We start from the raw sequence: 57,671 nt of genomic DNA, 5'->3' as shown, positions 1-57,671 counted from the left end.
GAGACCGATGTCGTCGCACAGGTTTCCCGGGAGGATACGCACGGAATCAGCAAGTCCCGGATCCAGGGCGTAGTCGAGGCAGGCGCTCCGCAACCGTTCGCGGCCTTCGGACTCATCGGCAGCCCTCACGAGGCACCCCACATGTCGTCCCGCCCGGACCAGTTCGTCGAGCAGATGTACTCCGAGGAACCCGGTCGCCCCGGTCAGAAAGACGAGATCACCTGACCCGGTGCGCCGCGGTGCGACCTCGAACCCGGCGGGTAGGGTGGCGTCCCCCGCGAGGTCTAGGGCATCTATCCCGCCTCCTTGGAGACGCTCCGCCATTCCCCGCACGGTTGGGGTGCTCATGAGTTGTGACAGGGTGATCTCGTCGCCGAACCGCTGCTGGACGGCGCGATGTAGTCTCGCCGCCAGGAGCGAATAACCGCCGAGGGCGAAGAAGTCGTCGTCGATCGAGGTCGGTGCCGCCCCGAGCAGCCCGGCCCACAGTCGGGCGATCTCGGCCTGGCGGTCGTTCATCCTGTCGGGGGCTGGTAGGTCTCCATGTGGATCCCCATCAGTCGGATCGGCGCCGATACGCGCTGCGAGGGCCGCCCGGTCGGTCTTGCCACTCGCGGTCACCGGGATGTCATCGACCCTTGTCAGACGTTGAGGGACGAGGTAGGTCGGTGTCGTCGCGGTGAGGCGTGACCGCCAATCCGTAGGAAGGTCCCTCGACGCGGTTACGAAGCCGTGCAACGTCCGGTCCGACCCCGCGGGGACGGCGACCACCGCGGCCTTGTCGACGTCGAGCGTCCGTTCGATGATGGCCTCGACCTCGGCAGGCTCAACACGGAACCCGCGGATCTTGACCTGGTCGTCAGCACGGCCCAGACAGTGGATGCGACCGTCGGGGGTGAGGACGACGACGTCACCCGTCCGGTACATCCGCTGTCTGTCGACCAGCGGGTCGTTCACGAAACTGCGCGCGTTCTGTTCGGGCCGTCCGATGTAGCCGGGAGAGACGACGGGGCCCGCGATGCAGAGCTCGCCTTGGACCCCGACGGGAACCGGGCGGTCACCGTCCAGGACTCGGGCATCGACCCCCCGCACCACACGACCGATTGGGGGGAAGGTCGGCCAGACGTCGACGTCGGCGCTGAGCCACTCTCCCGTGCAGAGGTGTGCCTCCGACGGTCCGTAGACGTTCGCAAGTCGAGCGTCCGGACGCTGCCGAAACATCGCACGGAGATCATCCGTGATGACGAGGCGTTCCCCGGTTGTGTAGACCTCACGTAAGTCGGGCAGGGCAGGACCTCCATGGGCCAACACGGCGGCAAGCTCCCTCAAGGCGACGTAGGGGAGGAAAATTCTCTCCACCCGGTGACGCTCGAGCAGGTCGGCGAGTTCTGCGAAATCTGTCCTGGCCGACGCCGGCGGGATGACGAGAGCTGCGGAGGTGCACAACGTCCCGAAAACTTCCTCGGCGAAGACGTCGAACGCGGGGTTCATGTACTGCAGAGTCCGCAGGCGACGTCCTCCTGAGAGTTCGTTCTGCGCGTGAACGAGGTTGGAAAGGGTGGCCTCGGTGATCTGGACCCCCTTGGGACGCCCCGTCGAACCCGAGGTGAACACGACATAAGCGGTGTCCGAGGGCTTCTTGCGTCCGGCCAGTTCGACGTCCTCGTCCGTCGTCTCGACGTCGGAGAGCTGCAGGACGTCCCGATCGTCGGGGACAGCCGCCGGGCCGCTCGCGACGACGAGGTCGGGGTCGCTGTCCTCCAAGGTCGATCGGGTTCGCTCGGCGGGTTGGGTCGGATCGAGGGTGACGTAGGCTCCGCCCGCGCGGAGGGTCCCCAGCACGGCGACGATGAGGTCGGCACCGGGTGGCAGGAGGAGGGCCACGCGGTGGCCGTCCCGCACCCCTCTGGAGGCAAGACCACGGGCTGCGGCATCGACGCGTGTGGACAACTCGGCGTACGTGAGCTCCTCGTTCTCTGTGATAAGGGCGATGCTCGATCCGGACGTCTCCGCCGTCGCCACAAACAGGTCCGCAGTCAGCTCCGTGCCGATCTCCGGTGCGTCATTGCGCCGCGACAGTCCCGCGAGCTCAGTGTCCCGAGTTGGTTCGGGCCGGTCGAGGTCGGCGAGCGGCGTCTGTGGTGACGTGAGGATCTGTTCCGCCACGGCGACCAAACGATCCGCCAGACGACGGGTGAGATCGTCGGCCCCCGTCGCTGCGGAAGTGTGCTCCGTGATGAGTGTGTCTCGCTGGGCCCCTTCGTTGACCACGAGGGCCAGGTCGTACTTGGAGCCACCGGGTCGGTACTCCCATGTGTCAACACCCCATCGTGGCAGTTCGAGCTCTCGGGAGGCTGCCGGCATGACGGTGATCATGGCCGAAAAGGGCTCTGCACGTGAGTCATGGTCGGTGTCCTGGCGGAGTGCCCCGACGACAGCGTCGAGTGGCGCGTGTCGGTACCGCAGGGCCTCGAGGACGGACGACCGGACTCCGGACAGGATGTCGGCCGCCGTCGACTCCGCCCCGGTCCGGCTGCGGAGGGTGATGGTGTTGGTGAGGTGGCCGATCGTGTCGGAGTCTTCCGGTTCACGCATCGTGACCGGCATGCCGAAGAGCACGTCCTCACGGCCGGTCTGCCGATGGAGGACCGTCGCAAACACGGCCGAATAGAACATGCTCGTAGTGACGCGCTGAGCACGGCAGAACTCCCGAATGCGCTCGGTGAGCTCGTCCGACAGCTCCACGGAGGCGGCATAGTGGTGTGAGTGCAGCATGGGCACGTCGTCCCGGGGGCTCTCGCAGGACGTCGATGGCAGCCCGATCCGGGGTGGTTCAGGGGCTCCGGCGAGGCGCTCTCGCCAGTACCCGAGGACTGCCTGTCGCTCGTCCTGCCACCGCATCGACCAGCGCTCGTATGCAGTGCTGGCTGTGGCGCCGTCTCCGACGGCGTCGATGTCGTCGCCGTCCTCCAGGAGGGCGTAGATCGCTTCGAGGCGGCGAAGGAACGGTCGCCAGGACATGCCGTCGAAGACGGAGTGATGCACGTTGAACACGAGGCGGCTGCGGTGGGCCGTGGTGAACCGGAGGTGTCGAACCCGCACGAGCGGTCCGGTCTCGAGGTCGAAGACACCGTTCGCGACCTCGTCCACCATGTCGGTGGCCCATGCTTCCGCCGCGTCCGCAGGACCTTCGTAGGAGTGGACGTCGACGAGTGGCGAAAGCTCGTCGTGGACGACCCGGAACAAGGTTCCGTCGTCATCCATGGTGAACGTAGTGCGGAGTGCTTCGTGCTCGGAATGTACCTGCCGGAGAGCCTGTTCAAGCGTGTGGTGGTCCAGTAACTCCGGGACGTCGAGGACCAACGGCTGGTTGTACGCGGTCGGGTCCGCGCCATAGACGGTTGCGAACCATAGGCCGGGCTGCGCCGGTGAGACCGCACACCTGAGGGTTCCCGGCTGTTCGGCGTCTGCGGTCATTTCAGCTCTCCTCTCGCTCGTGACGGATGTGGTTGGCAATCCCTCTGGGCGTGCCGGCCGTAAAGAGGTCATCTGGAGACAGCTGGACCCGGACGGACTCCTCCAACCGGGCTCCCAGGTCGATGAGATGCAGTGACGTCACGCCGAAATCGAGCAGGTCGTCGTCGGCACCGATCGTGCGGATGCCTGTGACCTCACCGACGAGCAGGGTGACGATCTCGACGAGACTCTCGCCGTCAGCGGCCGGGCCGTCGACGGACGCCCCCTGCGGGGAGGTGGCGACGTGGTCGCCCTCAGCATGTGCCGTCACAGAGGCAGAACCGGCGACTTCCGAGGTGTCCTCGGTCGCCAGCCCCTCGGCCAAGGCCTGGCGGTCGACCTTCCCGTTGGCGTTGAGCGGGAACTGCTCCAGCGGATGCAGGTGCGTCGGCACCATGTAGTCGGGAAGCGCTTCCCGTAGTGACGTCATCAGACGGCTCCGGATCTCGTCGGCGTCCTGCACCGTGAACGACAGGTGGAGTTCTTCGGTTGCGGTGTCACCGGGATGCTTTTGGACGACGGCGCGGCCGACGCCGGGAACGGCCTCGGCGGCGAGCTCTACCTGTCGCGGTTCGACACGAAAACCGCGGACCTTGATCAGCTGGTCCGTGCGGCCCGCGAGGATAACGGCCCGGTCGTCGCGCATGACAGCGAGGTCGCCGGTCCGGAGCACGAGGGCGCCGTCGACGTCGACGAACCTGGCCGCCGTTCGTTCCGGATCGTCGATGTAACCATGTGCGAGGCCGGCACCGGACAAACACAACTCGCCTGTCTCACCGGGCGGAACCTCGCGTAGCTTCTCGTCTCGAACCGACATCACAACGCCTGGCATGGGGTGTCCGACCGGGATCGCCCCGGCCTCGCTCGTCAGGTCCTCCTTCGTGATCTCGTACACGGCGGTCAGTGCGGAGTTCTCCGTGCACCCGAAGGCGTTGAACACAGTCCCCTTTGTCAGGTCGACGGCGCGGACGAGGTGGTCCTTGGACGGGAAGTCACCGCTGACGATGATCCAGCGCGCCCTCGCCACCATCTCGGGGTAGCCGTCGACGAGTCGGTTGAAGAGGCCGACGGGCAGGTTGAGGACGGTGACCTTCTCCGATTCGGCGATCCGTGCCATCTCAGACAGGCTCGGAGCCTCCGGGGGTGGCACGACGAGCCGCCCCCCTCGCAACAGACACGTCCAGATGTCTGTGGTCGAGGCGGCGAACGACGGCTGAGCTAGCTGCAGGAACACATCACCCGGCCCGGGTTCGTAGCCGCTGAGCCCCCGACAGACACGGGCCAGTCCCCGGTGCACGATCTCGACGCCCTTTGGTGGGCCCGTGGACCCCGAGGTGAAGAGGATGAAGGCGGGGTCTTCGGGGCCCGGTCCGGGAGTCGATAGATCCGCAGGTGTCAGGGCTTCCTCGAGAAGGGTCTCGAGCCGCACGACCTGTGCGGCGTCGACCCCGGGCACGTCCTTCCCGGAGGTGACGGTGAGATCGGGCCGGGCGACACTGACGAGGTCAATGAGGTGGGATTCTGGGTGACCTGGGTTGAACGGGACGACAGTGAGGCCAGCCTGCAGGATGCCGATGAAGAGCGGGTAAAGCTCGGGGCGGCGTTCCATATGGACCCCGACCCGTTGCCCCGCGGTGAGGCCGCGCGCCTGGAGTGCGGTCGCGAACCTGCGGGCCAATACGTCGAGCTCGGCATAGGTCCAGCGCACGTCCGCGCTGCTGAGAGCTTCACGGTCGCCGAGGGTGGCGACGGTGCTCGCGAAGGCCTTCGGGACCGTCGCCGTGAACAGGTCCGTCGCGGATGCGTCGGTCGTAGGGGTCGTCATGCTGGTCAGCTCCTTCTGGCCAAGTGGCGGCCTGTGACGCTGTCGGTTTCGGAGGCGAGGGCCGCCGGTCTGCCACCGAAGACCACGTGGCCTCCGGCGGCCCCGGCCCCGGGGCCGAGGTCGATGACCCAATCGGAGACGGCGACGACGTCGAGGTCGTGCTCGATCGCGATGACGGTGTTACCTGCGTCGACGAGGCGGTCGAAGAGGCCGACGAGGTTACGTACATCGGCCATGTGCAGGCCCGACGTCGGTTCGTCGAAGACGAACACAGCACCGTGATCGTTGAGGCGACTGGCCAGTTTCACTCGCTGCCGCTCCCCGCCGGACAGTTCCGACAGGGGCCTGCCGAGAGTCAGATATCCGAGACCGACGTCGACGAAGGAGGTCAGCCGGGCACCGATGCCGTCGTCGTGCAGGGCGTCGACCGCCTCGTCGATCGTCATCTGGAGAACGTCGGCGATGGTGCGCCCGTCCACCGTGTACTGGAGGGCTTTCGGGGAGAAGCGGCGACCCTCACAGGTCTCGCAAACGACCGTGATCGGGTCCATGTAGGCCATGTCGTGGGTGATCTCGCCGCGCCCTCGGCAGGCGGGGCAGGCACCGTCACCGTTGAAGCTGAACAGGCCGACGCCCACGCCGTTGGCCTTGGCAAAGACGCGCCGCACCTTGTCCCACACCTTGGCGTAGGTCGCCGGTGTCGATCGGGGGTTGATACCGGCCGGACTCTGATCGATGAGGACGACATCGTGTTGCCGGGGCAGGACCTTCGTGGCGAGGGTCGACTTGCCGGACCCCGCCACGCCGGTGATGGCGGTGAGGACCCCCAGAGGGAAGTCGACGTCGACGTCGCGGAGGTTGTGCATCGTGGCGTGACGCACGGGCAGCCACTGCTTCGGGTCGCGGAGAGCGCGGAAACGCGTGAGCGGCTCCCGCAGTTCCGCACCTGTCAGGGTGTTGCTCTTCGCGAGGTCAGCCGGGGTGCCCTCGAACGTCACGCGTCCCCCCTTGGCACCGGCACCGGGACCGATGTCGATGACGTGGTCGGCGGCCTCGATGATCGACCTGTCGTGCTCGACGACAAGCACGATGTTCCCCTTGTCACGCAGTTGATGAAGGAGGGAGAGGACGCGTTCGACGTCGTTGGCGTGCAGCCCGGTGCTCGGTTCGTCGAACACGTAGGTCATGCCCGTGAGGCTAGATCCGAGATGCTTGACGATCTTCAGGCGCTGCCCTTCTCCGCCGGAGAGGGTGATGGACGGACGGTCCAAAGACAGGTATCCGAGGCCGACATCGTTGATCCGACGGAGGGCCGTGAGGAGAGGATCCGTCACCGACGATCTCACCATCTCCTCGGGGAGGTCCGTGAGCCAGTCGACGAGCTCGGTGACCTGCATGGCAGAGACCTCGGCAATGTTCCTGCCCTGGATCCGGGAATCGAGGACCGCACGTGACAGGCGGGTGCCTCCGCACGCAGGACACGGGGCTTGTTCCACTACGTGCTCCACATCCGCGCGTTCGCGGGGTTTGAGGGAGTCCAGTCCGGGCGCGATGTACCGCCGGGTGAACCGGTCGACGACTCCCTCGTAGTCGTTGACGGCGACATTGCCGCGGTCGTCAAGACGAGCGGTCTGGAATCCGCCACCATGGAGGAGTAGTTCCCATTCCTCGTCGCTGTATTCGTCGAGAGGGCGTGTCGCGTCGAACAGCTTCTCGCCGAGGTCCTTGGAGGAGGACGACCCGGAGTGCCGGTGGGCGGTGGCGTACCGCTTCCAGTAGTTCGTCCCCACGGCGAACGCAGGATGGGTGATGGCACCGTCGTCCAGTGATTTGGAACGGTCGATCAATTGTTCGATGTCCACGGTCAGAACCTGGCCCAGACCCTGACACTCGGGGCACATTCCCTCGGGCGCGTTGAAGGAGTAGGCCGTGGACTCACCGGCGCTCGGTTCTCCGTACCGCGAGAAGAGGACGCGCAGCATGGGGGAAACCTCGCTCAGGGTCCCGACCGTGGACCGTGAACTGCGTCCGATGCCCTTCTGATCGACGACGATCGCCGGTGCCAGATTGTCGATCCGTTCGAACGGTGGCCGCTCGAATCGCGGGAGCCGGTTCCGGATGTAGGGCGGAAAGACCTCGTTGAGCTGCCGCTGAGACTCAGTGGCGATCGTCTCGAACACCAGCGACGACTTGCCCGACCCGGAAACACCGCTGACGACGGTCAGCGCGGGGGACGGGATCGCGACTGAGACGCCCTTGAGGTTGTTCGTCCTGGCGTCGTGGACGACGAGGGATGGGCGTGATTGCTTCACGAGGCTCTCCTTGAGTGGTGGATGACGACCGGTGATTGTGGGTACGGCTCCGGTGCCGTGGCGCTTCCTCCGTGCCGTGTCGCTGTCACTCCTCGGGGTGTCGTTCGGTTGCGGCGTGCGAGGCGGCCCCGGTCGGGGCCGACGGTCCTGGGCGCTGCCACGCGGCCGGGCCGCCGAGGCGTCCTCCACGCGTGAGAAGCGATGCGGCAAAGTCGGTCATCGGCAGCTCTGTGTACTCCGCGACCCGGGTGAACCATTCGGCGCTGAGTCGCCCGCGGGACTGTGCCTCCTCGACCGGAGGACGACGTTTGGACTCGTAGCGTTTGAGTGCCGTGCGCAGTGCGCTCTCAGCGGAGAGGGCGTCGTGGAGCGCTACGGCGTCCTCCAGGGCCAGCGTGGTGCCGGACCCGACCGAGTAGTGCGCTGTGTGAGCAGCATCGCCAACGGCCACGACGTTGTCGAGGGACCACACGTCCAGGGTCTTGTCGTGGAAACGCCGCCACGCCAACGAGTCGTGACCGGGTGCGCACCGGATGCCGAGGCCGAATATTTCCGTGACCTGGTTCAGGTCGAGGTCTGCCCTGCCCTCCAGAAGAAACGTGCTGGCTGTGGTGGAGTAGGGGTAGACGTGAGCGGTGAAGGTACCCTGCGGGGTTCGCCGCGTGATGAACTCCATCCCTTCGGTGGCGCGGTCCAGGCCCAGCCAGGCGAAGGGCGGTCCGATGACGGTGTCGGAGCCAGAGAGGCAGCTCGTCGATGCCACCGATCCCACACCGTCCGCGCAGACGACGAGGTCGTACACGCGGGCCAGGGCCTCCAGCGCCGGCGCCTCGTGGATTCGCAGACGGACCCCGGCCTCCTCGCTCTCGCGCCAGAGGAGGCGGTTCAACGTGGAGCGGGCGATTGCCATTAGCTCGAGGCCGGCAGGACTGGACCACTGTTCGTCGTCGCGGCGCACGGTGATCCGTCGTCCTCGCACGGAGGCAGCGGCGACGCTCTCGGCGACCGCGGTGCCGAGCCGACCGAGCGCCGACACCGCGCCGGGCGATAGCAACACTCCGAAGCCGACGTCCCTGAGCGGCTCGCGCTCCCAAAGGACGACCTCCTCGGCGACGCCGTGTCTCCGCAGGAGCGCTGCGATCATGAGACCGGCTGGGCCTCCCCCGACTACGGCGACCCTCATGCCTGGATCACCTCCGAGAGCTGGGCTGCGACGGCGTGAGTGGAGGGCATGGCCGCCATTTCGTCCCGCACGTTCTCGGCGGCGCCACGCAGCGCAGGATCCGCCAGGGCCGTCCGGACGGCGTCGGCGAGATCGGTGGAGTCGAGGTCGTCGAGGTCGACCGTGGTGCCAGCACGACGGGCGACCACCGACTGCATGTTGGACATGTTCACGGTACCCGGCATGGGGATTCCCACCTGGGGGATCCCGGCAGCGAGCGACGTGAGGACGGTGCCGGAGCCACCGTGGTGGAGGATCGCGTCGGAGTGTTCGAGCAGCAGACTCAGCGGCAACCACTGTTCCACGCGAACGTTCGCGGGCAGTGGTTCGGGCAGGCGATCAAGTTTGACGCCCCCGGAGAGGACGACGATCTCGCAGTCGGTCCCGTCGAGTGCCTCGATGATCCGGCGGTAAGTCTCGCCTCGACGAGCCAACGCGTCCGTGGATCCGCACGTGAGGACGATGCGTGGCGAGGTGGAGGACTTTTCCAACACCCACATGGGCACGTCCGAGGCGCCGTTGTACGACCCGTACCGCATCGTGAACCGGTGTTCGGGCCGGCCGTTGTCCCACGGCATCTCCGCATGGTTCACGAGCGACGGAGGGAAGACGTCGATCTCGACCTGTGCCTCGGACAGCGAGTCGGGCAGGTCGCTCCGCTCCCGCAGGATGTGGTCGAGGGCAGGGGTGAACGTCGGCAGCGGCGATCCATACCCGTGCAGCACGGCGGTCGCACCGAGTTGGCGTGCGGCGACGAGCGCTGCGGAATGGATGCCAGGGTAGACGACGGCGTCGGCGCCCCAATGACGGCCGATGTCGACGAGATCGTCGAGCATCCTCAGGCCGACCTCACCGAACAACCGGCCATGAACCGTCAGCGCATCCTCATCGAGAGTCTCCTTGCCCGCGTTACCGTCGGCGAGGGTCTGCAGCAGGCGGTCGTACGGCGCACGGGCGTCCAACCGCCCGCCCGCGTCGACGGTGCCCACACCTGCACGGCGGGCGGCCTCTGATGCGGGGCCGGTGGTGGCGAACAGGACGGAGTGACCGTCGAGCTGCAGTTGCTGGGCGAGTGGCACCAGGGGCATGAGGTGCGAGGGGACTGGCATCGAGGTAAACAGGTACTTCATAGATGGCTCCCTCCTATCGGTGCGGCGGCCGCGTCGGCGCGTCGCATCGCGGCGAACGCCGCCCGGCCGACCGAAGTGGATCCGTCGAATCGGGCGAGGGGCAGGGTGAAGTGATCGTGGTTGTCCACGATCTCGGTCCGAACCGGGACGTTGAGGGTGCGAAGGTGCGTCGCGTACCGCTCCTGTTGCCGCAGGTATGTCTGCGTCTCGAAGCGGCCGACGGACAGGTGCACATCGTCGCAGGCCGGGGCGGCCATCCGTGTCGGACTGGCTGCCGCGGCCGCATCCTCGGTCAGCCCGACGGCGTCGTTGACATACGTCCGCGGGATGTCGGCGAGGTCGTAGAGTCCGGACATCAGGTGCGCGGTGCTCACGCGCGGGACGTCGGAACGCGTGAGCGCAGCCGCGAGGAGGTGTGCTCCGGCGCTCGAGCCCGCCACGTGGATCCGGCCCCCACCGATACCGAATCGATGGCCGTCCGCGAGGACGTACCGCAGGGAACGGGCGACGGAGTCGATCATCTCTTCCAGGGACCGCGTCGGCGCCAGCCCGTATCCGACAGCTACGTAGGAGAACCCTGCGCGGAGGGAGTCGTCAGCCGCGAAGCAGGCGTCGTCGATGCTCGACTCCTGCCAGTGCCCGCCATGGACGAACACGAGGGTCGGTGCCGTCGCCCCGGATCCGGACGGGAAGATATGGCAGATCTCGGCGTCGGACGCTCCGTACCGGATGCGTTCGTGCACCTGCCGCCGGGTGCGGACGAGGTCGCCGACTCGACGGTAGTGCTGCAACGTCGCCGCCATGTCCTTCGCCATCGTGCTCGGCGAGTACTCCCGGTCGAGTGAGGGGTCACCGACGCTCGGCTGCTGATCAGGAAGGGTCGCGCGGTCCATGGATGCGGCGTCCTTCGATGACCCCGTGCGGTGTCCAGCTGGTAGAGGGGGTGCGGGTCACATCGCCGAATCCGGCGTCCGCGAGCCACTCCTCGTGTTCACGCCACTCGTACAAGGTGGAGGCGCCCGCCGGGAGAGTCGTGAAGTACACGCTGTCCAGGGCTGTGTAAAGTGGCCCGGTTCCACCGTCGTCGCTGAAGGCGTTGAACACGACGACACGCCCGCCATCGGGCAGGGCGTCGTACGCGCGACGGAGCAACTCTCGATTTTTCTCCGGCGACCAGATGACGAGCTGGTGCGCAAAAAGGATCAGGTCGTGCCCCTCGGGGAAGGGATCAGTGAACATGTCACCCACGTGGACCGAGATCCGGTCCGACAGCCCGCTCGTCTCGATGGCCGACCGGGCCACGTCCACCGCGCCCCCGAGGTCGAAGACTGTGATGTGGAGGTGAGGGTGGGCCTTCGCCAAGGCGATCGCATTGACCGCGCTGCCACCGCCCACGTCGAGAATCCGGTCGACGTTGCTGTAGTTGACCCGATCCAGCAGGACGGGATTGGATAGCTCGGACCATGCGGTCATGCCGCGGAAGAAGAGGTTCTCGAGCTCGGGGTTCTGCTCGAGCCGTGTGTAGAGGTCGTCACCGGTGCCGGGCAGATGCTTGAGGCCGGCGTTGCGACCCGAGCGGAGCGATTCGGTGAACTCACCGGCGGGCAGGTAGGTGAGGCGGTGTTGGGACTCGACGATGTCGCGGATAAGGGGCCATGTGCCGTCGTCCATCGCCTGCCGGATGTGATCGTCTAGCCGGTACACGCCGTCGTCCACCACCGTGAGGCCGAGGGCGGTGGTGCCGAGGAGCAGAGTGCGGGCCGAGCGACCAGGAAGGTGTAATCCCTCCGCGAGTTCCTCGGCTGTCGCCGGGCCGTTCTGCCCCAGGAATTCGAACAGTTGTAGCTCGCAGGCTGCGCGCAAGTGTTGGAACGCAGCGAACCCGAACATGGTCGGGATGAATTGCGTGAGGTCGGCCGTCTTGGTCACTGGAAGGACTCCTGTCGGTCGTGGCGCGGCCGTCGCGCCGTGATCGGTGATCGATCAACGTGTGAAGTGGCTCTTGTGAAGCGGGGCCGGAAGGAGGAGACGAACCCTGCGTCACGCGGCTGCAGCTCGGTCACAGCCGACTCCGAAATGTCCACAAGTCAGGGAAGAAGCGGTGTTCATTGGCCGCCCGGACCCAGGAGGCGCCGTCGGTGCCGCCCGTACCGCCCTTGCCGCCGAGCATCCGCTCGACCGTGAGGAGATGCGCGGCCCGCCAGTGTGAGAACTGGTAGGCCACCTCGGTGAGTGACTCGGCGAGGCGGTGGGCCGCCCGGTGTCGCGACGGGTCGCGGTAGATCGTCAGCCACACGTCCTCGACGCCGGCGTCGGGCTCGTGCTGGTCTCCCGCCCGCGCTAGTACGGCCTTGGGTACGTCGTACCCAAGGCGGGCGAGGTGGCCGAGGGCCGCGTCGTACACCGAGGGTCGAGCCAGCTCGTCACGAACGCGTGGATGCCCGTCGTCGCGGGCGGCGCGGACGTGTCCTGCCGGGCGGTTGCCCATGAGGAACTCGAGTTCCCGGTACGCGAAGGATTGGATTCCTGAGGCATCCCCGAGGACGTCGCGGAAGGCGACGAACTCGTCCGGTGGCATCCCATTCATCGTCTCCCAGCACGCGACGAGGACGCGTTGCGTGCGGCAGGCGCGACCGAGGTCAGCGCAGGCGGCCTCGGTGTCGTCCTCGCAGAGTCGGGAACGTGCCTGGTCGAGATCGTGGATGAGCGCCCGGAACAACAATTCCTGGACCTGACTGATGAGAATGAAGGTCAGTTCGCCCCGGACATCGCTGCGCGGTCGTGCAAGGTCGTGCAGCGTGTCCATGTGGGCGTAGGCCACGTATTCGGGTACCTCTGTGTTCGTAGTCATGCCACCTCCAACACGTCTTCGATGATCCGGGCGGCCGAGTAGACCTGTTCGTGCGTCAGGATCAGAGGGGAGAACGCGACGCGGAGGAGGTCCGGGCCGCGGGAGTCGACGAGGACGTTGCGCTCGAACAGGATGCGTTCTGCCTGATCGGCGTCCTCGTGTCGCAGAGCGAGGTGGGCCCCTCGTCGACTGGGGTCGATAGGAGTGACGATCCGCTCTGCGAGGTCCGGGCGGCGTTCCGTGAGGACGTCGATGAACGTCGTCGCCAGGTCGACGGACCGCCGATGGAGCTCGGCTGTCCCCACCTCGACGAGAGGCGTGAGTGCGTGATCCAGAGCCACCAGAGAGAGCACCTGGGGGGTTCCGATCCGACCGCGGTCGATGGATTCGGCCGGTCGGAACGTCGCCGACATGATGAAGGGTTCGGCGTGGCCGTGCCACCCGGTCAGGGGGAGATCGACGGTGTCTCGACGACGCGGTGCAACGTACAGGAATGCCGGCGCTCCGGGGCCGCCGCCTAGGTACTTGTAACCACAACCGACCGCCAGGTCGACACCCCAGGCGTCGAGTTCGACGGGGAGCACCCCAGCTGCGTGGCTGAGGTCGACGACGGACACGGCACCGCTGGCGCGGCATACCCGCGTCAGCGCTGCGATGTCGCGACGGTGACCGGTCCGGAAGTCCACCGGAGACGTGAGCACCGCCGCGACGCGAGCCCCGTGCGCGGTCACGGTCTCGGGAAGGTCATCGGCCGGTACCGTCACCACATTGCACCCGAACATGCGGGCCGTGGATGCGGCCATGTAGTGGTCGGTGGGGAATGCTTCTTCCTCCACGAGGAGTTCGTTCGCGCAGCCCTCCACGCGTCCGTCCGCGCCCATGCGGAGGGCTGCGATCAAAGCGTTGAACAGCACGGTCGACGTGCTCTCCCCTGGCACGACGATGCTGCCGGGGGTCGCCCCGACGAGACCGGCGATTTTGTCCCCGACCGTGCGCGGCAAGCTAAGCCAGCCGTCGCCGAACCATCCACCGATCTGTCGGGAGGCCCAGGTCGCGGTCACCTCCGCAAGCCGGTCGTCAAGGTCGATCAGGGCCGGGCCCAACGAGTTGCCGTTGAGATGTACCAGCCCTTCGGTGCGATAGCGCTCGGCGTAGTCGGTCAGCGGGTCCGAGGAATCATGACGACGGGCCGCTTCACAATTGGCCAACACAGTGAACTCCTGTCGATGTGGTGTGGACTCTGGCCGGCCGACACAGGTGCAGCGCTGCCCCGGGAGCGCGCCCCCGAGGCCGTCACCCGCACAGGTCCGGCCCCGCAACCTCAAGGTACGATCACCGTAGGCATGCGGCGTTCGGTACTTCCATCAGGTAACCGTCAAAGAAAGCGCAAGAAATCTCAGGGTTATGTGGCGATCGCGTAGGCCTGCGCCCCGTTCGGGCTTGCAGCCCCACGACACCCATCGGACGTCACCGCCGCCATGCACACCTTGCCCAGGGAGCGCGCCGGCGCCAATCGGACGTCGTGGCCGCGTCGGCGAAGTTCGGTGATCGTGCTGTCCGTGATTCCGGGCTCGACGGACACTGACGTCGGCATGCTGCGCCTCGGGGCGAAGGAGGTCGGAGGGGCGTTCGTGTGGAACTGAGGTGATTCCACGGCCTCCTGCAGGCCACGACCGAAGACGGCGTGGGCGAGGAACGCCTGGAGGGTCCACTGATCCTGTTGGTCACCGCCCGGTGTGCCGAAGGCCAACTCCGCACGCCCGTCTCGCTCGACGATGGTGGGGCTCAGGGTCGTCCGCGGACGCTTGCCGGGAGCGAGGGCGTTGGGATGGTCTGCGTCCAGCCAGGCCATCTGACCTCGGGTGCCGAGGGCGAACCCCAATCCCGGCAAAACCGGTGAACTCTTCAACCAGCCGCCGCTGGGCGTTGCTGCGACCATGTTGCCCTCGGCGTCGGCTGCGACAGCGGTGCACGTGTCGCCGTTCGTGCGGGTGGCCTCGAGGGCTTTGGCCACCGTCACCGGGATACCCTCGCGCAACTGGGTCAGCCACGCCGGGTCCGTCGGTTCGAGGTCTGTGAGCGGGATACGAGGAAGGCGTCCGGGGACACCGGCGAGGCTCCCGGGGCGCAGTTCGCCGCAGGCATGATCGCCGATAAGTGTACGTCGCTTCGCGTTGTATCCGGCTGCGAGCAGTTCGGCCGTCCGGTTGGCCGTCATGATCGGGTCCCCGTACCAGGCCTCACGGTCGGCGAAGGCGAGCTTCGCGGCCTCGATGACGAGGTGTAGGTGGTCGGGGCCGAGGAAGTCGGTGCGTGCCAGCTCTGTTCCGTCGAGCAGTGCGAGTTGCTGAAGAAACACCGGGCCCTGGGTCCACGGGCCGGACTTGTGGACGGTGCAGTCACCGAACCGGTATGTCGCCGTCTCTTCGATACCGGGGTGCCAGCCTGCCATGTCATCCCCGGTCAGAAGGCCACGGTGGTGATCACCCGTGGAGTCCAGCATTGACTGGGACGTGACGTGGCGGTCGACAACCTCGGCGACGAAACCCCGATAGAAAGCGTCGCGGGCCGCGCTGATCACGCCCTCCCTGGATCGTCCCTTCGCGTACCCCTCGGCGCAGAGCCGTTCCAGCGTGTCCGCGAGCTGCGCGTTGCGCAGTCGTTCACCGGCGATGGGTGCGGTTCCGTCTGAGCGAAGGTAGACACTCGCGGACGTCGGCCAATGGTCCGTGAACACCGGGGCGACCGCGGCGATCATCTCGGCAGCCTTCGGCAGCAGTGGTACCCCCGCTCGGGCGTGATCGATTGCCGGTTCGACGACCTCACGCAGCGGGAGTCGACCGTATTCCTCAAGCATCCGCATCCACGCGCCGAAGGCACCGGGTACGGTCGCAGCCAGGAGGCCGCTCGCGGGAACATGATCGAGCCCGAGTCCCTCGAAATGCCCAATCGTCGCCGTTGCCGGCATCGGGCCTTGCCCGCAGATGGCCCTCGTGGTGCCGGAAGCCCCGTCGTGGACCAGCATCGCGAGGTCGCCACCAAGACCGTTGAGGTGTGGTTCGACGACATGCAGTACAAGCCCTGTGGCGACGACGGCGTCGAAAGCGTTACCGCCCCGGTCGAGCATGGAGGAACCCGCAGCGCTGGCGAGCCAATGGGTGCTCGCGACCACTCCGCGATCACCCCACATCTCGGGTCGCGTTGTCATGGTCGATCTCCCTTCATGTCGTGGTGTGGTCGGTGGGGTCCACGTCAGCGAAGATCTGAGCCGGCGGACCCGAAACCTCGACAGCCTTTTCCGCGTGGACACGGCCGCTCAGGACAACGTCCGCGTGGCCGTCGCGCACGGTGCCGACGGCGGTGAGATGACTGCAGCTGCCGCGTCCGGACACCTGCGTGATCTCGACGCGCTCCAGCCGGGGTGCGCGCATAAAGGCGGATACCGACAGCGCTCCCGCCACGGGTAGACAGCCGGCGTCCTCCGGCATTCCAAAGCCCGGGGCGAACACACGCGCCTGCAATTTGCTCTCACCAGCAGCCCACCGAAGGTAGGTGAGGTCCGTCAGACCGGCACGTTCCATGCTGTCGACGTCGGGGGCTGGGCACTGCAACGGATGGTCGTCGACGTCGACTACGAGAAATCCGCGCCCGATGCCCACACGCCACGCCCGTGCATCTCGGCGGAACTCGTGGATGTCCGACGCGACGTCGTCGATCACGGGGCCCACCAAACGCGCCTCGATGCGGGAGCCGTCGGTCCACACCTGCGGGGAGGAGTCGGGGCCGTGGAGTGTCACCGAACCGGCCTCAAGGGCCCCCGTGCTCACCAGGGCCGTGGCTACCCCCGCCATCGAGTGGGTGATGAACGGCGTGACGCCCCGGGCACCGAACACCATAGGCCGGCAGCTGCGTTCCCTGGCCTCGACGTCAGTAACGAGGACGACCTCGTCGGCTCCGGACTTCCGCAACCACGCCGTCGCCCAGTAGGACAAGTCGTCCGGTGAGAGAGACTTCCCGTGGCGCTCCTCGTCCTCATCTGGGATGAGGACGAGGAGCGGGCTGCCCGATCCAGCATCCGCGCCGAACATGTCCGCGTGAACGAGCTTCATCACACAACCTCCGGTGCGGTGCTTTCTCGGAGTTGATCCGTCTTCGAATGAGGGCGTGAGGAACCGACCGACGCGCGCATCATTGGGTTCCTCTCATCTGCGCCGTGGCCGAGCGCAGTGCGGCGGCGAGGATTTCAGGCGTGCGAGATACGAGGTCGGCCGTTTCCCGCTCCGTGTCGGCGCCCAGCACCGGGTGATGCACCCCGTCGACGAGGGGGTAGAGCCCGTACCGTTCGAGGTCCTCCGCGATCAGACCGACCCGCTCGGCCAACTGTCGCAACGCCTCGATCCGGGTCGTGGGGCGGCGGATCGTCATGAAGAAGTTGTCGAAGAGATCCTCCTTGTCCATAGACACCGAGGAGCCGGCCGTGTCGACGGCCTCCCGGAGCAGGGATCCCCCGTCAGGCACGAGATGGTCGGCGATGTAATCGTGGATCGCCGTGTTCCGTGCGACGGAATCGGCCACATCGGCGCAGCTTGGGTCCTCCAGCCAGCTTGCCCGCCCTCGCATCAGACGGGCCACCGGGCGGTAGTCCCCCGCCCAGGTCCCGCTGAAGGCGGGATGTTGCAGGGCCATCCGTCGCCGTATCTCCGAGTGATAGATGGCTCGGGGAACGGTGGAGGTGTAGACGAGGGCCACGCTGTAGGCATCGATGTACTGGCAGAGCGCTTGGCGGTGCTGGCTGTCGGGGATGTCCTGGTGCACGTCGGCGAGGACGTCGCCCATGAGCCGCCAGGTCAGCAGCGAGACGTGATGGCCCATGACCCAGCGGAACCAGAACAGGCGCTCCGGATCCTCGGGTGCTTCGGCACCGAGGCGTCGGAATGCGTCGCCGACCTCCACGACGGGCGGCGCCTCGGTGACTGCTCCGTCGTCCGGGGACCAGTCTTCGTCCCTGGGCGGCAGGAACAACAACCCCGGTATGAGGTCAGTGCCTGTGGCCAAGACGGTTGCTTCTGCCCTCACTGCGGAGTCTCCGGGAAGTAGACGAACTCGAACTCCAGCCCGTTCGGGTCGAACACGTACAGGCTCTGCATGCCCTGAGAGTCGACGACGATCTCACTGGGTTCGTCATCCCGCACCCAACGGTAGTCTCCGGTGTCGCGGACCTCGAACCACCGTTCACGCAGGTAGGTGAGGTGCTCTGCGCGTTCGACCGTCGCTCCCAGATGTTGAAACCGGCGCTGTAGATCCTGCGGGGCGGCCAGGTCGTTACCCTGCCGATCGAAGACGTGAAGCCGCAGGTTTCCTGCCTTCACCTCGACGAGGTGGCTGATGCCAGGAAGCCGGGCGGTCGTAAGGTCGGAGAAGGTATCCATCGACCACTGGACCGTGGCTCCGAGGTAGTTCTCGTACCAGAGGGTGGTGCCCTCGACGTCATCGGTCTGGATTGCGATGTGGTTGAACTGCGGCGAACAATCGACGTCGGGGTGCGACGTCGTTTCGGTTGTGGTCACAGTGTGTCCTCCTCCGGCCGTCGAACAGACGTCGGCACCCGGACTCAGGGCCCGACGCATCGTGGATACTGTCAATCCTTTCGGGTTTCCCACCGCCGAAACCATCAGAGGTAACGCAAAGAAATTCAAAGAAACGCCCCATGGCGGGTAATCAGGCGATGAACTGTCGTCCTGAAGTGATCGTGCCGCGCGGGTTGAACTTGGCCCTTGAGGCCTGGACGGTCTCCCACTCCGCTCCGTAGTGGTCCCTCCAGTCCTTCTCACCGAATGGGACGGAACCGATGGGGTAGAGCCGTGCCCCATAGGCATCCCGCGCCCGCGCGAACATACGTCGGTTTCGCTCCAGCATGCGTTCGGCGAATCCCTCCTCGGGTGTGGTCGAGGCGGAGACCGTGTTGAGGTCCAGCACGAACACCCAGTCAGATCCGTCCGGATCCGGTAGACGTGGGGTCGGCATCCCGGTGAGTGATCGGCGCTGCGGATAGAGGAGCCCTGCACCGTAGGGACCGATGTCCTCGGGAGACACGGATTTCATGATCTCCTCGACACAGGTCTCCGCCGTAGAGCCTGGCAGCCACACGTCGAACCACGGCTTGACCATGGAGGTCCAGCCCACATCGTCGATGAACCCGTCGACGGCCTCGTCGATGAGGAAGGTGTGCTCCAGGTAGGCGCGGTCGTCGATCTTTGGGTCGGCCGACAGGCCCGTGCCGAGCGCCACGTCATCAGGGACGGTCGGGGGGTCGTAAAACGATGTTGCGTGCAGGAGGAAGAGCGTTGCGTCGTCGGTGCGGAACATCTCCCCGTACACGTGGTCAATGCCGTCCCGCTCGGTCAGGGTCCCCAGATCAGCGAAGAAGGGCGCTGTCTCCGCGTACTGCATCGTGTATGTCCGGGCCCGCTCCGGAGCCTTCACCAGGGGGATCACCACACGGGTGATGATTCCGACTCTTCCGAGCCCACCCAGGGCGGCTCGGAAGAGGTCTGCCTCTCGATCTGCGGAACAGCGCACGACGTCACCTGTGCCGGTCACGATCTCAAGTTCGAGGACGTGGTCGACTTGGAGGCCGGTGTGCAGGCCCCCGACTAGTCCTCCGATGCCGCCGACCGAGAGTGTGCCGCCGATCGATAAGTCGCAGTACCCGGTGAGCACCGGTGGGGTGAGTCCAATGTCCGCCGTGCGCTTCAGGAGTTCCTTCCAGGTCGCACCCGCGTCCACCTCCGCGGAGTCGAGCCCGATCTCATGAATGCGGGACAGGTGGCGGTTCTCGATCACCAGCCCATCGCCGAGAGTCTGCCCAAGAGTCGTGTGGGCCTGACCGCGCACGGAGACGCCGATGTCATGCCGTGCGCAGAATCGGACCATGGCCGCGATGTCCTCCGTCGATCCCGGGCGCAGGATGGCAGAGGGCTCGCACCGGACGATGGCGCCGAGATCCGTCGAGACGCGGGCGCGCGCTTCGGCGTCCAAGACGAGGTCGCCGTCCAGGGTCGGCACCGGATCGATATCATCCGAGGGAGGCGCGTCGGTAACCCAGGCGCGGGTGGATATTGAGAACCCGTAGCCGTGGCTCGCTGTGGGGGCAGTGGATGCAGACTGAACTGTCACAGGCTTCTCCTTGATGTGGGTGTGCTCGTGTCACGGGGCCACGGATCGCGTGCAGACCCTGCCGTTGCCGGGCCCCGAACGTCATGCCTGACGACACGACGGGTCGGTCGTTTCGATGCGCTGTAGGTAATTGGCCGTCTATCCCGTCACCCCCCCTTGTCGGCGTCGAGCTCGTCGGTCGTCGCGTTCCGCAGCACCGTGAGAGCGACGGTAAGGGACGCCAGCATGGCGATCAGGCCAATCGCGCCCGCCGCCGACATGCCGCCGACGAAAGCCTTCTCCGCGGCGTCCTTCAGGGCCTGCCCTCCGCCCTGTGAGGCGAGCGACGCCACGTCGGCCACCGAAGAGGCAGCCGCCTCCCTGAGCCTGCCGTCCAGCGGGGCCGGGTCGCTCATGACAGCGGATCGGTAGAAGAACAGGTGTACCGAACCGAAGAGGGTAACGCCGAGCGCCACCCCCATCTGATTGGCGGTCTCGGACATCCCAGCTGCGGCCCCGGCTTGCTCCGACGGTGCCACGCCCACCACCAGGTCAGTCATGATCACGCCCATGATGCTGATACCCACCGCGACGATGCAGGCCAGGGTGATGAGGACCGCCGTGCCGACGTGCCCAGCCCAGACCACCCAGCCGGTGAAGCCGACAGCGGCGACCGCCGCGCCGAGCGCGACGTCGAAGGATGGCCTCATCCGTCCGGCCAGCATCGGAGTGCTGACGGACGCCAGAATCGACACCAGCGCTACTGGCAGCAACAGGAGCCCGGTGTGCAGTGCGGAGTGACCCACGATGTGCTGGAGGTACTGGGGCAACAGGAAATACATACCGTTCATCGACATGATCCCGGCCGAGAGCACGAACAGGGCGATCAGCAGTCGGCGATCCCTCAGGAGCGCAGGGTCGATCAAAGGGTGAGGCACGACGAACTGCCGTCGGCCTGTCGCGATTGACACGGCAGCGGTCACGACGGCCAACCCCACCGTCAGAGCGTCCAGGACGCCCCCGGCCAGTGCCTTAACCACGTACGCCATTCCCAGCATGGAGACCAGGACCATGACTGAGCTGGCCGCGTCGAGCGGCGGCGATTCGGCGACCTTGTATTCGGGCAGCATTCGGGAGCCCAGGACAGCGAAAACCAGCAGTAACGGGACGGGGATGAGAAAGATGGCACCCCACCACAGCGAATCGACCACCCATCCTCCGAGGACCGGGCCCAGCGCCATCGAACCGGAGAAAGCGGTCATCCAGACGGCGATCGCCTTCTGGCGCTGCTGTTCGGCGGGGAACAGAACGCGGATGAGTGAGAGGGACGACGGCATTAATGTCGCGCCGGCGAGACCCATGGCAGCGCGCGCGACGATGAGAGCTACGGGTGACTGGGCAAACGCTGCGCAAGCGGAAGCAGCCGCGAAACCGACACTGCCCCAGACGAGTAGTCGCCGACGACCCACGCGATCACCGAGGGTTCCCATGAGGATGAGGAATCCCGCAATGAAAAACCCGTAGACATCGGTGATCCAGAGCACCTCTGCCGGGGATGCTCCGAGCGACCGAGTGATAACCGGTGTAGCCAGGAACAGCACGCTCAGGTCGAGTGCCAGGACGACTATGGGAAACATCAGCAGGAATAGGCCGCCCCATGGGCTCACACGCGACGGGGCACTCCGGGCCAAGGCATCAGTCATTCATCACTCTCCGTTCGCGCGGGATTCTCGGTATCGCAAGATGTGAGAGCCGCAGGTCGGTCGGTGGATGGCACATGGTCGGGCCCGCCCGACTCTAGGCGCGTCGGTCGCGGTGCGTCCGGGCCACTGTCAAAAGTCTGGGTCAAAATTGCCCTGACATTCCTCAAAGTTCATCTCATGGGAGATTGTCGAACGTGCCCGCGTGGGAAGGAAAATCGTTGGACTAGACAACACCCCTGCGTAGAGGTCTGCATGAGACGCACCGGTCGTTCTCAGGGTGCGTTCGCCGTTCCTTCCGCGCGGGTCGTCGGTGGATCGTGCGCACGGAGCGATGGGCGGACACGTGATTATGGTGGTGGCCGTGAATGGAAATCTGACTTCGGAGTCCACACCTTCTGCGACGTTCCGTCCCCACCCTCACCTGCCCACCATCGGAATGATCGGCGTAGGAGTGATGGCGTCAGCACTCGTCCGCGGCATCGGCGATGCTGCGCAGAAGATCCTCCTTTCCCCACGCGGCGCGAAGAACGCCCGCCTCCTCGCCCAGCGACACGACGCTGTCGAGGTCTGCCCGGACAATCAGGCTGTCGTGGAGGGAAGCGAGGTCGTTTTCCTCTGCGTCAGGCCGGACCAGATCGATGATGCCTTGTCCGGAGTGACCGTGCCCGAGGATGTTGTGGTCGTCAGCGTCGTGGCCGGAGTGTCGACGGAGCAGCTTGCGACGATCCTCGGCCCCGGAGTCACGGTCGTGCGAGCAACTGTCCAGGTGAGTGTCAGTCGCAGGGCTGGTCTGACAGTCGTCTCCCATGACCACCCGACCGTGCGCGCATTGTTCGACCTGTTGGGGGGAACGCTTATCGTCGAGGAAGGCCCCTTCGACGCACTGCAGGTTCCCGCCGCCGCTATGTCGTCGCTCCTCGGTTACCTCAAGGCGCTGACCGACTGGGCTGTGGCGCGCGGCGTGCCGCCGGCGGATGCAGAACGGTTCGTGATCTCCCTGGCTCAAGGAGCGGTCGCCGATCTCGACCCTGCCGATCCGATCGCGGAGGCCCTCTCCCATCACGAAACTCCGGGAGGGGTGAACGAGTTCGTGCGAACCCACTGGTTGGATAAGCGGATAGATCCGTTGCACGAGGTGCTAGATCAGGTCCTCGACAGGCTCAAGGGCCCGGCGTGATCGCACGAGCGCTGCCGATGGAGTGCGTGGTAGCCGAGGCCTTCACAGATGTTCCCAGTGAGGCTCCTCATGTCGGAGAGGCCGACCTGATCGCTAGGGCGGTGGAGGGGCGGAGGCGCGAATTCATCACGGCCCGCCGGTGTGCCCGATCGGCACTGGCGGCGTTGGGCAGCTCGCACCAGGGGCCGATCCTTGCAGGGCCCGCACGTGAGCCGTTGTGGCCCCCGGGTGTGGTGGGAAGCATCACCCACTGTTCGGGGTACCGGGCGGCTGCCGTAGCCCGTCGTGACGACATCATCGGACTGGGAATCGACGCAGAACCGCACCTTCCCTTGCCCGACGGGGTGATGGGGGCGGTGGCGACGACGCCTGAACGAATCCGCCTGACTCCCCTGCGACGCCACATGCCCGAAGTGCAGTGGGACCTTATTCTGTTCAGCGCCAAGGAGGCGGTGCTGAAGGCCTGGTTCCCCATGACACGCCGTTGGGTGGACTTCCGCGAGATCGACGTGCGTCTCGAACCTTCGACCGCGTCATTCACGGCGGCAATCCGAGACCACACCCCGTTCGAGGTGAGCGAGGGTGATGCCCTGTCTCGGGTTTCCGGTCGTTTCGTGACGGCAGGTGGTTTCGTGATGACAGGGGTGGCTGTTTCGCGCGGGGGTAAGTGACACCATCGAAGGTCGGTGGACCAAGTTCGCCCGGTGCCCTTTCCGGCGCTGCGAGGTTCCCTCTCACAGTCATGCGTCACAGCTTGTGACTGCACACGAAGTCGGAGTAGTTGTCGCATTCGCACTCGGCGTGTGGGCACTCCTCGCCTTCTGACGGCGTACACCCCTCGACCGAGCGGGTGCGAGAGGAGTACACAGCATGTGTCACCTTCGCTGGGCCGAAGGAGCACCGCTTCACGACGGGTGTTGTCCCGGGGTTACCCGCTCAGGGTTAGGTGCTGACGACACGTTTCATCTTGATCGGGTTCGCGTGCAGTTGAAGGCCTGTCACCTCGCGTCGGGCGTTGCGTTCGAGAGTAACGAGTCGCAAGCCATCGGCGGCTTCGAAGAGCAGAGCAACGGAGTCGTTGACCCGAACCGTTTGGGTGCGGATGACGGGGTTCTTGCGTTGGACACCAAGGAAGAAGCGCACGATCTTGTCCGCCCCGATGATGGGCCGTGGAGCCACGCGGAGCGTGCCCCCGCTGTCGCTCCACAGCACGCACCCATCTGAGATGAGATCGACTGCGCTCGATGCGTCGCCATCGACAATCGCGGCCACCAGGGCTGATAGGACTCTGCGGTCTTCGTCGATCGGGGCGTGATCGATCGAGGGTAGGAGGCGTTTGGCGCGACTGACGATCTGTCGACATGCCGCAGGCGCCCGTCCGACACATTCGCTGATCTCGGCGTAGGGCACGGCAAAGCCCTCACGCAAGACGAACACTGCGCGTTCGAGGGGGTCGAGCTCTTCCAGGACCCGCAGGAGGCCCAGGCTGAGCATCGCCCTGTCGAGCGCGAGGTCCTCGGGCGAGCTGCCATCACTCGAGACAGGTTCGGGAAGCCAGGTACCGACGTACGACTCGCGACGGACTCGCGCGGTACGGGCTTCGTCGATGGCCAGGCGAGTCGTGACCGTGCGCAGCCAAGCCGATGGGTTCGCTACGTGCCCCTCATGCCGGTGGGCGCGTTCCCACGCCAGTGACACGACATCCTCGGCGCGCCCCCATTCGCCGAGGATGTCGTAGGCCAAGCAGGTCAGGCGGCGGCGATCTTCCAGCCACGCATCCGTCAGAGTCACGGTTGCCTGCGTGTCGTCACGCCGATCCTGTTCCACACATTGATCGTCGCAATAGCGATGACCAGATCACCAAGTTGGGAGTCGGTGAAGTGCTTGCCCGCCTCGGCCCACACTTCGTCAGGCACGCCACCATCGGCCAAGTGCGTCTCGGCGTCCGTGAGCCGTAGAGCTGCGATCTCTCGGGGCTCGAAGACCGCTGGATCGAGGTTCGTGTCATGCAGCGCTTGAATGCGCTCGGGAGTCTCACCGCGCTTGGTCAGCGCCTTGGTGTGCACGTCGATGCAGTACCTGCACTGGTTCAGGATCGATGCGCGCAACTGGACGAGTTCGTACAGACCGCTCTGTACGTGGGTGCGGCTGTAGGCCTCAAGGCCGAGAACGGCCGCCATGCCGAGACGGTGGGACTTGTGCAGATTCATTCGTGGAGTCATGCCCCTACGACGAGACAGGACCGCGAAATGTGACACCCCGAGCGCTGTTCCGTTCAGGCATGTAGCTCAAACGAAGGTTTTTGCAACAGCCGAGGACTGCGGCTGACCGATTGGTGCGAAGCCGCCGACCCGAGCGTCCGAGTGTGCCGATAGGGCCATCCCTAGATTCCCCTTGTCCGAGAGTGTGCATCTGAGGGGGTTCCTACTTGCGTGGGGTGGGGTACACCCCGCCCTCGGCAAGTGTGCATGCACAACGCCCACCCCAAATGCACGCTGCAGCACGGTGTGGACGGTGCACAAACCTTCGTTTGAGCTACCGGCCCAGTCAGTCCAGTGCCCAGCATTGCGCTGGTGCCGATGAGGCCTCCGTTGCTGCCGAGGTGGAGGTTCCTACTCGTGCACTCCAGAAAAATTTCTGGGCGCGCGAGGGAAACGGCATCCGTCGATACTTAGAACAGCATGAACGGCGTCCGCCGCTCATGCTGTCGGGAGGGACGCTTGGCATCGAAGGCAAGCCCGCCGTACTCGCCCACCCCGGGCGTACAACGCGCTGCCCTCGATCAGATCGACCACGCAAAGAGGCTTCGCTATGACGCAGAGACTGTCTTAGCGCTCCAGCTCTACGAGTGGTCCGACGACGCTTGGATGCCCGTCGCTGATGCTCTCGCTGAGTATGGCTTCGCCGTGATGCGCGCCTGGATCGCAACCGGCAAGATCTACCCAGAGATGAAGCGGGTGAACAGGTCAATCCGTCCCTGCCCTCAGGGTTGGCAGGACGAAGAGACCGTCGTCTCGTTGGCCGGTGAAACCACCGCGCTGGCCATCCGCGAGTTCAAGAAGATCCTCCAGCGAGGGGCCTGGAAACCAGAAAAGGGCGCCAGCCTGGCCACTTACTTCATCGGCCAGTGCAAGCTCCAGTACGCCAACGTCTACCGCACCTGGCTGCGCCAAGAAGAGACAAGGCGCTCTCGTCCGGTCCTCTACGACACAGAAAGAGTGCGAAGCGCTGACCCTGCGACTGTCACCATCGAGCAGGAGCGGATGGAAGCGGTGCTCGCGCAGATGTCGCCGCTGTCCGCGAGAGTCTTCCGGTTGAAGTACGTCGAGGGCTACACGTACGTGCAGATTGCGCAAAAGGTCCCTGGGCTCAAGAACGCCAAGGCCGTAGAGAACTTGATTACGAGGGAGAAGGCGCGGTGGAAGAGTCAGCGCAAGGCCAGCTAGCACGCCGGCAGCTCGACAGCCTGATTGCGCGCTCTTCCCTCGGCGGTCGAGACGTCATGCAGATGCGCCATGCGACGTCCAGAGAGATCCGCGCCGCAATCGTCAGAAATAGTCGAAGCGCTGAGGGAAACGGTCGCTCTGGTTACTTAGAAAGAGGGTGAGCCCTCGATGCAACGCATCTGGGGTGAACACAACGAAAGGAGATGAAATCGCACATGGCACGTCGAACAGTTACACGTAGTGCAAGCACGGGACGCTTCGTCCCCAAGCCGAGCGCTGGTCGTTCACCCCGAACAACCGTCACGCAGTCTGTCCCAAGCGCAGGTAACGGGGCCCACCGCTCCGCCATCACAGGCCGCTACATCAGCTCTGCTGCTGCAGCACGCTGGCCCAACACCAGCATCACCGAAGGTAAGTGACGGTTCGGGTGCGCCCGACACGCACCCGAACCGAAGCCGGGGGTTTTGATCTCAAGTGCGGTCGAAACCCCCGGTACTACGTTTGAGGGAACAACTCGAGATCCGGCCTCAGATCGGCCCCTGAGGAAGGTCCTTGGCCCTGGTCTCAATGCTCCTGATCAACGATGCACGGCGCTGAGCCAGCGAAGTGCCCGCCGGAGAAGGGTTCCGAGCCCCGGAACTGCTGGAGACGAACTTGCCCGAGATCGAGCTGCGCGCCGTCTTGGACGCCTTCTTGGCCGACGTTACCGAAGAGACCTTGGCGCTGGTCATCCCACGATCGTGCCTTGGCTTACTCATCAGCTACCTCCTCAGGGTGCTCGTCTTCTCGCATGAGAGCGGACGTCAAGGCCACCAGGATCGCGCCGTGTGGCTTGTGCATCATTGAATCACGCAGAGACTCGATGACCTTCTCCATCTCGTCGGGAGTTAGCTCACGCCGGTTCTCCCAGAGCCAAGAGCTGACATCCCACCACCGAGCCAACGCGTCGGCGCTCTCCTGGCTCTGCACATCTGCGTCCCGCTGTTGCCGCGCCATCTCCTGATCTGCGTGGATGCGTCGCAGGGTCCCCTGATACGCCAGCACCGCTGCTAGCTGTACTGGCCGGGGACGTTGCATGCCCTCAACCTCCGCTGGCCGAGGATCTGTGGTCCAATGGCCGTGGGCACACGCGGAACCACCTTCCCTTCTCGGAAAGTGAGTTCCTGTCATGAACGGTATTTCGTCTTTCTCGATCACGCCTCGTAGCGACGGGAGCCAGAATCGGCACTGGCGCCATGCTGCGAAGAAGGTCGTCGCGACTGGCGCGCTGGCTGCCAGCGCGCTCGGGGGGCTCGCAGTTGCGGGGACGTCGGTTGCAAGCAACGCCGCCGCCCACCCGTCCTGCACTCCCTCGAGCCCGAATGCCTCGACGTATCCCTCGCTCTATCAGGGCCAGCGGCCTCGCAAGATGACCGCGGCCGAGGTCCGGCTCAATGGGCCGAACTGCGAGCACAAGGAACTGCGCGCCTCGGTGGCGAACTTGCAGCGCCACCTCGGCATTCGCGCTGACGGCGTCTTCGGCCCGCAGACCCGCGCGGCCGTCGTGCGCTTCCAGCGCGCGCACCACCTCGGCGTCGACGGTGTCGCCGGCCGGGCCACCTTCCGCGCGCTCCACATGTACTACGTGGACGCCTGAGCGAACGCGAAGGAGGGGTGGCTGGAGGCCCATCGCCACGCGCACGAACACCCTTCTCGTGAGCCGGGAGACAGCAGTCGACGAAAAACGTGATCTGCATCACAGTCACATTGCGCTGTGAGAGTCTGCGGACTATCGTCATGCATGTTGAGAGGGTCCGCCGAGCGGGAACTCGACGGACCCTCGACTAGGAAGTCGTCAGCTTCCTAGGTGTTGACGCAGAAGGTCGCCCAGCAGTGAGCCTTCTGCTAGCGCTACACCCTGTAGGAACTTCCAGACAAGAGCCTGGAGATGCTTTCGCATCTCTGGGCTCTTGCCCTGCTTGCAGGGCTTCGCACCGACTGGTTGCTTCGATTTGATGTCCACATCCAGTCCTCCTTCCTCCTCGGGGGGATTTGCGCCCGCAGGCACCTATCCGAGGTTCTGGCTGTGGGCCAGGAGGAAGTCGTGAGCTAAATCTATTTTTTGCGGAACCCCCTTCGCAACCATGTCGGCAACGGGATGGCGCTGCGGCCAGTGATGGCGCGGAAAAAATCGGTTCCATCGGTCGGGGACACGCCGCAAGAAGCTGAGATTACAGGGTCTGCCAGCCCGGTTAGCGCCTAGCGCCGTGGGGCTATGAGAGCCGGTTAGGCAGGCGCGCCGGCGCTGACGGCAACTGACCATGGCGTTCTCTTGCGCGTCTGACGGCGGCGTGAATGGCTTCGGCGATCCAGGTGCTCTCGGCGAGGAAGCGGTCGAGGTGTTCGTCGTCGCGTCGTGCGGCAGTGATGAAGTCGTGAGTGCCGTCTGCGACGGTCCAGTTGCGCATCTGGCCTCGCGTGGAGTGGATGACGCGCTCTTGCGCGAGTGCGGCGCGCTCCTGCGGTGAGCGTGCGGCATGGGTCGTGATGGCGGCGTGGATCCAGGCTGGGAACACGGCGTGCTCGTGGTCGGCGCGCCAGTCTGCGAGGTACGCCGACTTCGCGTCAGCAAACTCCGCGTCGTAGAAGTAGGCATTGACTCGCTCCCCCACGGACACCTCCCTCTCCCAGCCGATTGGTCCAGTTCGAGGGTATCGGAATTTGCCTTGCATCACCCTATTGACTTAAATCACTGCATCCACTTAACTAGCCGTAGGCGGCCCTGATCGGCAGGGCCGACGACCTGAGGAAGTGGCCTCGATGAGCAAGCCCACGAGTGAGTTTTCCCAGTTCTGCGCTGACGAAGTGACGGCCCTGCGCCGCGCACAGCCGACCACCGCTGAGGGCGTCGTCGCCCTCGTGCGCGTCTTCGATCCGGCCGACGCTGGCTCTCGAGCCGACGCCGTCTATTCCGGCCCGGACCTGTTCGAGCAGATCAGCCCAGCCGGGTGGCAGATCGAGTGGCGCGAGGACGCGTGCTGGTTGGCCGTCCATCCCGAGACCGGCTCGCGCCTGGGCCACTACGAAGGCCTGCTGTACGCCGAGCTCTCACTGGCTGCGACCGCGTGAGCCGCGTGCCATGCGAGACCTCTCCAGCGAAGGCCCCGTGACGGGGCAACTGACCATGCTTGCCACCCCTCCCGAGAACGAGCGAAAGAAGGACACCATGACCACGATCACCCGCACCCTCGACGGCCTGCACGCCCTGCGCGTGACTCGCGACCTGCTCGTCGACCGCGAAGCGCAACGCGCCGACGTCCTCGCCCGCGACATGGCCACTGCCGAGACGACTAAGCGTTTCGTCGAGGTCGACGACTTGCGCGCCACGATCAACGAGGACCGCGCCGAGGACCTCAACGCTCTGCTCGACCTGCTCAGTCCGTGCCCGGAGTGCGGCGCCGAGCTCGGGCAGCTGTGCGACGCCTCCTGCCAAGAGCGTACGCACGAGGATGTGGCCGTGTTGTCCGCCCTCGACCTCGGGTGATTCCAGTGGAATCACCCGGTCCCCGCCCGCTTGAGACCATGGCGTTGCAGCCTGGTTTCGAGCCGCCGCGTGGGCCTGGCCGGTGCAGCACGTGCGGGTTTCACGTCGTCATCCACGGCGGTCACCGGCATGGGTGCCCGCGTACGGGCCGCCCCGCCGATCTGTGATTCCAGTGGAATCAACGGCGTGTGATCCCCGATTGTCGGCCCCTAATACATACATTTATTCGCAGTAGACGAAAGGTCAGATGATGGCTGAGAAGAAGACGGGTTTGGGCGGTGCGCCCCTGCAGCGCCGTGAACCGAAGGCGCGCAAGAGCGCGTCGCTGGTGAGCGCGGTGCGCACGCAGGACGAGTCGAGTGTGTTGCTCCTGGCGTTGTCCGAGATCGCGGACAACCCGGAGAACCCCGAGGCGCGTGTCCAGGACGTGGCGGAGTTGGCCGACTCGATGCGCGAGGTGGGGCAGCTACAGCCTGGCCTCGTCGTCGACGCTGGCGAGTTCGTCGCGGAGTACCCGCAGCACGCCGAGGCCGTCGCCGGGCGGGCGTGGGTACTGCTGGCGGGGCACCGTCGTCGCGCGGCCGCGCAGGCCGCAGGCCTCGACACGTTCCAGGCCCTGCGACGTGGCGTTGCGCGTCTCGACGAGACGGTGCTGCACGAGAACGTGCATCGCAAGGCGCTGACCGCAATTGAGGAAGCGCAAGCGTTCGGGCGGGTCATGGAGCGGCGCGGTCTGAGCCAGCGGGACATGGCGCGGCACGCGGGCGTTTCGCAGTCGCACGTCGCCAAGCGTCTCAAGCTGCTCAAGCTGCCCGAGAGCTTGCAGCAGGCCGTCAGTGAGGACGTGCTCGCCCCAGCGAAGGCTGTCGAGTTGATGACCGACGAGAGTGAGGAGACACTCGCGGAGATCGGCGCGCAATGGGCCGATGTCGAGGCTCGGCCTGGGTGGGCGCGCTCACCCGCCGACATCGTTCATGACGCACGGCAGACGGTACTGCGTGCCCGCCGCGTCGAGGCCGCACGGGCGAAGGCCGATGCTGAGGGTGTGGAGTTCCTCGAGGACCCGTCCGCGACGTTCGGACAGTTCAAGGTGTATGACCACCGGCTGCTCACAAAGAAGGATGTCGAGGCAGCCCGCGAGCGGGGCGACCTCGTGTACGCGCCCTCGACGTCGTGGGGCGAGAACGTCGAGCCGCTGGCATACCGTCGCAGCGTGCCCACCTCGCCGAACACGCTGGCGAGCGACGGGCAGGCGGAGCAGAGGGAGCGAGTGAAGGCGGACAAGGCCGCGACGAAGGCGCGGCGGGCGTTCTTGGCCGAGACCGTCATGCGCAAGCCGACGACGGCGGAGGTGACGCGGTTGCTGACGATGACGGCGTTGGCGGGGCAGTCGATGATGTCGCACGTGACGGGCCTGGCGCGGCAGTTGGCGCAGGGTGCGGGCATCGGCCCGGCGCCCGAGGAGAACTGGAAGTGGCGCGACGCGTTGGCCAACGTCGAGAAGGCTTCGACGCGTGAGCACCTCGCGTGGATCATCACCCTCGCGATCTGGGAAGACCGGATCAAGAACTCCCACAGCCTCTACCTGTCGACGGAAGACATCGCGTACCTCGAGCACCTCACCGAGCGCGGGTACGTGCTGAGCGATTTCGAGCAAGAAAAAGTGAATGATGCCCGCGCCCGCCTCCAGGAGGACGCGGCCAAGGACCAGGACCACGAGAACGAGGGGGAGCAGGCATGAAGGTCATCACCGTAGCGAACGCCGCAGGTTCGGCTGGCAAAACGACGACCGTGGTGAGCCTCGCGGCGCACCTGGCCGAGCGTGGGCGCCGGGTCGTGGTCGTCGACCTCGATGGGCAGGCGAACTCGACGCGCTGGCTGGGGTTGGACCCTGAGGAGATCGACGTGACGAGCGCGTCCGTGATGTTGCGCGACGCGAGCCTCGAGCAGGCCCTCGCCGAGACAAACACGCCGGGTGTGCGCCTCGTGCCGGCGACCGAGGGTGTGCACGCTCAGGCGATCCGATTGCAGCAGGTCACCGGGCGCGAACTGCGTCTGGCCACGGCGCTGCGCAAACTCGAGGCCGCCGACGTCGTGCTCATCGACTGCCCGGGCACGATCGGGCTCATGACCGTCGCCGCACTCGTCGCCTCCGATGCAGTCATCACTGTGACCCAGCCGACGTCGAAGGAACTCGAGGGCATCAGCGCCCTCGAGGGGACGATCGCCGAGGTCGCGGAGGACTTCGACAAGGACCTCGAGCTAGGCGCGATCGTGCCGTGCATCGTGCCACCCGCCAGTTCAGGTGCCCTCTACGCCGACGCGATCGCGCAGCTGCGCGAGGCCTACGGCGATCTCGTCACCCCGAACGTGCGGCGCTCCGTTAAGGCTGCGGGTGCATACAGCCACCGGGAACCGCTGCCGGTGTTCGCGCCGCGTGAGGGCGTCACCCGTGACTACGCCGCGGTGCTCGACGCACTCGTGGAGCGGGGGGTGATCCCCGCGTGAAGGAACCGTTCAGCACCCAAATACCCGGGGCGCTGCGTGCGCGTGCCCGGGCGACGGTCAAGGGCATGAAGACCGTTGACCCGTCCTACAGCCTGTCGCAACTCGTCACGGACGCCGTGCGCGCGCATGTCGCGCACTTGGAACAGCAGCACCACCAGGGGCACCCGTGGCCCACGGTGGCGCACCTCGACGTCGGGCGTCGACCGCTCGATGACGACGAGTGATTCCACTGGAATCACCCACTTACACCCGCGTGAAACCGCGAATCGTCGTGGTCGCGCACAGTCACCAGTCCAAGGAAGGGGATGACAAGCATGAATGACGCTCGTAGGCCGATGTGGGGTCGATGCCGTTGGCATGGTGGTCGCAACCTGCTTTTCTCTGGGAAGGACGACTCATGGCTGCGCGACGGCGGGGGACCCCCGACCAGCAGATGGCTTTCGACATCTTCGGAATGGGAGAGAACGAGCGCGATGAACAACTACGGGCAGACAGTGCAGCAGCACTGGAAGACGTGGCTACCGAGCCGGTACGCGCAGATCGAGGACCCGACGACATTCTTCGCGAGCGTGGGGGAGCAGATCGAGGACCAGGTGACGCAGAGCGCGGCGGCGATGGAGGCCGAGCAGGCGGCGAGCTTGGCGCAGATGGACTACCTGGCGCGGGTGGGGCGGTTGAACGCGATCGACAAGAGCGCGCGGGAGATCGCGCTATCGGAGTGGCTCCTGGAGCCGGAGAGCGACCCGAGCGAGGTGGAGATGTCCCCGGAGGACGCGATGCCGTTCATGGACGAGATGGGGATGCCCGTCGACCGGACGCACCCGTTGTGGGAGATGTCGGCCGAGGATCACCCCTCGACGGTCGAGGAGTTCAAAGCGGCCCGCAAGGCGTGGATCGCGCAGGAGCTGAGCAAGCAGCAGCCCCGGTAGAGCCCGCTGATTCTGCGGGGGAGCAGGAGGACCTTGCCAGCCTCCTGAGGGACTCGGTTGATGTCCCCGATTCCAGTGGAATCACCCCGGTGCGTGCGGCCGTGCCTGCGGGGGCCCGTCGGCGCGTGGAGACCAACCTCGCGGCGCTGCGGCTCGCTCTGGAGCTGCAGGCTGACGAGCGCGATGCCACCGCTGACGAACGTCAGGTGCTCGCGGGGTGGACCTCGTGGGGTGCTGTGCCTCAGGTTTTTGACGCGCGCGATGAGCGCTTCCAGTCCGAGCGGGAGCAGCTGCGCGAGCTGCTGACGCAGCAGGAGTACAACGCGGCTCGACGGACCATCCTCAACGCTCACTACACGGCGAACGACTACGTCGACCCCATGTGGGAAGCGATGCTGCAGATGGGCTTCACTGGCGGGCAGGTCCTCGAGCCGGGGTGCGGTTCGGGGCAGTTCCTCCAGGCCGCACCGGTGGGCGACTCCCGGCTGAGTGACGAGATCCGCCTTACCGGCGTCGAGCTCGATCCCGTCACAGCCCTGATCGCCCAGCAGTTGAACCCCCAGGCCCGCGTACGCGCGGAGAGTTTCGCGGATAGCCCCTTCGCGGATGGGACGTTCGACGCGGTGATCGGCAACGTGCCTTTCGGGAAAACGGCCTTGCACGACCCGAAGCACAACGCCGACAAGCACTCCCTGCACAACCACTTCATCTTGAAGTCCCTCGCGCTGACCCGCCCTGGTGGCGTCGTCGCCGTGCTGACTTCACGCTGGACGCTGGACGCGCAGAGCGACATCGCGCGGCGGGCCATGTTCGAGCAGGCTGACCTGATCGGCGCGGTGAGGTTGCCGACCGGTGCCCATCGCCAGCTGGCGGGCACGGAGGCTGTGACCGACCTCGTCATGCTGCGACGTCGCGGCCCGGACGAGACTCCCGGGGACGATTCGTGGGTTCACACCACGACCATCGACCTCCCCGACCGTGATGGCCTCACCGTGCCCACCGTGGTCAATCAGTGGTGGGAAGACCACCCGGAGGCCGTTTTGGGGCAGATGCGGCTGGATCATGGCATGTTCAACGCGCACACCCTCGAGGTGCGCTCTGACGGGGACGTGGAGGTCGACTTCGGGCGCGCCGTGATGACGGCGGTCCAAGCGGGCCGTGAGGCTGGCCTGACGTGGACGCCGGCCACCTCGGACGAGGCACAGCCTGACGCGGAGATGGTCGTCGAAGCGGTCGCTCGCACGGGCGACATCTCGACGTTCCACGGTCACATCGCGATCGACGGCGACGGGTTCACGCGCGTCGTTGATGGGATCCGTGAACCGCTGGAGGTTCCCGATGCTCAACGTCGTGAACTGCGCGAACTGGTGGGTCTGCGCGACGTCGCTGTCAGGCTGCTCGACGCTGAGGCCGCAAGTCTCGAAGACACCGAGAGCATCGCCGCGCTGCGCTCCCAGCTGAACCGGCGTTACGACGCCTACGTCGATCGCTTCGGGCCGCTCAACCGCGTCAAGGTCACCGAGACGTCCCGGTTGGACAAGCGGGGCAATCCGATCGTGACGCGACGTGTCCCGGCGGCGGTCAAGACGTTCCGCGCGGACCCGCACCGCACCGTCGTGTCGGCGCTGGAGGCTTACGACGAGAAGACGGGAACGGCCGTTAAGGCAGCGATCTTCGACGGGCGTGTCATCGCGCCCCGCGTCGTTCCCACGCGCGCGGACTCACCGGCTGACGCGTTGGCGATGGTGTGGGACGCCGAGCGCAGCGTGGACCTTGCTCGGATCAGTGCGCTGCTCGGAGTCAATGCTGAGGACGCCCGAGAGCAGCTCGGAGACATGGTGTTCCTCGACCCTCGCGACGACACGCTGGTCCCGGCCGCTGAGTATCTTTCGGGCAACGTGCGCGAGAAGCTCGCGGCGGCGCGCTCCGAGGTCGCAGCGCGCCCCGAGTTGAGCAGCAACATCGACGCCCTCAGCGCGGTGATACCTCGAGACCTGGGCCCCGATGAGATCACCGCTCGCATGGGCGCGATCTGGATTCCGCGAAAGGACGTGGAGCAGTTCTTGCAGGAAACGCTCGATGACCCCCGGGTGAGTGTTGCGCACGGTGGCGGCTCGATGTGGAGCATCGAGGGCGGCTCGAAGACGTCGCAGAAGGCGGTGTCCGAGTGGGGCACCGAGCGGATGAACGCGTTGGATCTCGCACAGCGCTTGATGACGCAGAAGGCTGTCATCGTCAAGGACACCGAGAGCTTGCCCGGTGGCGGTGAACGACGCGTCGTCAACGCCACCGAGACCGAAGCCGCCAAAGCCAAGGCCGAAGCGATGCAGGAAGCCTTCGGGGAGTGGGTCTGGGGGGACCCTGAGCGATCGCTGCGGTTGGCGAAGCGGTACAACGAACTGTTCAACGCGCACGTCCTGCGCGATTACACACCCGACGGGGAACGCCTTCAGCTTCCGGGCCTCGTGTCCTCGTTCAACCCGCACCCGCACCAGCGAACGGCCGTTGCGCGGATGATCTCCGAACCGTCGGTCGGCTTGTACCACGGCGTCGGTGCGGGCAAAACGGCCGAGATGGTGATGGGGGCGACCGAGCTTCGCCGGCTCGGGCTGGTGAACAAGCCCGCCGTCGTCGTCCCCAACCACATGCTGGAGCAGGTGAGCCGCGAGTGGCTGGAGTTGTACCCGCAAGCGAACGTGCTGGCTGCTGGGAGCGAGGATCTGAAGGGCGACGGTCGCCGAGAGTTCATCGCGAAGGCCGCGACCGGGCAGTGGGACGGCATCATCGTGACCCAGGAGGCATTCGGGTCACTCGACGTCTCCCACGCCGTGCGTTCGGACTACCGCGACCGGGTGGTTGCTGACTACCGCGCACAACTGGAACGGCTGCAGGACAGCGGCGGGCGCAGCATGACGACCAAGCGCATGGAAGCCGCCATCGAGCGGCTCGAAGAGCGCATGGACGCCAAACTCGACATGAAGAAGGACCCCGGCCTGACCTTCGAGCAGACCGGCATCGACTACCTCCTCGTCGACGAACTGCACCTGTACAAGAACCTCACCATCGTCTCGAACATCGAGGGCGTCGGCAGTGAGGGAGCGTTGCGGGCTACAGACTTGGATATGAAGGTCGACTACCTGCGCCAACGTGCCGAAGAGGCCGGACGTAATCCGCGCGTGTTGACCGGTGCCACAGCGACCCCGATCGCGAACACGATGTCCGAGGCCTACGTGATGCAGCGCTACCTGCGCCCTGACCTGCTCGAGGCAGCCGGCATCAGCGACTTCGACTCCTGGGCGGCCACATTCGGTGAGTCGACGACCGAATTGGAGATGGCACCTGAAGGCGGAGGTTTCCGCCCCAAGACGCGGTTCGCGAAGTTCAACAACTTGCCCGAGCTGCTGCGCATGTGGCACGTCTCGGCCGACGTGAAGACGTCCGCAGAGCTGCAGCTGAACGTGCCCGACCTCGTCGCTCGCGAGGACGGGGAACGGCTCGCGGAGACAGTGCTGGTCGAGCCCTCCCCACAGATGGGCGAGTTCATGCAGCAGCTGGCCGATCGGGCGGAGGACGTACGCGCGCGCGCAGTTACGCTCAAGCAGGACAACATGCTCAAGATCAGCGGCGACGGTCGTAAAGCAGCGCTCGATTTGCGGATGTTGCCCGAGGCCATTCGGCCCGCAGCAGATGAGTCGCTGTTCCCGGTGATGACCAAACTCGATGTCGCGGCCGCGCGCATTCACCAAATTCACCGCAATACGCAGGACAACGTCTATCTGGGCGCTGATGGACAGGAGCACCCACGTCGCGGTGGCCTGCAGATCGTGTTCTCTGACCTGGGCACGCCAGGGGAGGGGTGGAACGCGTACGAGCAGCTGCGCGACAACCTCGTCGATCTCGGGATGGATCGTGACCGTATCCGGTTCGTGCACGACGCGAACACCGATCAGAAGAAGGAACGGTTGTTCGCGGAGTGCCGCACGGGCGGTGTCGATGTCCTCATCGGTTCGACGGCGAAGATGGGCGTCGGCACGAATATCCAGACCCGCGCGACAGCCCTGCACCACCTCGACTGCCCTTGGCGGCCGGCCGACGTCGAGCAGCGGGAAGGGCGCATCATCCGGCAGGGCAACCAGAACCCCGAAGTGCAGATCCTGCGCTACGCCACCGAGGGCAGCTTCGATGCGTACATGTGGCAGACCGTCGAGCGGAAGGCCCGCTTCATTGACCAGGTCATGCACGGCGACTTGACGACGCGTGAAGCCGAGGACATCAGCTCTGATCAGGCGCTCAGCTTCAACGAGGTCAAAGCGTTGGCCTCCGGCAATCCACTCCTGTTGGAGAAGGCGCAAGCCGACCAGGAGTTCGCGAAGCTGCAGAACCTTGAGAAGGCGCATCGGCGCAGCCAGACCGCCGCTCGCGGAACCGTCGAGTCCGTGCAACGCGAGTTGGACAGCCTGCAGGTGCGTATCCCGCGCCTCGAGGCCGCCGCCTCGCAGATCACGTCGACGAAGGGCGACGCGTTCCGACTGACCGATGACGACGGGCGCGTGTACGACGATCGCGTCGAGGCTGCAACGGCACTGCGCGAGAAGATCCTCAACACCGCCGCGATCGCTCGGGCCAACCCCGGTGAGCCGGTGAAGGTCTCCGGGATCGCCCAGGTGGGCGGCCTGACCTTCGACGCGACCGTCGAATCGCGTCTCGGCTCAACGAAGGCCGTGCTGAGCCTTCAAGGCCTCAGCGTCGACGTGTTCCTGCGCGACGACCTCAACTCCATCGTCGGTAAGGATGACTCCCACGGCTTGACCACTCGCCTGGAGAACATGGTCACCTCCGTGCCCGGCGCCCTCGAAAGGGCCCAGAAGCGACAAGAGGCAGCCACGAAGGACCTCGAGACCGCCCGCGCTGCGGTCGGGAAGCCCTTCACACGCAGCGAGGATCTGCAAGCCGCCCGCGAACGCGTCGAACGCCTCGAATGTGAACTGAGCGGGGAGGAGGAGACCCGTGAGGAGGCGTCTGACGCCGGGACAGCCTCCGACACCACAGAGGTGGAGGCTCAGCAAGGTTCGCTCCTTCGGCCGCGGTACACCGTGGAAGCCGAGGAACCCGTGCAGATCACCGGCCAGGGCCGCCAGGGGTTCACCGAAGCCTTGGAGAAGCTTCGCAGCCTCAACGCCCCCACTGCGGAGCATGAACAGCGTGGCTCTCGCTTCCAGCGTCGCTATGACGCGCCCGAGCGCGATGACCGCTCGGGGCCTGGGATGAGTTGGTGATCGGTGGGGTGATTCCAGTGGAATCACCCCACCCCGCCGCGTCGCCGCGCCGCAGATTCGCTCCGACGCGGCGGTGCTCACTCCAGGCGCGAGCGTGCGCGACCTGCTCGGGATGACTCAACGCCTGCCACCGCCTCAACCGTGCGTCGACACGTTCCTGCCGCTGCTGCGGTGAGTGGGCCTGCCACCACGCCTCTCGGCGAGCGACAGGGTCGATACCTCGACGCGCGTCACGGTGCACCAACTGGAGCTTGAGGGCTGACTGCTCCGCCACGCTAGAGGCGTCAAACCGGCCCGAGAGTTCACGAAGACGTGCTCGGCGTTGCTCTGGGGCAAGGGCAGCCCACCAGCGCCTGTGACGCTCTCTCAGTTCCTTGTGGGCGATCTGACGCTCCGCTTCCCACCTGCTGCGGTGGCCAGTACGCCATGCCGCGCGTTCCTCCGCCACCTGCGCGGACGCCTCTGCGTGATCGTCGTGACGAGTGCTGCGCACAGGGAGCTCTTGGGGGCGAGTCCAGCCGCCGTCGGCGTCACAGTGAGCGACGCCGGCACGCTGGAGCTCGGCGAGGACCTGGCGCTGCGAGCGTAGAGCGTGGGCGGGTACGGCGGCCTCGGGTGAGGGGACGCGCTGGAGGTGGGGGACGAGGGATTCGGGTGTGAGGGGGGAGGAAGGGTGGAGGCTGCGCAGGGTGAGCCAGTGGTGGAGGCTGAGGTGCTGGGGTAGCGCGTTCGGCAAGGGGGTGTGAAAACTAGGTGGGGGGATTTCACACACCCCACCTAGGGCAGGGGCTATCTCAAATTCGAAGCTCGTCGCACTCTTCCTCGAGTAGTCGAGGCCGTCTCGGTGAAGAGTGCCGACGTCTCGGCCGAGGAGGCGCAGACAGCGCCGGATCGTGGTGCGGTCCCGGATCGTGGTGTCGAGCACCAGGTCACGCTCGGGTACGGGCACACGAAGGCTGCCCGTCGTCTCCATGCGCCGCAGCACGACCTCAGCGACCACGAGCAGGCTCGTGCGTTGACGCACCGGCAGACGCCACGCGCACGCACGCAGTCGTGACCGCGCTTCCTGCGTCGCCGCCCACACGGCCGTGTCGATCGTTGGAGCCGGGGCGAAGGTGTCATCACTGGCCACGGCATCGCGCCACACCAGTCGCGTCCACCGCTGGCGACTCTCTCGTGCGTGGCTCATCGCGTCCGGGTGAGCGGCCTTGATGGCCTGCCACGCCTGCTCGTGTGTCCAGCCAGCACGCACCATCGAGGCCGTGCACATGAGTTCGTACGTCGAGTTGCTCGCGTCCACGCCCGGTTCATCGGCGCGCTTCCACGCCGGGCGTCGACCGGTCGCAAGATAGGTAGCCCACTTGTCCTCGAGGGGACGGTGCGGTCGCTTCCGGCGTGGCACACGCGCCTCATGCTCGCGCCCGCTGATTTCGCCGGCGACATCCTCGCGCATCGGGCGACGAGGCTGAGACGTCCGGGCTATTCGGCGGCGCGGTGACGGCAAGGGCGCGGGCATTGTCTCGGCCAGCTGCCACAAGGAAGCCAACGCCGCTCGCACGTCGCCCGCGACGGCAGGGGTCTGTCCGCTACGGCGGTGGGGGCAACTCAACGGCCTCACGTCACGGCGCAAGTCGACCTTCGTGCGCCCCACACGCCACGCGGTGCGCGTATGCGCCACGAGTGCGTCCAGATCGTCTTCAACGCTGCGCGTGCTCACGAACACGTGATGCCGACCCGAGCTACCACCCGAAGGGCGGACCACGTGCCACACCTCGTGATCCCGGCACCAGGCGGCGAGGTGCTCCGTGATGGCCTCACCCATGACGCCCTCGACGTCCACGTCGAACACCGCAAAACCGGCCCGTAGTCGCCCAACGAGCGTCGCGACACGCCCAGAACCAATGAGGGTCTTCCCCTGCTCTAGCGAAGCGACGGAAACCCCGGGGACACGCCGGTTTTCGGCGTCAATCGCGAACCACGCGCCCGCCTCGAACAACACCTGATCGAGGCGAGCTGCGATCGAGACGTGACGCGGCGCGTCGGGTACTGCTAATCTGGGTAGCACAAAGCCACCTCTCCTCCTTGCACGGTTCGGAGACGAATAAGAGAGTCACCAGCGCCAACTGGCCTCTCACTTGCTTCACCACGAGCCGCCCCTGCCAGGGCGGCTCTCGTGGTATCCGGGGCATTGCCCCGACACATCAACCTGTCATTGGGAGTTCCATCTGCTCCTCAGGGAGCGCAAGCTCATCACCCCAGAGGGCCCTTTCAATCAGTGCCTGCACCGTCGTGTCCTGGGCTGCTGCTCGCTCCTTGAGCTCGATCCGCCGCGCCTTGGACATTCGAAACGGGATCATGACCTCACGATTCTCACTGCGCTCCAGATCAGCCATGGGGCAAATCCTTCCACTTCAGACCGCCGAGGTCAGGGAGGCTGGATATCCAGCGTGTCACGACTCAACTCTAGCAAACATTACGAGCATCTTGTTTGCGCGTGGCGCGAGCGTTCAAGGCTTCTCGATCTGAGAGAGGTTGTAGCCCCGCGTGTAAGGCCCTGCAGGCTGTCCGGGGACGAAGGCTGGCTTCGTGGGTGCCGGGAGGTGTGGGAGGACGATCCTTCGCGCCCCACTGATGCCGCGAGCGAGCAGCCGGGTCGGTGCGTTCACACCGGGAAGGCCCACCGCGTGCGCCACCGCTGGATCATTGATCTGGCTAGCAAAGATCTGCCCTGAGGCGTTGGATACCGGCCACGGGAGACGATCACGCAGCACACGAAGCAAGTGGTCGCCCAACTCCAGAGTGTCAGCGTTTGGGCGGAGGTTAGTCGCTTCGTAGTCGTCGACGATCTGGCAAGCGTGTTCGTAGCTGGTGTGGCGGTCACGGATGCCCATCAGTTCTCCGAGACGATCGTAAAAGCGGCTAGCAGCTTGCCGCTCTACGTCGAGCATTGGGCGCCAACCCTCACGCTCGACGTACCGCCCGGGCGCCGCAACGAAAGCGGCTAGGACATAGGTCATCTGCTCGGGCGTGATAGCTGGGTAGTGGTGGTGCTGGCGGTTCATGTGGGCGATCATCTGCCGAGCGCGCGCACCATCCGTTCCATCCGCGATGATCTCGTGGATGACGATTCCAGTGTCATAGGCGCGTCGTTGAGCACTGTGCGCAATCCTGCCCGCCGCCACTAGGACGTGCGCCATCTCTGGGTCGCAGAAGGGGCGAAGAAAGGCGAGCTGGAAACCCATCCGCATTTCGTGGGGGAACTCGAACAGAACATGCTGGCGATAGACGTCCTCCCAGCGGCCAGCAGCCGCCAGGGCGTGCAATGCCTCGATCCGCTTTTGCCGGGTCACATGCATGAGATCTCCTCTGTCGCGGCGTTGTAGGCCATAGCAAGGTCAGCTTCGGTGAGGTGCCCCACCGTGACGAGGTGAGCCGCCGAAACGGCGGAGTCCGGCCCTAGGGGTCGCTCAGGCCCCGCGATGATGCCTCGGACGATCGCCTCCGGCGTGGCCGGCGTCGTCCGCGGGAGATAGCAAAGGGAGAGTGCGTCATGCACCTCCATCCTCATTCGGGTTAGGCCACGCTGAGACCCCTCGAGATGGACCTCCGGATGCCGTCGAACAAGAAACTCCCAGAATGGGCGTACCAGAGCGGCCTGCCTCCGCTGGCCGCGCACGGCGAGGGTGGGGCCCGCGAGAAGAATGAAAAGACCGATTGCCAGACCGCACAGGCTGGTCGCGTTGATGATCGGGGTAGCGATCGTCAACGGGTTGTGGGGGGAGCGAGCTGCTCCGGTGGGGAGTCTCACGATGGCATCAAGTGAAGAGGTGGCGAAGCTGAGCATTCCCGTGCCGCAAAAGAGGCCGATAAGAGCGAGGCCGCTGCGCTCACCGGGAGCCGGAAGCCGTGATACATCCCGAATTTGGCGGAGGCAGTACCGACTGATACGACCGAGCGTCACCGCCAGGGAAACGTCTGCGGTGAGGATAAATACCGCGAGTGGGAGAGACATCGGGGCAACCGCCAGACCTGCAGAATCCATCTTGTCTGGAATGTAGAGCCAGGAAACAACAACGAGGAGCGCTAGGCACACCCCGGTCACGATGTGTCGTCGTGACCGCCTCCACGACGGAGCGGCCTGCTCAAGGGAGTCCACGTAGACGTTCACCATGCCCACTCCCAGCAAGAGCCAGAAGTAGGACGCAGCCTCGGCAAACCCAGGGATGTTGAGAACCAACCAAGGCTCGTAGCGGACTGTGGCTCCAAGGGTGACGAAGGTCAGAGAGAGCGTCAGAGAGACACGCCAAATCGGCCTGGGTCCTCGCACGAAGGTCAGCCACAAGCGTGCGGCGCAGGCGGCCCAGCACACCAGGACAGCGAAATGTCTCACCGGAAGCGGTTGTAGGCGTGCGAGATGGCAGTGTTACGTGAATCGATGAGGGCGCTTAGCAACTCGGTAGCAAAGCGCTCGGCCTCCAGCTCCTGCCGATCCTCATAGGTGCAGCGGAACATCATGGCCTGACCACCGGATCTGTCCTCGGCTGAGTCACCCAGGAGGGCGGCGACGAGAGCAGGGTCGAGATCGGGGAAGAGAGCTGCAGTGTCTCCCTCGCTTGGAGAGTGGCCCAGCACGATATGCCCAATTTCGTGGCACAACGCTGCGTCACGTCTCATCAAGGTTCCCTGCGTGTCAAGCACCACAAGGTCCTTGTCTGGGAGCCAAACCCACACCCCAGAAGGCCCGCCACTCGGAAGAGGCTTTTCAATCACTGTGATCGGCCTCCCGGTCACAGCGGCGGCCTTCTGCAGGAGCGTGGCGGTGGACCCGTCAGCGGGACAAAGATCTGCAGGGCGCACCCCACGGCGCTGCTTACGGAGCTTCCCGAGCATCATTATCCCTATTGGCCTCATCAATGGCCTCGAGGAGCGCACTGATGAGCGCCTGCCGATCCGTCTCCGTGGAGCCACGGGCCATCATCCGCTGAAAGCGTCGATCTTGAGCGAGCAACAGCGTGTCTAGCTGTTGGAGCACGGCGCGCGGCGTCTCGTGGTCATCCAGATCGAAGTATGCGAGCGAGACCCCGTAAAAGTTGGCCAGAGCACGGACAGTCGCGAAGCTCGGCTGCCTCCGATTTCCGGTGAAGAGTTGAGACAGGTAGGACGCGCTGACGTCGGCGCCGCGCTCATGAAGAACGTGCGCCATCGAGCGGTAGGTGTAGGGCTTGCCGGTCGAGGGGTCCAGGACACGCTCATGAAGCGCCCGGAGACGATCAGCAAAGGTGTCCATGGCCCGCCAGTGTAGCGGGTGGTCACCCATCACTACCTCCGCAAGACGCAGCCTCGAAGGGGTTGCGCACAGCCAACGAAAGCACTATTTTGTTTGCTAGATTGCTACAGCAAACAAAGGGCGGATGGTTTCCACTATGAGCGAACGTGATCAGGCACTTGAAGTGCTCCAGATCAAGCTGTGGTCCCAGGCCTCCCCGCAGATCGCAGCCTCTGTCATGGGCATGGGATTGGCCGAGGTGCTGGCTCGAACCGGCACTGTCACATGGTGCGCGTCACCGTCGCGCATCGTTTTGACCGGGGGGAATCGCGAGACCCTGCTCAGTGCCATTTCGGGTGTTGCTACCCAAATGCGCAGCCTCTCGAAGGAGCTGAGCGCAGGGCGTATCACCCTCGACTCTTTGGCCGCGCGATTCTCGCTTTACGCCTCTCACGCGGGCAGCATCGCCGCCCAGATCGAGTGCCAAGAGACCGTCACGTGGCAGGCGTCTTTGCAGGCACGGCGAGCTGGAGGTTGGGCATGAGGCTCATACCTGCTCCCACAGGTGTTCGGCGAGCCATTCCCGCCCGGGGAGTGGCTCGTGAGACGCCTTCAAATTCTCCCGCTTCCAGTCACTTCATCGGTTCCGCGTGTGCCCATACGTGTGAGCGCCGACTGGTGAGCGGGGTGGGTCGGCCATGGCGCGTGTGTCCGACCCACATCTTTTCCAGCACCTGGAGTGCTGGTGCTTGCTTGGCCCTGGTCGGCGAAGAAGTTCGCCTTTCCCGTGTGCCGTCGTTTCCCGCGTACGCAGCGGTCCAGGCCAAGAACGGTGGTGGTCAGGCGTACCGCTTGGCCACCACCCCCCATCACGTTTCTGGAGGTTGTTGTGAGTGAGTCGCCGTTCCGCGAGAAGAAGGCGCGCCCTGGCAAGGAATCCGTGCGCAGTGAGTCCAATGGACTCACCCCGTCATCGGCACCGGCTGAGACAGAGGTTCAGCGTCACCCGTTGCCGGGTCGCGTCTCCGAGCCGGCGGCACGAGACGCCGGAGAGGTTCAGTTCTTCGAGGACGAGTACAGGGACGTCGTGGAGTCCCTCGGGGGAGAGGTGTTGCGCGCTGAGGTCAACCCGTTCGTCGAGGTGGGTGAGCGCACGCCTTCAGGGAACGTCTCCAGTCCCCAGTTGCTGCGGGCACGGCCTCTTGAGCCGACGTCGGGTCCGCGGCGGTGGGTTCACGCGATGACCGGTGGGTTGGTGAACCTTGGCCCCTCGAGGGCGCAAGTGCGGGAGCAGGAGCGGATGGCGCGAATCCAGCGTCCGCTGAGGGGTGCGCACGTCACGACGTACTTGTGCCTCAAGGGTGGGATCACGAAGACGACAACGTGCATCGGCACCGCGCTGACGGCGGCGCAGTACCGCCCGGAGGCGGTCGTTGCAGGCGACTTCAACCCGGACGCGGGTGACCTCGCTGAGCGCGTGACGGGGCGTGAGGGACTGTCGGGTGTGAACGCGTTGGCCGAGCAGGTCGAACACGTGCACAGCATCGGGCAGTTGTCGGCGTTCCTGGAGTCCGAAGGCCGGTTGACAGTGCTTCCGGGAGAGCCTGACCCGAAGCTCGGTGAGTCGTTGACGTCGGCTCAGTTCAACGCGGTCATCGAGATCCTGTCGAGCTACTACTCCTCGATCCACGTCGATGCGGGCACGGGCATCACGCACCCGATCATGCCGGGCATCCTGGCGCGCACCGACACTCTCGTCGTGCCAGCGGCGTACTCCATCACGGGGGCGAAGCGGGCGTACGAGACGTTGGTGTGGCTGCGTAGCAACGGTTTCGATCGTCTCGCGGATAGCGCGATTGTGGCGTTGACCGAGCGTGATCTTGTCTCCCGCGAGGTCGATAAGAAGGCTGTCCTCGCCATGTTCGAGGGTCAGCCTGTGGTGAAGGTGCCTGCTGATCAGCACCTGGCCGATGGCGCGAAGGTGCACCTGGAGCGGATGAATCCCCGCACCCGTGAGGCGTTCGCGGAAATCGCCGCGCTCATCGCGGATCGGTACTCGGCATGAAGGCGGGCTTTCGTGCGACGCAGCGGACACGAGGGATGGTGGTCGCTGCGGCACTCACCCTCGCTGCTAGCGCCTGCGAAAGCCCGAGCAACTTCGACGGCGGCACCGGTATGGGTGGCTCCCTAAAGGACGGTTCGGTCCCGGCGCAGTACGTGTCGTGGATCAACAAGGCGGGTTCGATCTGCCCCCAGGTCAAGCCACCCCTGCTCGCCGCGCAGCTATATCACGAGTCAAAGTTCAATGAGAAGGCTCGTAGCGGTGTCGGCGCGATGGGTATTGCGCAGTTCATGCCTGATTCGTGGCCCGCCTACGCGGTGGACGCGAACGGTAACGGTAAGGCCTCCCCGTGGGAGGCCCCGGACGCGATCATGGCGCAGGGCAAGTTCATGTGTGAGCTGGCTGGACAGGCAAGTGCGGCATTGGCCTCACACAAGGTCAGCGGTGACATCACACAGTTGATGCTCGCCGGGTACAACGCCGGGTGGGGTGCCGTCCTGAAAGCGCGCGGTGTGCCTGCTTTCCCCGAGACGCAAAAGTACGTCCAGATCATTCCGAAGACGGCGATCGCCGCGTACGGCGGCGTCAACGCTTCGAGCGTGTCGGCCGGGGGCGCGCCGGCGGGCGTCAGCGGCAAAGCGAAACCGATCCTCGCTGCGGCGAACAGCGCCGTGGGTCTGCCCTACGTGTGGGGCGGCGGCACGCCGACTAGCCCTTCGGGTAGGGACCGCGTCGATGGGCGCGGCCCGGGCTATGACTGCTCGGGGTTGACGCGGATGGCGACGTACGTCGGCAGCGGCGGGAAGGTCATGCTTCCGCGCACCGCAGCGCAGCAGCAGAGCTACACCGCCTCCTGGCGGGTGCCTGTGGACGTGAACTCCCTCAAACCGGGTGACCTGCTGTTTTGGGGCAGCCCTGCCACGCACGTCGCGATCTATTGGGGCAACGGGAAGATCGTCGAGGCCCAGCAATCGACAACGAATTTGAAGGTCGGCCCCATCTGGGGCCACCCCGTCAACGCGGCGCGGCCACCGTGGGTCAAGTAGAAGCCCGAGAGGAACGAGGAACAAAGCTATGAAGCTCACAAGGTCAACGACGACAGCACTGGCGTGCGCGTGCCTGGCGCTGAGTGTTTCCGCTTGCTCACAAGGTGACGGCAGGTCGTCGTCGCAGGAACCAGCGGCGTCGAGTTCGGCGACGTCAACGTCCATGTACTCGCCCAGTCCGATTCCAACGGGGACGACGAAGCCGAACCCTCGCGGAGTGGCGACGCCGATCTCGTCCGTGAAGCGCGCGGATGCGGAAGCCGTCGGGAAGGCCTTTCTCGTGGCACTCAACACCAGCGACACGAAGATCGACACGAGCCCCTGGAACGCTGCCGACCGCGCGGCCGTCCTGGCGTCGTCGTCCTACGCGGCGACGCTGCGTCAGCAGTCCGTTGCCGCACCTGGCGCTGCGTGGAACGCGATGGAGGCGGCGAAGGGGTACACGAGCGCGAAGGTCACCCTCGTGCCGTCCAACGACCCGCTGCCGAGCACCCCCACTGACGCCTACCTCACCTACGAGGTGACCGTCACGACACACGGCGCGAAGGCTGACCCGCAGAAGTCGAGCGTGTTCATGCACCTGCACCGCGCTAACGCCTCAAGCGACTGGCAGGTCGTCAGTTCCGACAGCACCTACGAGTGAAGGGAGAGCGTCTGATGTTCTACCGCACCAGTTCCGAAAAGACTCCCGTGACGGCCAAGACGGGCCCAGTGATCGGCGGCATCCAGCGACGCCCTCGAGGTCTGTGGTTTGTGCTGTTCTGCTGGCCCTTCCAGTCACGTTTTGCGCCCGCCCCCGCAGCTGCGACGCGGCTGCAGCGTTTCGCGCACTACGTGGCCCTCCCGTTCTCCCTGGGTCGCCGCTGGGGGGTGAGCGGCGTGATGTGGCAGGTGCGCTGGGCCGTGACCGCCGCCCTGTTGCTCCTGGGCGCCCTCTACCTGTTCTTCACCGCCTGGGCGCTCGTTGCGCTCGTGACCGGGCTTCCGATGCCGCAGGTGAAGGGATGACCACCATGACCGATCGCCCCACATGGGCAGATGCCGGCGAGGTCGAGGGCTCGCCCCTCGAGGAGTTCTTCACCGACCAGCAGGTCGAAGCACCGGGTGGCGATGCCGCCGAAAACGTCGCTGACGGCCAGCGTGATTCCACTGGAATCACTCGCTTCCTCGTTGTCGGTGGCCTTCCGGGTGTGGGGGCCTCCACCGTGGCGTGGTCCATCGCCTCCGCGGCTGCGCGGATGACCGCCGGTCAGGACGACATCACCGTGACGGACGCCGCCGCGCCGCGCCGCTCCACGCTGCGCATGATCGGCGGCTCGACAGGGCTGGCCACAGGGATCGACCCGCACACGAGGCTCGTACCGGCCCGTTCCGGGCGGATCGTGACCACCTACGTCGACGGACGAATGGACACTCGCGTCGATGAGGGTGACCTGTGGCCGTCTTCGACAGCGCCGACGCAGATCGTCGATCTCGGGTTGAGTGCCGAAGAAGCCCTGAGCGACGACGCGGCCGCGACGTGGCTCACGGGTGACACCGCGATCGGCTCTCATGTCGTTCTCGTGCTGCCGTCCAACGCGTCCACACAGCTGCGCTGCGAGGCACTGCTGAGCGAATGGGTCTCACGCGAGTGGGCGCCGATCGACGACATCGTCCTCGTCGGGCCCGCCACCACGCCAGTAGGTGGCACGCATTTCATGCAGCAGGCGATGAGTTCAGCACGTCAGCTCGATTACCTGCCGGAACTCGCGCAGCGCGGCTTGCCCGCTGCCGACGCGGCCCTCACGGGCCCGGCAGGGATCTGGGCGCGATTGGGCCACGAACTCGTGGCTAGCGCCTGCGGCCTCCCCCTCCCCGAGACGAGGTCGCGCCGCTGGCGCAAGGCCCGCCCCTAGAGCCCCCGCCATCTCACTCGATCCAGAGATGACGGGTATCCATCCCCAAACCCCGCACCACGAAGGAGACACACCATGAGCACCACGATCCAGCTCCTGCAGCACACCAACGACCTGCTGGCAGCCAACCCCATCCCGAACCCCAAGCCCAAGGCTCCGCCCGGCACCGAGAAGCAGGCCAGCGAGATCATGGCCTACGTCAAGTGGGGAACCCTGTTCCTCATCGTCATCGGCGGCCTCTGCGGCGTGGGCGCCCTCATCGGCGGCAAGGTCCTCGGCCACCACAAGTCGGCCTCCGTCGGCGTGGGCATCCTGATCGTCGCGGTCATTGCGGCGATCGTGTGGACGGCCTGGTTCGGATTCATCAGCGGATTCACGGGCTGATCTTCGATGCCGCGCCTGCGACGTAAGACCAAAGCTGATCGCGGTCCGCTGCCCGTCTGGGCAGCCTGGGTCGCTATCGCTGGCGTGGCGATCATCCTGCTCGCGGGTATCGGTGTGGGAGTCGCGAAGATGACCGGCAGTGAGCACTCGCCCACCAGCCGTTCGGCTTCGTCGGCTCCCACACCGCCCCCGACGTCCAGCCTCCCTGCTGGAGCGTCTCAGCGAGAGCGAGAGAACGCGATCGCCAACCAGCCCATGCCCGAGGGCGACTCCTCGAACCTCGACCCCAGCAACTTCAAGCCCAAGCCCGAAGTTCAGGCCACGACACCAGGACTCAACCTGCCCTCAGGCAAGAAGACCGACGCGGGAGTCCGCACCGGCTTCACACACACTCCCGAAGGTGCCGTAGCCCAGCTGGCCGCGTTGAACCAAGCCGCCTACACCAACCTCGACACCCAGGCTGGACGCAACGCCTACATGGCATTCGCGATGCCTGGAGCAGTTCCCCTCGAGGACTGGAACCCGACCAAGACGGTCATGCGCTACTACACGGACAGCCCGGACACCGACCCCACTCGGATGCGAGCCCAATTCGTCCCCGTCCAGGGCCTCATCAAGGGATCCGTCGGAAACAACTTCACCGTGGTGTGCGTCAACGGACAGCTGACCTACACCTACAAGTCGGAGTCCAACCGTGTGGCCGTCTGGGACTGCGCACGAATGAGGTGGGACGACAAAGGCGACCGCTGGATGATCGCCGCTGGCGCCACCCCAGCCCGCGCGCCCTTGACCTGGCCACGCAGCGAACTCAGCTACCGCGCAGGGTTCAGAGACCTCAGCAACGTCCCTGAGTAACGAGCCACCTACCCCGCACGAACGAAAGGAGGACCGACATGGGACTCGGGCTACCGGATATCGGTGACGTCGTCACCGGCGTGCTGAACAAGGTCGCTGAAGCTCTGTGGGGCTTCTTCGGACCGCTACTCAGCGCCGTGTTCGCCTTCATCGACCAGACCACCCGCCCCACGATTGTCTACACGCCTGACGGTCCGCTGGCCAAGGTCTTTCCGATCACGCTGTGGCTGGGGCTGATGCTCGCGATCGGCTTGGGATTCGCCCAGATCGGCCTAGCCGTGGTGAACGGCTCTCGCAGCCTGTTCGCGTTACTCAAGGGAACAGCCCAGTACATGCTGCTCTCGGGCTCGTCACTGGTCATCCTTGCTGGTGTCTCCTCGCTAGCTTCGCTCACCGCGACAGGGATCATCGAAGCGGGCTACGGGACGAAAGGGTGGTCTGGGCTCAGCGAGAAAGCAGACTTCGGGGAGAAGGCCCTCAACGGCCTCACCGGGATCGGCCTGCTCGTCGTCGTCTTGTTCAACGCCATCCCCTTCACCCTCGGATTGCTCACCGAGATGGTCATCCGTCTCTCGGCGATGCAGGTTCTCGCTGCCACATTCCCCATCGTCGCCGCAGGCCTCGTGCACGAGAAGTTCGCTCGCTGGTACTGGACCGCGCTGCGCTGGATGCTGGCACTCATCTTCGTGCCGACACTCATCGCGATCTCCATGGTGATCGGCCACAGCATGGCCCAAGGAGCAGGCAGTGCTGGCGACGGGATGATCGCCAAAGCCTTGCAGGCGTTCGTCAGCGGGCTGGTGGCGCTAGCTTCCCTGCTCTGGCCGTATTTCCTCTTCAAGCTGTTCGCCTTCATCGACCCGAACACGGTGGCTGGCGCGAACTTCCGCGCCGCGATGCCCACGCGCAAGTCGGGCGGCGGTGGTGACGACTCCGAGGGTGCCAAGCAGCAGTCTGAGGGCGAAGGCGACAACGGAGCTGGGGCCGTCGAACGCGCGGGCATGGCCGTCGCTACCGAAGGTGGCAGCGAACTCACCAATGCCAGCTCCGGTGGAAGTGGTGGCGGAGGCGGAGGCGGCTCGAGCACCTCGTCGCTCTCCACTGCATCCGCCGGGGCCTTGGGTGCCATGGGCTCAGCAATCGCCTCCTACGGCTCAACCACCACCGGCGCGAGCCAATCAGGTGCCACGCAAGCGTCCGAGTCTCTCGACGCAGCAGGTGCCGGACACGCTGGCGGACGCGGTCGCGGAGGCGGCGCTTCGGCAGGGGAGGCAGACGCGGACGCAGGTGCCATGACGGGCCCGAACGGCGGAATGTCTGGATCAAGCACGAGCAGCAGCCCTGGCGGCAGCAGCGAAGTCGCTCTCTCCGACGATGCCGACCCGGATGTCGTCCCCCCGGGCCACCCCGACTACGGGCCGGCCCCCAGCGACGACGCCGACTTCGATGGCGGATCGCCCGGTTACGAGCACGGCTACGGCCACGCGATGGAACCGGACAGCCCGTCCGACGGCAACAGCCCGGGGTCGAACCCTGGCGGCACCACCATCTGACTCAGAAAAGAGGACTCTCATGACGACGTTGCACACCGGTTGGCACAACGAGCGCATCAGCTTTCTGGGCCTGCTCGGCCTGCCCCAACTCGCAATCTTGGGCCTGGCGGCCATCCCTGCCCTCGCGTTCCTTCAGGCCCAGTCCTGGCTGTGGTTCCTCGGTGCCCTGATCTTCTGGGGCCTTCTCGTGGTGTGCATGGCCGTACCCATCAAGGAGCGGCCGATGTGGCTGTGGCTGGGGCATTCGGTGATGCACCTCCTCGGCAAAGCCACGAAAGCTGACGAGTGGCAAGCAGGAGCAACGGGAGCTGCCCTGAGCACGTCGGACGCCGACAAGTTCGACCTGCCGGGAGCGCTCCAGCACTTCGAGGTCTTCGACGGCCCCGCGCATGCAGCATCGGACATGCGCCGCCTGTGTGTGATGAAGGACCCAGCCGGTGCCTGGGTGATGGTCGCGAAGGTCACCCATCCCGGCCTGTCATTGACCGACCCCGATGCAGGGGACCGTTATGCCGATGCGCTCGGTGACATGCTCGCGGCCATCTCACGCGGGGTGTCCCTGCCGCACCGGGTCTCTATCTACGTCCGCACGGTGCCCGACGACGGCGCCGAGCGCGCAGCGTGGCGTCGAGAGCACCTTCCCAAGGACGTCCCCGAGCAGGCAGCACGTGACGCAGACGCTATCGAGCAGTCCGTCCTCTCCCAGTCGATCTCCCATGAGGTCTACGTCGCGCTGCGCTTCCAGGAGGACGACATCGCAGCTGAGGCTCGAAACTCGGGTCGCGGAATCGCTGGCCGCATGGCCGTCATGTACCGCGCGTTGCCCGAGATGACGAGCCTCCTGACGGGTATGGGCTGCGACTCCGTCATCTGGCTCGGCAAGGGTGAAGTCGCCGCCGTCATCCGCACAGGGTTCAACCCCGCCGCCGTGAGCGCCTTGCAGGTCGCGCGCACAGCCAAGGCTCAGGGGCACGACGCGTTCACCGACGTCCACCCAGCGGCCGCTGGGCCGTCGGCCGCGCCGAGTCCCCATGCGCGCTACTACAGCCACGACGGATTCCACTCGGCGGCATACAGCCTCATTCTGCCCGAGCTAGGCACCCGCGTCGGCTCACTCGGACCGCTCCTGACGCCAGGCGCGATGGGGGAGCGGCGCGCGCTGGCGTTGCACTACGAGCCCTACGACGACAAGAGCGCCACCCGCGCAGCGGAAGCACAGTCGACCAACGCGTTCCTTCAGTCGGAGCTGAAGGAGAAGCGCGGGTTCCGGGTGGGAGCGCGCTCACGCAAGCTGCGCCGTCAGACGGCCAACACCGAAGAGGTCCTCGCAGCGGGGCACACCCTGACGCGCGTAACGGGCGTGGCCGTGGTGACGGTCCCCGTCTCCATGTCGATCGAGACGGGCATGGCGCTCATGGAGGCCTCAGCCCGCCGACGCAAGTTCGAACTCATGCGGCTTGATCTCGCGCAGCCGCTCGGATTCATCTCCGGCGTGCTGCCCGTCGCCGTCGGCATGCCCAAACGAAAGGGCAAGTGAGATGACAGAGGAGCGCACCTGGTCGACGGGCGCAAGAGAGGTTCCGGAGCAAGCACCAGACACCACCCCCACCATCGTGAACGTCAGGAGGAACGCATGAGCATTCTGAAGCGAGACAAGCAGGTCAGCGCCGGGCAATCGTTCGCGGAGGCGTTCGCGGAGCAGGGTGTGAGCTTTCCCAGCGCCGAGCCCGAAGCACCCGCACCACCCAAGGACAAGGACGCTGACTTCCGCCTCACCGCTGGCCAGCACGGGGTCTTTCGCCCCGGCTTCGGCTGGCAGGCAGTCAGCACTCCTCGCGGGCGCGTCTACCGGGCCACGACCGACCAGATCGGCGGTGTCTTTCCGTTCCTGACGTCCACACAACTCCCGAAGTCCGGAGCGGCCTTGGGGTACGTCGCGAGCACGGGAACCGGCTTCTACGTCGATCCGTGGCAGTGGGTCCAGCGAGGCATCGTCACGAACCCCAACCTGCTCCTGCAGGGAGCTCCCGGGCGCGGCAAGTCCGGGACGGGCAAGGCGCTCGTGCGTCGAATGCTGCGTCACGGCGGACGGGCCTTCGTGCCCGGAGACCTGAAGAACGAGTGGGCTGACCTGTGCCGCGAGTGGGGTCAAGAGCCCTGGGAAGTTGGCCCCGGCATGCACGCACGCATCAACCCCCTCGACCCCGGCCCCCTGGGACACGGGTGGGAAAAACTGTCGCAGACCACCCGCGATGAACGGTGGGTCGATATCCGAGCACGGTGGCTCACGTTGCTCGAGGGCCTCGTCGGCGCGCAGAAGGTCAACGTCACGACGACACTGCAAGAAGCGCTGGCGGCGATCGTCGACGAACTGACCGGCGCGGCCGATGGGGGGGGAGGTGTCCACACTCTGCCCGACATCATCATCCCCGAGGTGTGGCATCTGGCGCATAACCCGAGCGAGAGCCTCCTGCGTCGCCTCAACTATGAGAAGCGCAGCGACTACTTCGCTGACATGCGGCCCATGAGTTCCGCTCTCAGCGTTCTCGTCAACGGCTCCCTGAAGGGCATGTTCGATGCGCGCACCACGATCCAAATCAACTGGGACGCACCCATGCACTCGCTGTCGATGCGTCGCTTGAAGGAACTCGCCAACGATCAGGTGATCGGTGTCGCGTTGACCTGCGCCAATTCGTGGGTGACAGCTATGACGTCCATCAACACAACAGGACAGCCGACGATCATCCCGCGCGACGAGGTATGGCGCGTCATGCGTCTAGGGGTGAGCGCCATCAAGTCACTCGACTCGAACCTCCGCCTCTCACGAGACGAGAAGAAGGTCGAGATGCTGATCATGCACAAGCCCGGAGACCTCATGGGCATCGGTGGGGCCAACAGTGAAGAGGCCAGCATCGCGCAGGACTTCTGGTCCCTGTGCGACACGAAGATCAGCCTCGGCCACTCGAGTTCTATCGCAGACCAGACCGCCGCGCAGTGGGGCCTGTCGGATCAGGAGTCGCGCGCGATCTCGAACTGGTGCAACCGGAACCAGGGCCGCGCCCTATGGCGCGTGGGAGATCACTCCTTCCGCGTTCAGACGGTGCTGACGGAGTACGAGAAGCGCGTCCTGTTCAACACGAACGAGCAAACCGAGTACGGCGACGACGCCGTCGCTTGACCATCACGTCGGTTCACCGGGGTGATTCCACTGGAATCACCCCGAAGGCCTGAGCACATTGGAGGTTCGTCATGGCACGTCAGATCCACAGTCAAGAGCAAGGTGCCGGCGGGCGCGAGCTTGCACTACTCGGCCTGCTCATCGGGTTCTGCTCGCTGATCATGCTCGTCCCGGTCGGCGGCGCGATTGCTGGACTCTGGAATGCCGGGACGTGGGCGTGGCCGAACGGGCAAGTCATCAAGACGCTGCCGCAGCTCGTTCTTCACGCGAAGGAACCCAGCAGGGCCTACCCGCCATCGGTCGCGGGCGCTGTTCCCGGTCCGGTCGGGTACTGGATGACCGTCGGCGCGCTCGAGTGCCTGGCCCTCATGGTCGTCGTCGTCGTCGTGGTCGCGGTCCTCGCGCGCCGCGAGAACTACGGGATGCTCACGCGCGCCCGGCTGAAGAAAGCGATGAAGCAGGACAAGTCCCCCATGGCGCCCGTCGGCACCTACCTGGGCGTGCCCTTGCGACCGCGACCGAACGATGCCATGGTCGTCATCGCCCCTCAGCAGTCCGGTAAGACGACCGGCCTCGCCGCGCCGGGTGTCAAAGACGCACCCGGCGCCGTCGTCGCCTCGAGCACCAAGGTCGACCTCATGGGGTTGACCATCTTCACCCGCCACAACCCCGACGACCCGAGCGATGACCGCGAGGTGCACGTCTTCGACGTCGATCGCATCAGCGGGTGGCCTCGGTTGTGCCGCTGGAACATGGTCGCGGGCTGTGAGGACGCGGACGTCGCGCAGGACCGCGCCCGCGCCGCGATCGCCGCGTCACCCGAGTCCAAGGGTGAGGGCGGCAACTCCGCGTTCTTCCGTGGCCAGGCCGCGATCGTGCTGTCGTGCCTGCTGCACGCCGCAGCCATCAACGGTTCCACCATGCGCGAAGTGCGCGACTGGGCCAATGACTTCAGCAACGACGAGCCACGCGAGATCCTCTCGAACAACGCGCGGGCGCTGCCCGGATGGGCCGAACGCCTGCGACGCGCCACGACGGGGGAAGCCTCCCAGACGACCGCGTCGACGTCGATGACGCTCGCCGGCGCCCTCGAGTGCCTATCCAACCCTGAGGTACTGGAGATGGTGTGCCCGCCCAGCGGTTCGGGACGCTACAGCCACGGCCTCGACCGAGAGTGCTTCGACGTCGCCAGGTTCGTGCGACGCAACAAGGACACGCTCTACCTCGTGACACTCGGAGGGGAGGGCGTCAGCACGGCGCCGCTGGTGACCGCGTTCGTCGCCGCCGTCGTGCGTGAGGGGCGTCTGTTCTCCCAGCGTCAGCCGGGCCTCAAGATCACGCCCCCGCAGTCGTTCATCCTCGACGAGGCCGCGAACGCTGCGCCGATCCCGTCCATGCCAACGCTGCTGTCCGACGGCGGCGGACGAGGCCAGACCACGCGCGCGTTCATCCAGTCGTTCAGCCAGGGCCGCGACAAGTGGGGTAAGGAAGGCTTCGGCAGCATGTGGGGTTCGACGTCGATGAAGATGCTCCTGCCCGGCTGCACCGAGACCTCCGACCTTGAGGACGTCTCGCGCCTCATCGGTGACCGCAAGATCCGCCAGCGGTCCACGAGCAGCTCGGGTTGGCTCGGCTCCGGCAACTTCAGCACGAGTGATCAGCCCGGCATGGAACGCATCATGCCCGTCGACACGATTCAGCAGATGGAGGACTTCACCGCCCTGTGTCTCTACCGCAGCGTCGGCAACGCCGTCATCAAGATCACCCCCTGGTGGAAGCGCCCTGACCACAAGGCGTTCAAGGACAGCTTGAACCGTTTCGAGAAGATGTGCGGCTCAATCGACTATGCGCCCACCCCCACCGCAGTCACTGCGGGAGGCACACGATGAGCAACATCCCCGCCTGGGGTGACGAGTCGCTGCCCGACGACTACGGCACGTCCTCGGCTCCGGCCGGCGTGAGCGACGCCGACGCGAACGAGGTGCACGCGATCGCCCGTGAACTCCTCGATGAGACGCACGCGCTCTTGTCGCGCGTCGGCGGCACCGAGGCCGCCCTCGAAGAGGTCATGACATACCTGGCCGACGTGCCTGCCGGCGGGGCTTGGTGCTGGCGCTACCTCGACCCCTACGAGCGGGTTGCGCTGTTCACCGAACTGCGCGAGTGGGTCGACTGGATGAGCGACCGCTACAAGGTGCGGCAGTTGATCCGCCCGTGCTGGTTCAAACATGCTCCCGTGGTTGAGGAATTGACCGGCCTCTACGTGGCCTGGCGCAGCACATTCAAGGAACAACCGCGTGCCTACAACGACGAAATAATCGCCTTCCACGACCGGTGGTTCTGGCCACTCATGCGCCGCATCGAGGAACGCAAGTTCTTCAACACCTGCGACGGTCGCCAACACAAGGAGAGCGAGGTCGCCATGCCTGGTACGAACATGGACGACTTCACCCAGATCCTCGAGGCAGCGATGCAGGACATCACTCCGGGAGAGGATGCCGACGCTGTGCACGCAGCCATCGACAACGGCGAAGCCCTCGCGCTGCGAGACCCGAAGAAAGACCCCACCACGCCCGTACTGTGGCGCGGCTCATGGTGGGCGATCCTCGCCAACTCACCCGACGGGCTGTGGGTACCTCGCCCCGCCCACGTCGCGGAGAAGCTACAGGCCCTCTACGACGAAACGCACGCGAAGGAGAACGCATGAGCACCACCCTCGACCTGCTGCGCCAGGCCCTGTCCTTGCATCACCAAACCCGCCGAGACCAGGCGCGTGCCCGCAGGCAGAAGATCAACCTCGAGGCACGCAACTTCACCGGACGACCCGAGCGCGTCGGCGAGGCCGAGACGATGATCCTC

50 protein-coding genes (1 of these 50 running past the window's edge) are annotated in these 57,671 nt (G+C 65.7%); 25 read left to right on the top strand and 25 right to left on the bottom strand.

Translation table 11 applies throughout. The features are described from left to right. From AA983_RS14165 to AA983_RS14095, 15 genes are all read right to left on the bottom strand, one after another. Nucleotides 1–3,477 carry the 5' portion of a non-ribosomal peptide synthetase gene (locus tag AA983_RS14165; protein WP_082128954.1) on the bottom strand. Its footprint begins 894 nt before the window's first position, so the window shows 3,477 of its 4,371 coding nt (coding positions 1–3,477); it begins with the start codon at nucleotides 3,475–3,477; its stop codon lies off the left edge, out of view. A gap of 1 nt (nucleotide 3,478) precedes the next feature. Continuing rightward, nucleotides 3,479–5,341, bottom strand: a complete 1,863-nt coding sequence (locus AA983_RS14160) for a non-ribosomal peptide synthetase (RefSeq protein ID WP_047312951.1) — start codon at nucleotides 5,339–5,341, stop codon at nucleotides 3,479–3,481. A 5-nt stretch (nucleotides 5,342–5,346) separates the two neighbouring features. Beyond that, a complete protein-coding gene (locus AA983_RS14155) occupies nucleotides 5,347–7,653 on the bottom strand; it encodes an excinuclease ABC subunit UvrA (RefSeq protein WP_047312950.1) in 2,307 nt (768 codons plus the stop codon). 85 nt (nucleotides 7,654–7,738) lie between these two features. After that, nucleotides 7,739–8,836 (bottom strand): FAD-dependent monooxygenase, encoded by a 1,098-nt coding sequence (locus AA983_RS14150; protein WP_129666659.1) that lies wholly within the window; start codon nucleotides 8,834–8,836, stop codon nucleotides 7,739–7,741. Next, a complete protein-coding gene (locus AA983_RS14145; RefSeq protein WP_156170466.1) occupies nucleotides 8,833–9,963 on the bottom strand; it encodes a glycosyltransferase in 1,131 nt (376 codons plus the stop codon). Before AA983_RS14145 ends, AA983_RS14150 begins: the two co-directional genes overlap by 4 nt. A gap of 38 nt (nucleotides 9,964–10,001) precedes the next feature. Continuing rightward, nucleotides 10,002–10,898, bottom strand: coding sequence for an alpha/beta hydrolase (locus tag AA983_RS14140; RefSeq protein ID WP_047312948.1), 897 nt, complete (start codon nucleotides 10,896–10,898; stop codon nucleotides 10,002–10,004). Continuing rightward, nucleotides 10,876–11,934, bottom strand: coding sequence for a methyltransferase (locus AA983_RS14135; RefSeq protein ID WP_304413401.1), 1,059 nt, complete (start codon nucleotides 11,932–11,934; stop codon nucleotides 10,876–10,878). The genes AA983_RS14140 and AA983_RS14135 overlap by 23 nt, the downstream gene beginning before the upstream one ends. A gap of 130 nt (nucleotides 11,935–12,064) precedes the next feature. Then, a complete protein-coding gene (locus tag AA983_RS14130) occupies nucleotides 12,065–12,856 on the bottom strand; it encodes a tryptophan 2,3-dioxygenase (RefSeq protein ID WP_047312947.1) in 792 nt (263 codons plus the stop codon). Beyond that, nucleotides 12,853–14,067 (bottom strand): aminotransferase class V-fold PLP-dependent enzyme, encoded by a 1,215-nt coding sequence (locus tag AA983_RS14125; protein ID WP_197079031.1) that lies wholly within the window; start codon nucleotides 14,065–14,067, stop codon nucleotides 12,853–12,855. Before AA983_RS14125 ends, AA983_RS14130 begins: the two co-directional genes overlap by 4 nt. A gap of 191 nt (nucleotides 14,068–14,258) precedes the next feature. Next, complete coding sequence (locus tag AA983_RS14120) at nucleotides 14,259–16,064, bottom strand: gamma-glutamyltransferase family protein (protein ID WP_047312946.1); 1,806 nt, start codon at nucleotides 16,062–16,064, stop codon at nucleotides 14,259–14,261. 13 nt (nucleotides 16,065–16,077) lie between these two features. Further along, the gene (locus tag AA983_RS14115) at nucleotides 16,078–16,965 is read right to left on the bottom strand and encodes a PhzF family phenazine biosynthesis protein (RefSeq protein ID WP_052947175.1); all 888 of its coding nucleotides are present in this window, start codon (nucleotides 16,963–16,965) and stop codon (nucleotides 16,078–16,080) included. Between the two features lie 79 nt (nucleotides 16,966–17,044). Continuing rightward, a complete protein-coding gene (locus AA983_RS14110; RefSeq protein ID WP_047312976.1) occupies nucleotides 17,045–17,911 on the bottom strand; it encodes a hypothetical protein in 867 nt (288 codons plus the stop codon). A 17-nt stretch (nucleotides 17,912–17,928) separates the two neighbouring features. Next, nucleotides 17,929–18,423, bottom strand: coding sequence for a VOC family protein (locus AA983_RS14105; protein ID WP_047312945.1), 495 nt, complete (start codon nucleotides 18,421–18,423; stop codon nucleotides 17,929–17,931). A 151-nt stretch (nucleotides 18,424–18,574) separates the two neighbouring features. Then, nucleotides 18,575–20,032: an FAD-binding protein gene (locus tag AA983_RS14100; RefSeq protein WP_082128953.1), complete on the bottom strand. Its 1,458-nt coding sequence runs from the start codon at nucleotides 20,030–20,032 to the stop codon at nucleotides 18,575–18,577. Between the two features lie 146 nt (nucleotides 20,033–20,178). After that, on the bottom strand, nucleotides 20,179–21,714 hold the full coding sequence (locus tag AA983_RS14095; RefSeq protein ID WP_047312944.1) for an MFS transporter: 1,536 nt from the start codon (nucleotides 21,712–21,714) through the stop codon (nucleotides 20,179–20,181). Nucleotides 21,715–22,075: 361 nt separating this feature from the next. Between AA983_RS14095 and AA983_RS14090 the strand changes: the two genes are divergently transcribed. Together AA983_RS14090 and AA983_RS15875 are read left to right on the top strand one after the other, a co-directional pair. Beyond that, nucleotides 22,076–22,891, top strand: a complete 816-nt coding sequence (locus AA983_RS14090; protein ID WP_165357981.1) for an NAD(P)-binding domain-containing protein — start codon at nucleotides 22,076–22,078, stop codon at nucleotides 22,889–22,891. A gap of 17 nt (nucleotides 22,892–22,908) precedes the next feature. After that, nucleotides 22,909–23,562, top strand: coding sequence for a 4'-phosphopantetheinyl transferase (locus AA983_RS15875; RefSeq protein WP_047312942.1), 654 nt, complete (start codon nucleotides 22,909–22,911; stop codon nucleotides 23,560–23,562). A gap of 271 nt (nucleotides 23,563–23,833) precedes the next feature. On the opposite strand, the gene AA983_RS14080 is transcribed toward AA983_RS15875, so the two are convergent. Further along, a complete protein-coding gene (locus tag AA983_RS14080) occupies nucleotides 23,834–24,718 on the bottom strand; it encodes a sigma factor-like helix-turn-helix DNA-binding protein (RefSeq protein WP_082128951.1) in 885 nt (294 codons plus the stop codon). After that, nucleotides 24,679–25,101 (bottom strand): carboxymuconolactone decarboxylase family protein, encoded by a 423-nt coding sequence (locus AA983_RS14075; RefSeq protein ID WP_082128961.1) that lies wholly within the window; start codon nucleotides 25,099–25,101, stop codon nucleotides 24,679–24,681. Before AA983_RS14075 ends, AA983_RS14080 begins: the two co-directional genes overlap by 40 nt. Nucleotides 25,102–25,611: 510 nt before the next feature. Here AA983_RS14075 and AA983_RS14070 point away from each other — a divergent pair. Beyond that, entirely contained in the window at nucleotides 25,612–26,337 is a 726-nt protein-coding gene (locus AA983_RS14070) for an RNA polymerase sigma factor (RefSeq protein ID WP_047312939.1), read from the top strand. A 527-nt stretch (nucleotides 26,338–26,864) separates the two neighbouring features. On the opposite strand, the gene AA983_RS14065 is transcribed toward AA983_RS14070, so the two are convergent. Both AA983_RS14065 and AA983_RS14060 read right to left on the bottom strand, forming a co-directional pair. Then, a complete protein-coding gene (locus tag AA983_RS14065) occupies nucleotides 26,865–27,068 on the bottom strand; it encodes a hypothetical protein (RefSeq protein ID WP_047312938.1) in 204 nt (67 codons plus the stop codon). Between the two features lie 19 nt (nucleotides 27,069–27,087). Next, nucleotides 27,088–27,414, bottom strand: a complete 327-nt coding sequence (locus tag AA983_RS14060) for a hypothetical protein (protein ID WP_156170462.1) — start codon at nucleotides 27,412–27,414, stop codon at nucleotides 27,088–27,090. Between the two features lie 331 nt (nucleotides 27,415–27,745). Here AA983_RS14060 and AA983_RS15565 point away from each other — a divergent pair, with 331 nt between their 5' ends. Continuing rightward, nucleotides 27,746–27,973 (top strand): peptidoglycan-binding protein, encoded by a 228-nt coding sequence (locus AA983_RS15565; RefSeq protein ID WP_047312936.1) that lies wholly within the window; start codon nucleotides 27,746–27,748, stop codon nucleotides 27,971–27,973. 616 nt (nucleotides 27,974–28,589) lie between these two features. On the opposite strand, the gene AA983_RS14050 is transcribed toward AA983_RS15565, so the two are convergent. Continuing rightward, on the bottom strand, nucleotides 28,590–28,988 hold the full coding sequence (locus AA983_RS14050; RefSeq protein WP_156170460.1) for a hypothetical protein: 399 nt from the start codon (nucleotides 28,986–28,988) through the stop codon (nucleotides 28,590–28,592). A gap of 148 nt (nucleotides 28,989–29,136) precedes the next feature. On the opposite strand from AA983_RS14050, the gene AA983_RS14045 reads away from it, so the two are divergent. From AA983_RS14045 to AA983_RS14005, 8 genes are all read left to right on the top strand, one after another. Further along, the gene (locus tag AA983_RS14045; RefSeq protein WP_047312934.1) at nucleotides 29,137–29,445 is read left to right on the top strand and encodes a hypothetical protein; all 309 of its coding nucleotides are present in this window, start codon (nucleotides 29,137–29,139) and stop codon (nucleotides 29,443–29,445) included. 97 nt (nucleotides 29,446–29,542) lie between these two features. Next, nucleotides 29,543–29,860 carry a hypothetical protein gene (locus AA983_RS14040; protein WP_156170458.1) on the top strand — a complete coding sequence of 106 codons (318 nt, stop codon included), beginning with the start codon at nucleotides 29,543–29,545 and terminating at the stop codon, nucleotides 29,858–29,860. 250 nt (nucleotides 29,861–30,110) lie between these two features. Continuing rightward, a complete protein-coding gene (locus AA983_RS15030) occupies nucleotides 30,111–31,601 on the top strand; it encodes a ParB/RepB/Spo0J family partition protein (RefSeq protein WP_197079029.1) in 1,491 nt (496 codons plus the stop codon). After that, on the top strand, nucleotides 31,598–32,368 hold the full coding sequence (locus tag AA983_RS14030) for a ParA family protein (RefSeq protein ID WP_052947169.1): 771 nt from the start codon (nucleotides 31,598–31,600) through the stop codon (nucleotides 32,366–32,368). The genes AA983_RS15030 and AA983_RS14030 overlap by 4 nt, the downstream gene beginning before the upstream one ends. Then, nucleotides 32,365–32,592, top strand: a complete 228-nt coding sequence (locus AA983_RS14025) for a hypothetical protein (protein WP_047312932.1) — start codon at nucleotides 32,365–32,367, stop codon at nucleotides 32,590–32,592. Before AA983_RS14030 ends, AA983_RS14025 begins: the two co-directional genes overlap by 4 nt. A 249-nt stretch (nucleotides 32,593–32,841) precedes the next feature. Then, complete coding sequence (locus tag AA983_RS15710) at nucleotides 32,842–33,297, top strand: hypothetical protein (RefSeq protein ID WP_052947168.1); 456 nt, start codon at nucleotides 32,842–32,844, stop codon at nucleotides 33,295–33,297. 125 nt (nucleotides 33,298–33,422) lie between these two features. Beyond that, on the top strand, nucleotides 33,423–38,573 hold the full coding sequence (locus tag AA983_RS14015) for a methyltransferase domain-containing protein (protein ID WP_197079028.1): 5,151 nt from the start codon (nucleotides 33,423–33,425) through the stop codon (nucleotides 38,571–38,573). A gap of 844 nt (nucleotides 38,574–39,417) precedes the next feature. Next, nucleotides 39,418–39,630 (top strand): hypothetical protein, encoded by a 213-nt coding sequence (locus AA983_RS14005; RefSeq protein WP_047312930.1) that lies wholly within the window; start codon nucleotides 39,418–39,420, stop codon nucleotides 39,628–39,630. Between the two features lie 1,144 nt (nucleotides 39,631–40,774). Here the strand turns inward: AA983_RS14005 and AA983_RS13995 are convergent. The 5 genes from AA983_RS13995 to AA983_RS15020 form a co-directional block, all read right to left on the bottom strand. Then, on the bottom strand, nucleotides 40,775–40,966 hold the full coding sequence (locus tag AA983_RS13995; protein ID WP_047312928.1) for a hypothetical protein: 192 nt from the start codon (nucleotides 40,964–40,966) through the stop codon (nucleotides 40,775–40,777). Nucleotides 40,967–41,080: 114 nt separating this feature from the next. After that, nucleotides 41,081–41,929 carry an oxygenase MpaB family protein gene (locus AA983_RS13990; RefSeq protein ID WP_082128947.1) on the bottom strand — a complete coding sequence of 283 codons (849 nt, stop codon included), beginning with the start codon at nucleotides 41,927–41,929 and terminating at the stop codon, nucleotides 41,081–41,083. Continuing rightward, nucleotides 41,920–42,810, bottom strand: coding sequence for a hypothetical protein (locus AA983_RS13985; RefSeq protein WP_156170454.1), 891 nt, complete (start codon nucleotides 42,808–42,810; stop codon nucleotides 41,920–41,922). The genes AA983_RS13990 and AA983_RS13985 overlap by 10 nt, the downstream gene beginning before the upstream one ends. A gap of 149 nt (nucleotides 42,811–42,959) precedes the next feature. Beyond that, nucleotides 42,960–43,271, bottom strand: coding sequence for a hypothetical protein (locus AA983_RS13980; protein WP_156170452.1), 312 nt, complete (start codon nucleotides 43,269–43,271; stop codon nucleotides 42,960–42,962). Nucleotides 43,272–43,443: 172 nt separating this feature from the next. Next, nucleotides 43,444–43,860 carry a helix-turn-helix domain-containing protein gene (locus AA983_RS15020; RefSeq protein ID WP_156170450.1) on the bottom strand — a complete coding sequence of 139 codons (417 nt, stop codon included), beginning with the start codon at nucleotides 43,858–43,860 and terminating at the stop codon, nucleotides 43,444–43,446. A gap of 136 nt (nucleotides 43,861–43,996) precedes the next feature. Between AA983_RS15020 and AA983_RS13970 the strand changes: the two genes are divergently transcribed. From AA983_RS13970 to AA983_RS15015, 13 genes are all read left to right on the top strand, one after another. Beyond that, complete coding sequence (locus tag AA983_RS13970) at nucleotides 43,997–44,383, top strand: hypothetical protein (RefSeq protein ID WP_156170448.1); 387 nt, start codon at nucleotides 43,997–43,999, stop codon at nucleotides 44,381–44,383. Between the two features lie 345 nt (nucleotides 44,384–44,728). Then, on the top strand, nucleotides 44,729–45,904 hold the full coding sequence (locus AA983_RS13965; protein WP_156170446.1) for a hypothetical protein: 1,176 nt from the start codon (nucleotides 44,729–44,731) through the stop codon (nucleotides 45,902–45,904). Then, a complete protein-coding gene (locus AA983_RS13960; protein WP_082128946.1) occupies nucleotides 45,901–46,947 on the top strand; it encodes a bifunctional lytic transglycosylase/C40 family peptidase in 1,047 nt (348 codons plus the stop codon). The genes AA983_RS13965 and AA983_RS13960 overlap by 4 nt, the downstream gene beginning before the upstream one ends. A gap of 217 nt (nucleotides 46,948–47,164) precedes the next feature. After that, a complete protein-coding gene (locus tag AA983_RS13955) occupies nucleotides 47,165–47,590 on the top strand; it encodes a hypothetical protein (protein WP_047312923.1) in 426 nt (141 codons plus the stop codon). 14 nt (nucleotides 47,591–47,604) lie between these two features. Then, entirely contained in the window at nucleotides 47,605–47,955 is a 351-nt protein-coding gene (locus AA983_RS13950; RefSeq protein ID WP_047312922.1) for a hypothetical protein, read from the top strand. A 5-nt stretch (nucleotides 47,956–47,960) separates the two neighbouring features. Further along, nucleotides 47,961–48,842 carry a hypothetical protein gene (locus tag AA983_RS13945; protein ID WP_156170444.1) on the top strand — a complete coding sequence of 294 codons (882 nt, stop codon included), beginning with the start codon at nucleotides 47,961–47,963 and terminating at the stop codon, nucleotides 48,840–48,842. Nucleotides 48,843–48,917: 75 nt separating this feature from the next. Further along, nucleotides 48,918–49,226, top strand: a complete 309-nt coding sequence (locus tag AA983_RS13940) for a hypothetical protein (protein ID WP_047312920.1) — start codon at nucleotides 48,918–48,920, stop codon at nucleotides 49,224–49,226. 84 nt (nucleotides 49,227–49,310) lie between these two features. Continuing rightward, nucleotides 49,311–50,081 (top strand): hypothetical protein, encoded by a 771-nt coding sequence (locus AA983_RS13935; protein WP_156170442.1) that lies wholly within the window; start codon nucleotides 49,311–49,313, stop codon nucleotides 50,079–50,081. Between the two features lie 38 nt (nucleotides 50,082–50,119). Continuing rightward, nucleotides 50,120–51,634, top strand: coding sequence for a hypothetical protein (locus tag AA983_RS13930; RefSeq protein WP_047312918.1), 1,515 nt, complete (start codon nucleotides 50,120–50,122; stop codon nucleotides 51,632–51,634). Between the two features lie 19 nt (nucleotides 51,635–51,653). Beyond that, on the top strand, nucleotides 51,654–53,171 hold the full coding sequence (locus AA983_RS13925; protein ID WP_047312917.1) for an SCO6880 family protein: 1,518 nt from the start codon (nucleotides 51,654–51,656) through the stop codon (nucleotides 53,169–53,171). Between the two features lie 96 nt (nucleotides 53,172–53,267). Next, nucleotides 53,268–54,812, top strand: a complete 1,545-nt coding sequence (locus tag AA983_RS13920) for a hypothetical protein (RefSeq protein ID WP_082128945.1) — start codon at nucleotides 53,268–53,270, stop codon at nucleotides 54,810–54,812. 71 nt (nucleotides 54,813–54,883) lie between these two features. Beyond that, nucleotides 54,884–56,701, top strand: coding sequence for a type IV secretory system conjugative DNA transfer family protein (locus tag AA983_RS13915; RefSeq protein ID WP_047312916.1), 1,818 nt, complete (start codon nucleotides 54,884–54,886; stop codon nucleotides 56,699–56,701). Further along, complete coding sequence (locus tag AA983_RS15015) at nucleotides 56,698–57,519, top strand: hypothetical protein (protein WP_052947163.1); 822 nt, start codon at nucleotides 56,698–56,700, stop codon at nucleotides 57,517–57,519. The genes AA983_RS13915 and AA983_RS15015 overlap by 4 nt, the downstream gene beginning before the upstream one ends. Nucleotides 57,520–57,671 lie beyond the last annotated feature (152 nt).

The organism is Dermacoccus sp. PE3 (assembly GCF_001021715.1).
GTDB classification, from domain to species: Bacteria; Actinomycetota; Actinomycetes; order Actinomycetales; family Dermatophilaceae; genus Dermacoccus; species Dermacoccus abyssi.
Note: the sequence above shows the minus strand (reverse complement) of the source record. Positions and strands in the feature narration are given on the sequence as shown.

Coding starts and splice junctions, on each gene's coding strand:
- AA983_RS14075 (WP_082128961.1), bottom strand. CDS start 25,101: ATGAATCTGCACAAGTCCCACCGTCTCGGCATGGCGGCCGTTCTCGGC.
- AA983_RS14140 (WP_047312948.1), bottom strand. CDS start 10,898: ATGGACCGCGCGACCCTTCCTGATCAGCAGCCGAGCGTCGGTGACCCC.
- AA983_RS13940 (WP_047312920.1), top strand. CDS start 48,918: ATGAGCACCACGATCCAGCTCCTGCAGCACACCAACGACCTGCTGGCA.
- AA983_RS14130 (WP_047312947.1), bottom strand. CDS start 12,856: ATGACTACGAACACAGAGGTACCCGAATACGTGGCCTACGCCCACATG.
- AA983_RS14065 (WP_047312938.1), bottom strand. CDS start 27,068: ATGACCAGCGCCAAGGTCTCTTCGGTAACGTCGGCCAAGAAGGCGTCC.
- AA983_RS13995 (WP_047312928.1), bottom strand. CDS start 40,966: ATGGCTGATCTGGAGCGCAGTGAGAATCGTGAGGTCATGATCCCGTTT.
- AA983_RS14145 (WP_156170466.1), bottom strand. CDS start 9,963: ATGCCCCTGGTGCCACTCGCCCAGCAACTGCAGCTCGACGGTCACTCC.
- AA983_RS14115 (WP_052947175.1), bottom strand. CDS start 16,965: ATGAAGCTCGTTCACGCGGACATGTTCGGCGCGGATGCTGGATCGGGC.
- AA983_RS14120 (WP_047312946.1), bottom strand. CDS start 16,064: ATGACAACGCGACCCGAGATGTGGGGTGATCGCGGAGTGGTCGCGAGC.
- AA983_RS15710 (WP_052947168.1), top strand. CDS start 32,842: ATGAACAACTACGGGCAGACAGTGCAGCAGCACTGGAAGACGTGGCTA.
- AA983_RS15020 (WP_156170450.1), bottom strand. CDS start 43,860: ATGGACACCTTTGCTGATCGTCTCCGGGCGCTTCATGAGCGTGTCCTG.
- AA983_RS15030 (WP_197079029.1), top strand. CDS start 30,111: ATGGCTGAGAAGAAGACGGGTTTGGGCGGTGCGCCCCTGCAGCGCCGT.
- AA983_RS13930 (WP_047312918.1), top strand. CDS start 50,120: ATGGGACTCGGGCTACCGGATATCGGTGACGTCGTCACCGGCGTGCTG.
- AA983_RS14160 (WP_047312951.1), bottom strand. CDS start 5,341: ATGACGACCCCTACGACCGACGCATCCGCGACGGACCTGTTCACGGCG.
- AA983_RS13925 (WP_047312917.1), top strand. CDS start 51,654: ATGACGACGTTGCACACCGGTTGGCACAACGAGCGCATCAGCTTTCTG.
- AA983_RS14040 (WP_156170458.1), top strand. CDS start 29,543: ATGACCACGATCACCCGCACCCTCGACGGCCTGCACGCCCTGCGCGTG.
- AA983_RS14045 (WP_047312934.1), top strand. CDS start 29,137: ATGAGCAAGCCCACGAGTGAGTTTTCCCAGTTCTGCGCTGACGAAGTG.
- AA983_RS13920 (WP_082128945.1), top strand. CDS start 53,268: ATGAGCATTCTGAAGCGAGACAAGCAGGTCAGCGCCGGGCAATCGTTC.
- AA983_RS13960 (WP_082128946.1), top strand. CDS start 45,901: ATGAAGGCGGGCTTTCGTGCGACGCAGCGGACACGAGGGATGGTGGTC.
- AA983_RS15875 (WP_047312942.1), top strand. CDS start 22,909: ATGGAGTGCGTGGTAGCCGAGGCCTTCACAGATGTTCCCAGTGAGGCT.
- AA983_RS13970 (WP_156170448.1), top strand. CDS start 43,997: ATGAGCGAACGTGATCAGGCACTTGAAGTGCTCCAGATCAAGCTGTGG.
- AA983_RS13990 (WP_082128947.1), bottom strand. CDS start 41,929: ATGCATGTGACCCGGCAAAAGCGGATCGAGGCATTGCACGCCCTGGCG.
- AA983_RS15565 (WP_047312936.1), top strand. CDS start 27,746: ATGACCGCGGCCGAGGTCCGGCTCAATGGGCCGAACTGCGAGCACAAG.
- AA983_RS13945 (WP_156170444.1), top strand. CDS start 47,961: ATGACCGATCGCCCCACATGGGCAGATGCCGGCGAGGTCGAGGGCTCG.
- AA983_RS15015 (WP_052947163.1), top strand. CDS start 56,698: ATGAGCAACATCCCCGCCTGGGGTGACGAGTCGCTGCCCGACGACTAC.
- AA983_RS14095 (WP_047312944.1), bottom strand. CDS start 21,714: ATGACTGATGCCTTGGCCCGGAGTGCCCCGTCGCGTGTGAGCCCATGG.
- AA983_RS14150 (WP_129666659.1), bottom strand. CDS start 8,836: ATGAGGGTCGCCGTAGTCGGGGGAGGCCCAGCCGGTCTCATGATCGCA.
- AA983_RS14060 (WP_156170462.1), bottom strand. CDS start 27,414: ATGCAACGTCCCCGGCCAGTACAGCTAGCAGCGGTGCTGGCGTATCAG.
- AA983_RS13950 (WP_047312922.1), top strand. CDS start 47,605: ATGTTCTACCGCACCAGTTCCGAAAAGACTCCCGTGACGGCCAAGACG.
- AA983_RS14030 (WP_052947169.1), top strand. CDS start 31,598: ATGAAGGTCATCACCGTAGCGAACGCCGCAGGTTCGGCTGGCAAAACG.
- AA983_RS13915 (WP_047312916.1), top strand. CDS start 54,884: ATGGCACGTCAGATCCACAGTCAAGAGCAAGGTGCCGGCGGGCGCGAG.